This is a genomic window from Fischerella muscicola PCC 7414, assembly GCF_000317205.1.
Taxonomy (GTDB): Bacteria; Cyanobacteriota; Cyanobacteriia; order Cyanobacteriales; family Nostocaceae; genus Fischerella; species Fischerella muscicola.
Map to the genome: position 1 here is coordinate 1 of NZ_AJLK01000006.1, position 46,305 is coordinate 46,305.

The window sequence follows — 46,305 nt, forward strand, 5'->3', positions numbered from 1 at the left end:
GGTGGGGAGTAGTAAATAATTAACTACTAACCACTGTACAGACGTGCCATGGCACGTCTGGTACAACAACCAACAATCAACCACTAACCACTAACTACTAACTAGTAACCACTAACTACTAACAACCAACAATCAACCACTAACCACTAACTATTACTAAATGACAAAATTCTCTGTCACGCTAACATTACCAACAGCAATCTTGATGCTAAAACAATCTTGTGTTTCTCCTGTAAACTCTAGCTGAATACTCTTATTATCACTTTTAGCATGGGTGTCTATAATCACTTCACCATCTTCATCTACCAGCATCAGCTGTAGATTTGAGGGTAGATAGATTTGACCTTGTGCAGGCTGTGCCTCTACGCTAATGTCTACTTCTTGTTCCGATTGTTGGGAAATTGCAACTATCAAAACCACTGATTGAGAGCTTCCCAATTCAATCACTTTGCATCGTCTCACTACCAAAGCGCTTCTAAAGCTAAAAGCCAGTTCGGTTGCTTCTGTACCTAAAAGTGTATCTAATAGTTGCCAACCATCTGCAAAGATATTCTCAAACCATTTGCTTAAATTGACCGCAGATTTGATTGTATGCAGTTGTGCTGGTAACTCTTCTAGCGATCGCAATTTGCTCAAAGGTAATTCTTCGCAAGCTACATGATTCACAAAACCTAGTAATGTTGCTTCTCGCAATGATTCAGAAAGCTGCACTGCAACATAACCAATCCGTTCTTGCCATACTTCTGCCGGAATGGTGACATATTCTGCATTAGGTAACACTGGTCTACACTCCAACTTTCCACGATTTTTCACCACCAAATCAGCAACGTTCATGAGCATCTGCATTGCTGGATTGCAACTGTCACTTTTATCCCAGTCTGTTTCAAACTCGTGACATTGGAGATAAAAATTAACTGCATATACTGCTAAAGCATTTAAATAAACTTCTTTGGCTTTTTGAGGATTGGATTGGTAACGTCGCAACTGTTCTGCTCGTGAATGAGCGGATAAGGCAAGCGGAACAGTAAAAGTCCAGGAGTCAATTTTAGAATTCATGATTGTTTATTCTCCGTTTTCCTCTCTCATCGTCGATAAATCTTAGATATATTGCCTAAAATGATTGCGAAACTTTTCGCAAGACCGTTGAAAAAAGCTACTTAAAGTTGGTATGGAAATTCCCAATTCTCTAGAGATATCTTGCCAATTTTTTCCAGAAAGTCTTGCTAATGCTATGGTTGCAAAATTTGCATCTGGCCTATTTCTAATATGTGTATTTTTAAATATGTGTTCATAGTCTTTCTCGAGAAAATCGCGGAGATTCTCATACATTAAAGGTGTTTCTTCTGGCTGCACAAATGTTTCTAAGTCAGAGAGACAAGGTAAGCTGTATATATTATCTTTTCTAAATTCCTGAGATGATTGTATTAATACTTTATCTAATCTAAAATTTACCCAATTCATAAATTTTTTATCGCCTCTTTCGGGGTCATAAATATCAATTTTTTGGCAGACATAGGTCAAAGTAATATTAACTGCTTCGTCATAAAGTAGTTGATAAAATTGAGGAGAGGAAAAGTTTTCTTTATGTGGATGGCAAAGCCTGCCCGAAAGCCGAATTGCTTCAATTAGTTCTCCTAAAGCGTATTGCCGTAACTCAGTATGAGGTGGGTGACGTTGAGCTTCTAGTGCTAGGTTTTTTAGTTGAACATCAGTAAGGATGTTTCTAAAAGCCTGATGGCAGAGGTTACAAGTCCATGCTCTGATATTTGTCTGCTTTGGATTGTACTGATTGAGTTGATTTTGAATATCAAACAATAGCTGCTGTCGAACTAGTTGATAAATTTGTTCATAAACGCCAAATAAAGGTTGATTTCTGAACTGACGGCAAATTTTGCGCGATCGCATGATTTGATCAACAAGCTGTGTCAAGACTAACTGTCGCTCCTCTGTTTGGGGGGCGTACTGTTGCGCCTCTGCTACTAGTTGTTCAAGTTGCTGATCCATAGTATTGCAAATACTCTCGTTGCAACTGTTGAGATTTTGTCTGGCAAACCAAAGCAAGTTGTAGGCTCGGATTATAACCTGTGATTGTGACTCCACCTCTTGAGCCAGTAATTATGGATTTTTAACAAAAATTAATTTTTAGGTTTTGCTGTATGATTGCCTTGATGAAAATTTTGTGAAGAGTTTGTTTACTCGCCCTTAAGCGTATATGCCCAACTGATTTAAAAAAGCTTTTTGGTATCTGGTGTATCTATATAATCCTGTTGTATTGATTTTTCTGGTTCTACAGGTAAACCTAATTGAATACAAAAGTAGCGATCATACTTGGCTTGTGTCCAGTTATTAGCTGCTTGAATCTGCTCAACACTAAGGTCTTGAGTACCTCGCAAATCGGCATTTTTGAGGTTAGCACGGGTGAAATTGGCATCAATGAGGTATGCATTTTTTAGATCTGCTCCCTCTAAATTAGTATCACTGAGGTCTGCACCTTCTAATTGAGCGCCTTTTAATTTCGCATCTGTAAGATTAGCTAGTTCTAACTGCACACCGTTGAGATCCGCAAACTCTAGAATTGCTGCTTGTAAATCAGCGCCACCCAAATTAGCACCTCCAAAATCTGTATTAGTTAAATTGGCACGGGTTAAGTTAGCAGCTTCTAATTGGGCACTATTGAGGTTGGCAAATTTGAGATTGGCTTCTTTAAGTCTGGCACGACTGAGGTTCGCACCTTCTAATTGGGCATCAGCAAGATTTGCTTGCTTGAGGTTAGCATAGATGAGATTGGCATAATTGAGATTAGCAACACTGAGATCCGCACCAGCCAAGTCAATTTCATGTAAGTCCGCACCGGGTAAATCTAAAGCTTTTAAAGACACACCATACTGATTTAAATCTTCCAAGGCTTTGATTCTGGCGTAGCTAGTTGATACATTTGCCGCAGCTGCATTATCAATGACTTGCCATGCTTGATAAATAGTATTGCGTCTGCGCTCCCTACTTTCCAATAAATATAAGCTGGCTGCTGCTAAGATACTAAAAGCTTCAATGTTATCGAGTGCAATAACTGATAATGCTTGTTTGTAAAAACACTGCAATAATGAATCTTGAGATTTACAAACAGGCTGTTGCTTATTCCACTGTTCGATGTGGCTGAATGTCAGCATCAACAAATAAGCAATCACGATCGCCAGTAAAACACGAAACCAGACTATATCCAGCAAATCTCGAAATTTTTGCCGTAATTTTCTCATGAACCAAGTAAATCTGATCAGATAAATTCACCCCCTCATGAGCATCATCTGACTTGATAATTAATTTTTATGTTAGTGGCGTTGAGGTGAAAATACACGCATTTTCAACTCCCCGTATGCTCGTCATCCCGATACTTCAAGCAGCAACCCCTATCGGGTAGATAGCCCAAATAGTTCAGCCTATAATGAGAATTCGGCGGCAGCAAGCTTGATTTCAATATCAATTCCGCTATGATCGCGCGTGAAAGGACTGTGCAATTAGTGAAGTACGGATTGATGCCGATGGAACGATGCGGCTGCTTTCCTTCAACGATGCAGGGCATCTTTCTTATACCATGAGAACTGACAATAACCATTTGCACTATTATGATCCTACAAATTCTCATTGTTGAAGACGATCGCCTTGGATGCAAATGAAGTTAAAGCAATTTTTGCAAAGCTTGTCCCCAGTTCAAGTGGTTGAATGTGTAAAGCAGCCCTAGACCTCCAGTGCGATGCCTAAATCCTTTAGGCGATCGCACGAACACAAATTGGTGATGGGCAAACCAAAAAGCAACTTCTAGATAATGGACATAACTTTAAATTTGTCAGAAACTCCAATCCCCAATCCCCGATCCCCTAGATGTCCCAGATTTGGTAAGCTAAAAACCTAGACAAGCTATTATCAAAACCATGCCTGCGCCTACTATCACTCCTACAACTACTACCTTTCCCTTGGCCGCCGTTGTCGGTCAAGAAGCTATCAAACTAGCCTTACTCTTAGCAGCAGTCGATCCGGGATTGGGGGGAGTAGCGATCGCAGGTCGTCGCGGTACGGCAAAATCTGTAATGGCGCGTGCGATCCACGCCCTACTACCACCGATTGAAGTTGTCAAAGGTTCAATTAGCAATTGCGACCCCAATCACCCAGAAGAATGGGATGATAAATTACTGGCAGAGTACCCCTCCCTCACCCTCCCGGTTGACGGGATAGAAACCGAAGTTATTCCTGCGCCCTTCGTCCAAATTCCTCTGGGAGTCACAGAAGACAGACTCATCGGTTCTGTGGATGTGGAACAATCGGTGAAACAAGGGCAAACTGTTTTTCAACCAGGACTACTCGCCGCCGCTAACCGAGGCGTCCTCTATGTCGATGAAATCAATTTATTAGATGACCAAATTAGTAACCAACTTTTAACAGTATTATCTGAGGGACGCAACCAAATTGAGCGGGAAGGCATAAGTTTCCAGCATCCCTGCAAACCCCTATTTATTGCCACTTACAACCCAGAAGAAGGGGCTTTGCGAGAGCATTTACTTGATAGAATTGCCATTGTTCTTTCTGCTGATGGTGTCTTGGGTTTAGACCAAAGAGTGCAAGCAGTCGAAGTTGCGATCGCTTATTCCAAATCTCCCCAAGAGTTTCTCCAGCAGTACAGCGAAGATATCGACGCCCTCAAAACCCAAATTATCTTTGCACGGGAATGGTTAAAGGATGTCTGCATTACCCACGACCAAATCACCTACTTGGTAGAAGAAGCAATCCGGGGCGGAGTCCAGGGACATCGGGCAGAATTATTCGCTGTGCGTGTAGCCAAAGCCTCAGCAGCCTTAGATGGACGTACTCAAGTCAACGCTGATGATTTGCGTCGGGCGGTGGAATTAGTTATAGTCCCACGGGCAACTCAGATCCAGACACCCCCACCCGATCAACAACAACCCCCACCACCACCCCCTCCCCAAGATCAAGAACAAGAAGACGACGAAAATCAAGAACAGGAAGAAGAGGAAAATAACGAAGAACAACAGGAACCACCCAGCATTCCCGAAGAATTTATCTTTGACCCGGAAGGAGTTGTTCTTGATCAAAGTGTGCTTTATTTTGCTCAAATGGCACAGCGGCACGGGAAATCTGGTAGTCGTAGCTTAATCTTCTCCGAAGACCGGGGGCGTTACATAAAGCCAATGCTACCCAAAGGCAAAGTCCGTCGGATTGCCGTAGATGCCACAATGCGAGCCGCAGCACCGTATCAAAAAGCACGACGCGCTCGTCATCAAGGAGATGCACAAAAGCGGGTATATATCGAACAAGGTGATATTCGTTCCAAGCGCTTGGCTCGCAAAGCCGGAGCGTTGGTAATATTTATTGTCGATGCTTCTGGTTCGATGGCGTTGAACCGGATGCAATCTGCCAAAGGTGCAGTGATGCAACTGTTGACAGAAGCATACCAAAATCGTGATCAAGTAGCCTTAATTCCCTTTCGGGGGGAACAAGCAGAGGTATTATTACCACCAACACGTTCGATCGCTTTAGCGCGGAACCGCTTGGAAAGACTGCCCTGTGGTGGCGGTTCCCCACTGGCACACGGCTTGACACAAGCTGTCCGCGTCGGGTTGAATGCCCAAATGAGTGGAGATATCGGACAAGTTGTACTCGTGGCAATTACCGATGGACGAGGTAACATTCCTTTATCGCGTTCTTTGGGTGAACCACAAGAACCGGGAGAAAAGCCAGATATCAAAGCCGAGTTGTTGAATATTGCTGCTAGAATCCGGGCTTTAGGAATGCAATTGTTGGTAATTGATACCGAGAGCAAATTTGTTTCCACTGGCTTTGCCAAAGAAATAGCCAAAACAGCAGGAGGTAAATATTATCACTTGCCCAAAGCCACAGATAAAGCGATCGCTGCCATGACTAAAGGTGCGATCGCCGATATTAGAAAGTAGTCTTAAAAAGGAATAGGAGCGGGGAATGGGAAGCGAGGAGCGAGGATGATTAATAACCACTAACCATTCCATTACCAATTACCCATTACCCATTACCTTAAAAACTAAAAGTTGTCCGCACTACACCAAGATAAATATTGTCGTTATTGCTATTAGATTCTGGGTTCACTATCACTAATAGTCCTGGAGTTATGGCGATATTATCTGTAGCTTAGTAGCGATAAAAGGCTTCTAAGTGCCATGCTGTATCTTGATCTTCGTATGCCTCGCTTGCAACTTGAAAATCATTACTTATAACTTTGGGTGGTTGACCGATCGCAATTCCCGCTATGCTTTCTTGTGTGCCTAAATCGGTGAATGCCAAAGTTATAGCCCAATTTAAAATTTCAGCACTAGGATGATCTGGTAAATCTCTGGCTGTGGCGTGTGTAAAACCAATCCAACCAGCAACTGTCATTCTGGGATTTAATGTAATTGCTGATTGTAATCCCAAGGAATGGGCGGTAATTGCTTCGCTTTGGTCATTAAATGGATCGTTAGCAATGCGGCTTCCAGTACTTGTGTCAAGATTGTTGTAAGAATAGACGTAGGTTAACCCAATTCCAGTAGTTTCACTTGGTTGCCAGGTAAGTTGTGCGATCGCCCCATAACTCGACTGTCCAAACCCAATTTCTGGATCATTGACATCGTCAGCTACGTACCCACCACTTAAACTTACACTATCACTAAAGTTGTAAACTATACCGATACCTGTGCCTTCTCCTTGGCGATAAATAGGGTTACGCTGGGCAAATCGGGAGATAGAACCGTCACCACTCCCACTTAAATAAGGATTGAGTGTATCTATAATTAGATCATCTAAATCGCCCCCTATTGCTTCTAAATAAACCATCATCTGTTCGCCAATTGGGAAACTGTATTCTAATAAGCTAAGCTCAACATCGTTGGAACTATCACCTTGGAAGGCTAAATGTGCCATATCAGTGCCTGTTGCATCATCAATTTCTGGGATATTCCTAGTTTGTAGACGAGTTCTCAAGCGGTCTTTACCACTAAAGCTAGTATCGAAGTTGAGCCGTACCCGTTCGCTGAAGGTAAAATTGTTATCGATGCGATCGCTTGAATTATCGGCTTTGTCTCCATCGGAAATCGCGATCGCAGTAAATAGAACTTCTCCTTTCAGTTGGGTTGTTGTGGAAAACGGTTCTACTTCTAATGATGCTGAGTGAGTTTCGAGGTTATCTGTTCGTCTCCGTAAAATCCCTAGTTCTGTGGCAAATTCAGCTTGCAACTTTTTTAGTGTATCCAAATCTTCTGGTATGATGCGTTGGGAATTGCCTGCAAGTATTAATGAGTTAATATGGTTGAGCGTTGTTGAGAGACTAGCAGCAAATTCGTAACGTGTGATCGTTTGATTACCACGAAAAGTATTGTCAGAATAACCTTTCACCACACCATAGCGCTGTATCAATGACTGAAGGTGAGCAACTCTCCAATCACTTGCTTGTATATCAGCTAAATCAGATACAGCATTAATTTTGGTAAATGAATCTGAATATTCCAGCTGAATATTTTCGCTACCATAAGCAACTTTTATGAGTAAGAGAGTATTTGTAAATATTACTAAACTTAATTGGCAAATAATATTCCTGATCGCTTTTACTCTTAGCATTAAATCAATTCATCTTGTCAGCATGGAATGTAAGATATCTAGTTTTTCAACGTTACAGTTAAGTAATTTTAACAATTTAGCATTTTTTGTTCAATTACGCTGACATGTAGCAATTTACAGCCTTATTTGGCCTAGATCACTCATTCTTTAGATAGAGAAATTTAATCTTGATCCCCAACTAATGGGAGAATGCATTACCGAGAAAACAATCATAAATTAGCTAAATAATCAAAAAAATTTGGTGTAACCAACTATAAAAAATTTAAAAACAGTCAGAGATGACAAAAGCTTCTGCTTCACAATCTGCATACAATCAAAGCAAGTCAGATAAAGAAAGTATCTGGAGCCGATTTGATCGAATCACTATCTCAACAGATTGGTTCCACTACTACTAAAACTGGTGGCAAGTCATCCAGAAAGCAGCGCAAATTTCGCTGGGTTGTCGATGCAGTCTTACCCTTGGCATTGACGACTATTGCAGCTATTGTTGTGCTATTGCCTTCTTCGCTGTCCAGCCCTGCACGTCTAGCGTTATTTGCTTTTTTACTAGCGGCGATTTTGTGGTCAACTACCTCAATTAATGCTGACTACATCGCCCTATTCTGCATGATGCTGCTGGTTTTAACGGGTGGAACTTCTCAACAACAGCTATTTGAAGCTTTAGCTTCTGATGTGGTTTGGTTGATGATTGGGGCTTTTGTTTTAGGTGGGGCGGTGCAAAAGACAGGCTTGGCAGGACGATTAACTCAGTTGGTAGTGTCAAGGGCAAAGACTGTCAAAAGTTTATTCTGGTTACTAACAACGGTACTGATTCCCTTGTCATTTCTTATCCCTTCTACCTCTGGAAGGGCGGCTGTAGCGATTCCTGTCTTTCGTAGTATTACCAGTGCTACAAGCGATCGCCGCATCATCCGTGCTTTGGCATTACTCATGCCAACCATCATCCTAGTGTCAACGATAGTGGCATTAGTCGGGGCAGGTTCGCACCTCATTGCCAACGACTTGCTGCAACAAATTACCAAACAAAGCCTTTCGTTCACCCAGTGGGCAATTTACGGTTTACCTTTTGGTATTGTTGCTAGTTTTGTTTCCTGCTGGGTAATCATGCGTTTGTTTTTGGATGAAAGTCGGCTGCAAACAGCTTTGCAAATTCCCCAGACAAAGCATAAACCCCTTTCCCATGCAGAATGGATGACGTTAATTGTGGTGATGGTGATGATTGTGCTGTGGCTGACGGAAAGTTGGCACAAATTTGAAATTGCGACAGTCACAATGATTGGGGCATTAGTTCTCACACTACCAGGAGTTGGAGTTCTGAAGTGGAAAGAAGGACTGAAATCAGTTTCGTGGAACTTAGTAATTTTTGTCGGTGCGGCATTAGTGCTAGGACGAGCATTAATTGACACAGGTGCAGCCCAATGGATTATTGATCAGCTATTTGCCATCAGCAGTATTGCCAGTACAAATTCACAACTATTAATTCTCGTATCACTGGCATTCATCTCGCTCACCTCCCATATTTACATGACTTCCCATACCGCCCGCGCCGCCGCCTTAGTGCCAGCATTACTCTACCTTGGCAATAGTCTGCAACTTAATCCCATCGCAGTATTATTTCTCAGTACTGTGGGCATGGACTATTGTCTAACATTCCCAGTTAGTTCCAAAGCCTTATTGATGTTTCAAGAACTAGAAGGTTCTACTTATAAACCATCTGATTTATTACGTCTTAGTTCAGTGTTACTTCCCGTCCACTTGGGATTGATGCTGGTATTCTACTACGGCTATTGGCAATGGGTGGGGTTGAGGTTGTAATTCAGTTATCAGTTATCAGTTATCAAATTCTAGTATTCACTGCGGCTAGTACTGTTCACTGATTCCTAACCACTAACCACCAACCAATGTACAGACGTGCCATGGCACGTCTGGTACAACAACCAACCACCAACCACCAACCACCAACCAACAACTAACTACTAACCACTAACAATTAACTAAATAATGAACCTACGCAAAAAGCTATTGACAATATTTAGTGGGTTGGCGCTGTTGGCGTTAGCAAGTGGCGGTGTGACTGTATGGGCGATCGCTGCTTGGCACGCCAGTGAAGACAACCTCCAGGATCACTATCAGCGCAGTTTGTTGTTACAGCAGGTGCGGGCTGCTACCTTTCGGGCTTTGAAGGAAGTGCCGGATCGAGTCATCACCGATGATGATGATGCAGAAGAAGAGTTTGAAGAATCTCTTGAACCGGTAGAAGAAGATTTCCAACGCTGGGCAAAGTTGGCTGATAATGAGGCAGAACGTCAGCAATTACAAGAAGTTCGTGATACCTACAACCAGTTAATCCAAAATGCTCGTGTTGTCTTCAATTTGATGGAAGCTGGTCGTCAAGATGAGGCTTTTAGGTTCATGGAGGAGCAATTAGAGGAGGAAGATTTCGAGGAATTTCAGGAAGTCACTGAGGAAGCAGTGGCTTCTGATCAAAAAATTCGTCAAAGAATTCGTCAGCAAACACGTAACACCCGTCAAACAGCACAATTAGTATTGATGATTTCTGCCTTTGGGATTGTCTCACTGATTTTACTGCTTTTTGCTTACCTGAATTCCGATTTATTTGCTCCCTTACGCGAGGCGGAACAAGCCCTTGACGATGTGGCACGAGGTAATTTTAAACGTCGTTTGGATGAAGAACGCAAGGATGAGTTGGGGATGTTGAATCGTGCTTTTAATCGTATGACTAGCGCGATCGCTCAACGGGAACAAGTCATGGGACTCATGGCTACCACCTCACAAGGTACAGATAATTCAACGGACACCGACTGGCGCAATCTTCCATCTCGCCTGACATTGCATACGCTAGTATCACAATTGCGATCGCGAGTTTCCCAATTGTACAGTTCAGCAACAGATAACAACGTCAATGTTGCGGTTGAACAAAAACAGGAGTTAATTCCTCAGCTTGATCAACTACTACAAGCCATAAGCCGCGTCACTGAATTTGGATTTCCCCTAGACCTGAATTTAGCCCGTACAGATATCCGGGCGTTACTTTACGAAGTCCTGCTTAGGTTTCATGACGAGTTTGTCCGCCGGAGTGTCAGCTTTGAATTACAAGTCGCACCAGAAGTTACCCACGCAGTTGTAGATCGGCTCAAGCTACGGGAAGCCTTGGGTGAGTTAATCCGCAATTCTCTTTCAGCCTTACCGGAGGTAGGGGGAAGCTTGGGTGTGCGGTCCTCTCTAACCACAGGTGCAAATGATGCTACAGAACTACTCATCGAGGTTGCCGACGACGGTGCAGGTAGTGAACAACCGTTAATCAACCAAGCTTTTCTCACCTTTGACGACTCCAGTAAACAACGCCCTAGTGTAGGACTCAAACTTACTAAGGCGATCGTAGAGGAACACGGAGGAAGTCTCACCATTAATAGCAAACCTGGTTTGGGTACTCATATACAAATCCGGCTACCTTGGAAGTGGCACAACGTGCTAAGCGCTATGACTTACCAGTAATTGCTATTGCTGGAACGATTGGTAAAGATGCCCGGGTAAATTTTGACTATGGTATTGATTCGTTTTCGACGATTCTTAAGGAACCTTGTACGCTTGGTGAAGCTATAGCTAATAGTTCTGACTTGCTTACCTATGCTGCGGAAAGGGTAATGCGTTTGATTCAAGTCGGTCAAAAGTTAGTAGTCCGTCAATCAAATTTGGCAAGCTAATAGTTCACCACATTAATTTTGATAGGTTGGCCAGATCCCCGACTTTTTAAAAAAGTCGGGGATCTGACCCCTCGCAAAGAGTCAGAACTAATGATCGAACAAGTATTTCTTAGCAGAATTCTGTGGAAATATTGAGCCTATTCCACAGTTTTACCGCCAGGGAGAAAAACGGTTAAACCGTCTCAATCGCAAAAAGTCTAAAAAGTACCGTAAAGGTAAACCACAGTCTCGAAATTATCACAAAGCAAGAGTTAGATATGCCCGTAAACATTTAAAAGTAATACCAATTTGAAAAAAGAATGCGACAGATGAATTTTGTAGAGACGCGATTTATCGCGTCTCATATTCTGAATGTGTCGCAAATATTATTTTGAATCGGTATAAGTAGGCAGCGAGAAGAGTTTGTCAAGAGAGTGGCACTCCGTTTAATCAAGTCTAACGATGTCGTGGGGAGTGTCAAAAATAGCTACCTTGGTCTTCCTAAAGTAGTCACATACAAAACTGCTTCTTCCGCAGGAATACCTAAAACATCATTCACTAAGTCATCAAAGAAACCACCAATACCGCTAACGCCTAAGCCGAGACGAATAGCTGCTAAATTCAGCCTTTGTCCTAAATGACCAGCATCTATATGTAAGTAACGATAAACGCGATCGCCATACTGGGCAATGGCTGCTTTGAGATCGGCTGTATGGAATAATACTACTGCTGCATCTCGCCCTAAATCTTGTCCTAAACAGAGGAAATGTAACTCACGTCGGAAATTTTTAAAGCGAATTTGGCGTAATTCTTGTGCTTTGGGTGCGTAATAATAACAACCAGACTCTAATCCATTAACCCCAGAAACAGCAATAAATGTTTCAATTAAATTGAGGTCAAAGTAGTCTGGAGAAATATCAAAGCCTTGGTCGATATAATTTTGAGGTTGGTAAGTAAAATCAAGTAAAGCTTTTAATTCATCAAATGTTAAATCTTCACCCGTATAAGCACGAGTAGAACGACGCTTGAGAATTGTACTTTCTAAATCTATTAGCTTTTCACCCCAGTTGATTGGTGCTGTGACAGTAGAAATTTTTTGACAAAAAGGAAAATTGTATTTATCCTCTAAAGATTTTTCTTGTTTAACTTCAGGTAAATTGAGCTTACCAGTAGTTCCTGGTTGAATCTGGGTTGCTTGATGGAAGTATTTCAGTAACTCGCCATCGGGAATTTTAGGATAATTAGTTTCTGTAGCAGAAGGTAAAGCAGTTCGCCACGTTGGTAAGTTCTGTTGAATATCTAGCATATCTGCTAAAGGAAGAACTGCGATCGCTCCTTCTTGTAGAGAATCAATATAAAGCAACTCGTTTACCGCCTCATCCACAAAGCCACCAATTAAGTGCGGGCGATAGTCAGTAATACTACCAGCTAACTCGATATTACCTAATAGATGTCCCGAATCTAAAAAAATACGACGGTATGCCCTATCCTCATAGCGCCATGCAGAACGATAAAAAACCGCAGTAATAATAATTGCCAGTTGGGTACTCTCTAAAGCAGGATGCCACAAACAAGCTTCTTGTAAAGCTTGCCAAACGTCACTTTCCCAAAAATGCATCAAAGAATGACTCCGACACTGGTAATTATACAGTCCCGGAGGTAACAACGATGTACCACGGGAAACTACATACACTTCCGCCGGATATAACCCACCAGCACTAGGCGCAGCACGGAGATATACTGCGCTTCCCATCGAAGGCATTCTCGCAGTTAGTCCATAGCTGCAAAACAAAAGCCGTGATAATCTTTGCCACGATTGCGCTTGTGGATTATTAGTAAAAGCTTCTGGCTGATTTTGAATATAGGGCTTAAGGTCAAAAGTAGAACCTATTTTATACTCTTTAAACGGCACTGGCTGCTTTGCCCAGTCTAACCCCCTACTTCTAAAAGCAATAGTCTGAGGGTCATACTTAGTGCGTTCGTGGTAGTGCTGAGCAATAGAAGATTGGCGTAGTTCTGGCATAAGAATTTAAATATGCTTCTGCTACAATCTTGGCATTTCTGGGTACTAACATTTCGTTATAATTTGTACAAACCTATTACTAGTCTTTGAAGTTTTTGTAAGATTGGTATGAATAATACATGCTCTTTACAAACATAAAAAATTTATTGTTACAATTAAAACAAACTTCTCTTCCAAGAATTTAACATGATATATGTATTATTTAAATTAAGTATCAAGCTAATCGATTGTGTAGAATAGGAAATGCCTACCCTAATTTTATCAATATAGATAACTAAGTAAGTCGTCAGGAATAAACAATACTATGATACGTAACTTAAACACTATTGAAATCCTTTCCAACACGAATGACGACCCTCGACAGTTAGCTTGATTTATAACAACCTGACTTGAAAGTAACCTCATCCCATCAAGAGAGGACACCCCTCTCCTTACTAAACAGAGGGGAAGGAGTGAGGTTTTTCATTATTTTTGGTGTACGCAGTTCATGATCGCTACTTATTTCTTGATGAGTTTATGAATTTGATTTTGCATTTTTTCTCGTAATGCTTGTGCTTGTTGATAACTTACTGCACGTTTATTAACTGAACTATTTTTATCATTTTGTTGTAGATGAGTTGTTTCTAAAGGTTGAATAAAGTAACGTAGATGACTTTTAGCTGCCCAAACACCCATAGATGGAAACAGAATAAACACCAACATCAAAGGCGATAAAGGTAAAAACGGTAATTTGAATAATCTCTGTAATTTTTGCAGGTTAGTAGACCAAGGATGTAGATTTTCATTATCAATACAAATTACAGGTAAAATCGGAATTTGAAAACGTTGGCTCAACTGCATAAAACTCACATCAAACTTTTCTAATTGATAACGTTTTTGCCAACCTTTTCTGGGCCCGCGTAATCCTTCTGGTGCGTATAAAAGAATTGTATTATCTTGCAAAGCTGTGGTAAATTCATTTAGCTCCGCTCTCACACCACCTAAAACTGTTGACCATCCAGGCGGCAACCACCAAATCATCCAAGCATGATCAAATAGAGATACTCCAGCTAAAGTTTTTAAGATCCATCCTCGCTCTTTACTTAATAAATAACATAAGGATAAAAAATCCCAGGGAAAACACATTCCTGCATGGTTAATGGCTACCAGCATTGGTTTTGTATTTGGTAAGTTTTCTAATTGATGCAATTCACCATGAAAATAATGTTCAACGATGGGAGCCAGGATTTCCTGACTAAAAAGTTGTTGATAACTAGGATCAAATTCACTAGTTTCTTGTCGTGGTGTTCGACATCCAAGACGCAACCAACGAATAAATATTGCTAGATAGAAGCCACCAGGAATTAAAAATAAGATGTATTCTAGCCAATTCCAACCATCAGGATCACAATGGTAGTGCTGCCAGTGGCGGTTAAATAAAATTAGCCAACCAGGAGGATACCATAAGCAAAACCAGTCAAACCAACTAAATTTATATCCATTACTAGAAGGAGATTCAATTGATGGGTTAATTATATTTTCTTGATTTTGATTAATCACAGTTAACAAGAAAGTAAAAATTATACCAAATTATTATATTAATTTTTAAATTTCGTTAATTACATCTTTCTTAAGACATAAAACAAAAAGTTCGTAGTGAGCATTTAAGCTTTGACTACAAACTTTAAAATAATTATTATTTTTTGTTTTTAGCTGAGTTCTGCAAGCAATTTTACAACTCGTTCTTTAACTTGATCGCGGACACGGCGGAAGGTGTCAATTGAACCTCCTTCTGGATCTTCTAGTTGCCAATCTTCAAATATTTCTCTTGTCACCCAATCCTCTGGCAAATTCACTCCACAACCACACAAAGAAATCACAGCATCGTAGTCTTCTGGATTAAAATCACTTAGAGGTTTGGATGTTTGATTACTAATGTCAATGCCAATTTCTGACATGATTTGGACTGTAATTGGATCTACATGAGAAGCTTCTAAACCTGAGCTTGTGACGGCAACTTTTCCTTGCCCTAATGTACGAGTAAATCCTTCTGCCATTTGGGAACGACGAGAATTTTTTTTGCAAACAAACATTATTTTTTTCATGATTTTATTGATTGTTAGTTGTTGATTGTTGGTTGTTGGTATATTTGAAACCCTTAACAATAACAAATGACAAATGACGACCCCTACTTATTGGCTTTTTCCTTGCGTTCGCTGTAGCGGTCTGTGAGGTAATCTACTTTGTCACGTAATAGCAGGGTGAACTTATAGAGTTCTTCCATCACATCTACTACGCGATCGCGATAAGCTGAATCTTTCATCGTGCCATCTTCGTTAAACTCTTGGTAAGCTTTAGCAACAGAAGACTGATTCGGAATTGTAAACATCCGCATCCAACGTCCGAGAATTCGCAGAGTATTGACTGCATTAAAAGATTGAGAACCACCACTGACTTGCATCACAGCCAAAGTTTTGCCTTGAGTGGGTCTGAGCGCTCCTATACTCAAAGGAATCCAGTCAATTTGGTTTTTCATAATGCCACTAATATTGCCATGCAATTCTGGTGATGACCATACTTGACCTTCAGACCATTGGCTCAATTCTCGTAATTCTTGAACTTTTGGATGGTTATCAGGCACGCTATTGTGAATTGGTAAATCACGAGGATCAAAAAACTTAATCTCAGCACCAAAACCTTCAATAATGCGTGCAGCTTCTTCTGCTAATAAACGACTATAGGAATGCTCTCGCAAAGAGCCATACAAAAACAATATTCTTGGTGGATGGTCGAAAGTCTTGTGCATAGTTTCTAATAATTTAGTTTCCTTATTCTCTTAAGTCTCGAAATCCACTGGAAAGTTGGCTATATATCAACACCGCTAATTGCGCTCCCAAAATTGGTGCTACCCAATAAACCCAGTGATGTTGCCAAATCCCTCCTATCAACGCTGGGCCTAATGAACGCGCCGGATTCATACTTGCACCAGTAATTGGCCCCATAAACATAGCTTCTAATCCTACAGTTAGACCAATTGCTAACCCAGCAAAGCCAATCGGCGCGCGGCGGTCTAATCCGGAGCCGAAAATTACAAACATCAAAATGAAAGTGAGAATTGTTTCTAGAACAAAAGATTGCAACCAATTGTTATCTAAAGGTAAAGTTGCCCCTAAATTTCCAACTTTTCCTAAGCTAATTAGTAATGTAGCTGAGGCTGCGATCGCTCCAATTGATTGTGCCAAAATATACGGTAGAACTCGCCGTCTAGGGAAAAAACCACTAGTCCAAAATGCCAGTGTCACCGCCGGGTTAAAGTGTGCGCCACTCAGATGACCAATAGAGTAGATTAAAGCAGCTACTACTGCACCAAATACAAAACTAATTCCTACATGGGTAACAGCACCTTGACTGAGTTCATTCACCATCACTGCACCAGTACCCGCAAACACTAAAGTAAAAGTGCCAATCGCTTCTGCTAATACCTCTTGTCTAAATAGAAAAAATTCTTTTACGAATGACTTCATTACTTACTGTCATAGCTTGTAAACTGTGGTGTTAAAAGGAAGTAAAAGCTAATGCCTAAAACTTGGCTTGTTTTCTTAACAACTCCCCAATAGTGAGATTTACCTCTGCTTCTCCTTCAAAAACTGTTCCTACCTTGCCTCTGGTAAAGTGAACTTTATCGAGGTGATAACCTTCTTCTGGTAAAGGCACATACCCCACAGAAGCTACTGTTGTTGGTGCTTTCTGAATATAGAAATCAACAAAATCTTTAATTGCTCGTTTCTTTTGAGCAGACTGAGCATTAACATAAATAAACAGTGGTCGAGACAGAGGTTGATATTGAATTTTTTCTACTGTTTCTCGAGAAGGCACTACTGCGCCTTTGCCACTATCAACAGGTAATGCTTTTAACTTGTTTTGATTTTCTTCTAGATAGGCAAAGCCAAAGTATCCTAAAGCATTAGGATCTTTACTTATGCCATCTACTAAGACTTGATCATCTTCACTGGCTGTATAATCCATGCGACTGGCTCCGACTTTACCAACTATTGCCTCTGTGAAGTAATCAAATGTACCGGATTTGTTGCCAGCACCATACAAATTTAGTGGACGATCCGGCCAAGATGCACGTACTTGATTCCATTTGGTAATTTTCTTTTGGGCGTCTGGTTCCCACATCTTTTTAAGTTCTGTGGTGGTAATATCTTTTGCCCAAGTATTTTGAGGGTTGACAGCAATAGTCAAAGCATCAAAAGCCACAGGAAGTTCTATAAACCTCACGCCATTTTTGTTACATACTTCCATCTCTGCACTGAGAATAGGTCGTGAGGCATTATTAATATCTGTTTTTCCGGCACAAAATTTTTCAAACCCACCGCTTGTACCGGAAATATCCACTTTTACTTGGGTTTGATCTTGGGATTCTGCTTGAAACTGTTTTGCTATTGCTTGGGTAATTGGATAAACGGTACTGGAACCATCTATTGTTACTGCTGCAACTGTTTGTGAATTAGTAACTTCAGTTACATTTGCCGATGGGGAAGTTTGCGTAGATGTATGGAATTTTGTTGTGCAACTAGTAGCCAACACCAACATCCCAAGCGCGATCGCTAACTTCTCTCCTGCCGCGCTCATGTTTCACCTCGTAGCTTATATGATAGTTATACTTCCTATCATTTCAAAAAAAGTTGATTTATTAATGATAACTAGACTACATTTTACAAAATATATCAATTTTTATTGATATGTTTTGCTGATTAATTACCAAGGAAAGGCAAATGAGAATTACCCGCGCTAGTTTTGGTGAGAGAGCCGAAAAGCTACCCGTCAGGAAAAGAGGTTTTATGAATAAGGAAGTTGAGAACGAAATGGAAGACGAGTTACGTTCTGACTGCCTTCATGAATTACAAGCAAACGTTGGTGAATCTTACAAAACAGTATAAACTTCCCACTCATCACCATCTGGATCTGTAACCCAAATTTTATCTTGCAAGGCATAGCAGCAAGTTGTGTGGTTTTCAGACCTTACTGTCAGATTGGCTTGCTGGAAGCGATCGCTTGCTTGTGCAACCTGTGCTGATGACTCCACCTCAATTCCCAGGTGATTCAATTTGCCAGTAGCTGAAGGATTTTCAAACAACACCAATTTTAAAGGTGGCTCAGCAATTGCAAAGTTAGCGTACCCTGGACGACGCTTTGCTGGCTCAGTTCCAAATAGTTTGCTGTAGAAATCGACAGCAGCATCAATGTTACTCACATTTAGCGCTAGTTGAAGACGAGGCATAATTGAGTGACTCCTTATATTTATTTACGTCAATATTCATCTATATCAATATACTATTCATGTATATTGATATATGTCAATATAGAAAGTATGAAGTTATCTAAACCTGTCCTATCTTGTTGTTCTCCCTTGCTTACTGGTCGTCTCACTCCTGATGAGGCGATGCATCTAGCCTCAATTTTCCGTATTTTAGGTGAACCTATCCGGTTACAAATGCTGAGTTTGATAGCAGCACAGCCAAGTAAAGAGGTTTGTGCTTGTGAGTTAGCTTCTCCATTAGGAATTTCGCAACCGACAGTGAGTCATCATCTCAAAGTCATGTACGAGGCGGGTTTACTGGAAAAAGAGCGACGCGGGAATTTGATTTACTACCGGATTTTGCCAGAGAAGCTAACAGTGTTGCGGGAGGCACTATCCTAACAGGAACTTCACGAATTAAAAACAATTTTCCTTGAATTTCTTTCACTGCGCTGTGACATACTCCCGTCGCTGACTCTTCGAGTACAGCGCGGGCTTCTCAGACAATCCGGCTATTGCGCGCGGAGGCTCTGAGCTTTAAGAACGGAACGCCCTACCGCTCTATTTTTTATATTTATCGCTGCATTGTGGTCACGATCTAGTGAACAACCACACTGGCAAGAATGCCATCTTTCATGCAAATTTTTAGGAACTTTCACCCCACAACTAGAACAATCTTGAGAAGTGCCGGAAGCATTCACAGCAATTACCAATAACCCAGCATTTTCGGCTTTGGTGGTTAGAATTGACAGGAAACTTGACCATCCAGCATCATGCACAGATTTAGCTAGCCTAGATATGACAAGTCCTTTAACGTTGAGGTCTTCATGAACTACAACGTCATATTTTGACAGCAATTGTCTTGCTGTTTTAAAGTGAAAATCTTTGCGTTTGTCTGCAACTTTCTTGTGTTGCTTGCCTAGTTGTTTAACAGCTTTTTGTCTACGCTTACTGCCTTTCTTCCTGCGTGAAACACGCTTTTGGATTACTCGTAAACGTTTTTGAGACTTGCGGTAGTGTTGAGGAATGGCAACAGCTTCACCCTCAGAAGTAATCAAAAATTCCTTCAACCCCATATCAATGCCTGTTATTGAATCAGGATTGATATCTGGTTTGATTTCTGGAACTGTCGAATCTTCCAAACTTAGGGTTACATAATAGCCATCAGATTTCTTGGTGACAGAAACGGTTTTTATCTTGAATCCAGCAGGTATGGGACGATGCAATATGACCTTGATTTGACCTAGTTTTGGTAGGTTAATCAAACTATCTTTTAAACAATCATCTTTCATTTGTGGGTAGGTAAAAGTTCGATACCTATCACGAGGCTTAAACCGAGGTCTACCACTTCGCTTACCATTACTATCGCCACTTAAAAAACGGTCAAATGTTACCTTAACTCGCTTAACCACATCCTGCAAGACTTGTGAGTAAATTTCACCGTAATGAGGATGAGTCTTCTTGAGCAATGGTAATGTTTTCTTTTGGCTGTAATAGTCGGGATTATCTTTCAACTCAGGAATGTGACAAACAAGGGGGCAAGCATTAATCGGGCAACGATTTTGTTCGTACCAATTAAATCTGTCCGCCAGTAAATAATTATATTGAGCGCAAAGCATGGACAGCCATTGGTCTATTTCTTGCACTTGTTGCTTGGTTGGACGTAGTTTGTATTGGTACGCTGTTCTCACTTGTTTATCACCTCCTTAGTGTATCCATGTTCGCATACTGAGGAGACATTGAGGATATTTCATGAAAGACGATTATTTAAGAATACGGATGAGTAAACGCAGGATGGATAAACTACGTTTGTATGCTCAAATGAAAGATACGACCATGACTCATGTCATAGAAGATTTGATTGATTCGTTAAACATTCCAGATATTGACAAAAACTCAACTACTCCTCAACCTGTTAAACCTGCGGTTTAATTCAGTCAAGGGGTGTTTCGTTTTTGTCCGGGCATTCATCCCGTCACTGAATCAAAGATTACAGTGCGGGGCTTCTGCCCGAACTAGCTAAATCTTCTGCTAAATAAGTTTCGCCAAATCCACCCTTTCCCAAGAGTGTGATGATTTTGTAGCGACTACGGAGGATTGTGTCAGTCGGAAGCATAAATTATGACTTGACAGCAGAGGATTTGGCTTGATTGGCTTTATTTTGACAGATTTTTTTGTATCTCAGCAAGCAAGCTCCCGGACTTTTTTGAAAAGTCCGGGATCTATAGTTCGCGATCGCATTATTTTAGGACTTACACAAGAACTCTCCCAAACTCTTATTCCTTCGTGTCCTACCCTTACCTTAAGCCTATGAGCGCGTCTACGTTTTTTCATGATTTTGTGAAGTCCTGTATTTCCAAGTGTTGGCTAAATAACCTGAGTCTCCAACGGAGGCGTGCGTTAATCTGGATTCTCTGCGCGAATGTGGTGGACTACTAGTAGTATTTCACCACATTGATTTTGATAGGTTGGCCAGATCCCCGACTTCTTCAAGAAGTCGGGGATCTAACCCCTCGCAACTCCTCAAAACTTATGTGGTCGAGTAGTAGATTATATTGAGTATTTTAATGTGGCAATGTATAAATTTAATTTGCTAGTCAAGAGTAAATTTAGTTGCGATCGCTACTGCCCTACTACCCATTCCCAAAGATGCAAATTTCCCTGTTAGATTCTCTAAGTAGAAAAATTAGTATTATTGCAATTACCGGATATCAAAAATATATTTCTCCTCACAAAGGCTTTGCTTGCGCTCATCGAGTACTGTATGGTGGTGAGTCTTGCTCTGGGTACATCAAGCGGGTGATTGCCACTGAAGGGTTACAAGCAGGGCTTTTGATGTCTCGCGATCGCTTTGCTGCTTGTAAACAGGCTAGCCAAATTTTGTTCTCTTGTCAAAGAGTGAAGACCGCAAGGGCAAAAATGCAATTTGCTAACTCTGAGTCTGAGGAAGAAGACGAAGAAGACGAAGAAGTATTAGAAAATACAAGTAAATCAAAGCGTCAATCCTCATCTATAGGAAAACACAGACCTAACAGTAGTTACAATAGACACAACAATTGTGATAATATAAACTGTGATAGCAGTTTACAAGACTGTAGTTCATGTCCTGAGATTAGTTGTGACTTTGCCAATGCTATTGGTGATTTAGGGAATTGCGATTGTAATTTGCCTGAGTGCGGTTCTTTTGATTGTAGCGGGGCTGATTGTGGTTCTCTCGATTGCGGTAGTTGTGGTAATTAGTACAAGCAGGCAGGAATTTTTAAAGTTATTAATTCCATGCTGGTCTAGATGCTCAAAATTTTTGCATTCATAAAAGTGTTTCACTTTTATGATATATATGAAATACACAAACCCCATCAAACAACCGTAGATTAGTTGTAGAGGTTCCTAGCAGTGGGCATAGTAGTTGAAAACGTATCTAAGCAGTTTGGCAGTTTCCAAGCGGTTGATCGGGTGAGTCTCGAAATTAAAAGTGGCTCTCTGGTCGCTTTATTGGGGCCATCAGGTTCTGGTAAGTCAACATTGCTACGACTCATTGCTGGTTTGGAAATGCCAGATAGTGGCAAAATAATTTTGACTGGCAAAGATGCCACCAATCAAAGTGTGCAGGAACGCAATATTGGGTTTGTGTTTCAGCACTATGCATTATTTAAGCACATGACAGTGCGGCAAAATGTTGCTTTTGGTATGGAGATTCGCAAGTTGCCAAAAGCAAAGGTGAAAGCGCGGGTAGAACAATTATTAGAATTGGTACAGCTGAGTGGACTAGGCGATCGCTATCCATCGCAACTATCAGGTGGACAACGCCAAAGGGTAGCCTTAGCCAGGGCGCTAGCAGCAGAACCGAATGTATTATTATTAGATGAACCTTTTGGAGCGCTAGATGCTAAAGTCCGTAAAGACCTACGCGCTTGGTTGCGGCGCTTGCATGATGAGGTGCATGTCACAACTGTTTTCGTTACCCACGATCAAGAAGAAGCGATGGAAGTTTCTGACGAAATCGTGGTGATGAATAAAGGACGTGTAGAACAAGTTGGAACACCTGCGGAGATTTACGATCATCCCGCGACAGCATTTGTGATGAGTTTTATCGGGCCTGTAAACGTATTACCGAGTACTTCAAATATTTTCCAAAATAATGGATTTGATTCGGCACATCCAGAAATGTTCCTGCGTCCCCAAGACGTGATTATCGAAACCTCCCCCAACGGCACTACCGTAGCTGCAAGGGTGAGTCGGTTGATACATCTAGGTTGGGAAATTCAAGCAGAATTGACTTTAGAAGATGGACAGGTGGTAACAGCACATTTGACACGCGATCGCTTTGATGAATTGAATTTAGAACCACAGCAAAAAGTGTATGTCAAGCCGAAGGATGCTAAGTCTTTTCCGCTTTATTATTCGATTTGAGAAACTAGTACTCGACCACATAAATCCCCGGCGTTTGAAAAAGTCGGGGATCTGGCAAACCTTAAATCTTCTGCCCTCAGCATAGCTTGCTTTCTTCGGTCAACTTGACTTTACTTGCGGCTGTTGTGGCTTTTTCCCGTGCTTGTTGAATGTTGCTGCCTTTTGCTAAAGCAACTCCCATGCGACGATAAGGATGAGCAGTTGGTTTACCAAATAATCTAATGTCTACATCTTTTTCTGATAAAGCCTCAGCTACACCTATATAAGCGATCGCATCTAATTTTTCTGAAGCTAAGATAACCGCACTTGCTGAAGGCCCTAACTGTTCTATATGAGGAATTGGTAAGCCTAAAATTGCTCGCAGATGTAGTTCAAACTCATTCAAATTTTGCGAAATTAATGTTACCATTCCCGTATCATGGGGTCTAGGTGAGAGTTCAGAAAAGATTACCTCGTCTTTGGTAATAAAAAATTCCACACCAAAAATTCCTGCACCCCCCAAAGCATCAGTAACTTTTTTGGCTATCTCCTGTGCTTGTGCTGTCATTTGTTCGGAAATTCCCGCTGGTTGCCAAGATTCTTGATAATCTCCTCTTTCTTGCCGATGACCGATAGGAGAACAGAAAATTGTGGGCGCATTCCATTGTTTAATGGTTAGTAAAGTAATCTCAATTTCAAAATTAATAAATTCTTCTACAATTACCTTGTGAGTGTCACCTCTAGAACCTGCTATAGCATAATTCCACGCTTTTTCTACTTCCGCTTTTTCTTTGACAACTGACTGACCTTTACCAGAAGAAGACATTACAGGTTTGATCACATTGGGAAAACCAATTTCATCAGAAATAGCAATTAATTCTTCTAGGGTAGAGGCATAACCATATTTTGCAGTTCTGATGCCTAATTCTTGGTGTGCTAGTTCCCGGATGCGATCGCGATTCATCGTATAGTTAGTCGCTGCTGCCGTGGGGATCACTGTAATTCCCCTTGCTTCAAATTCCAGTAACTTTTCTGTTCTAATTGCTTCAATTTCCGGTATTATGAAATCTGGTTGATATTTATCAACAATTCTTTCCAAGTCATCAGCACTCAACATCGAAATTACTTCTGCACAGTCTGCAACTTGCATTGCTGGAGCATTGTCGTAACGGTCAACAGCAATGACATAATTACCAAGGCGCCCAGCAGCAATTACAAATTCTTTTCCTAGTTCCCCTGAACCTAGCAACATTAATTTTTGTGGCAGTTTCATATCACTATTCATTACACTGTTCATTTTATATCTCTGCGTATTCTCAGCCTCTGTGCTTTATTAGTGTAATTATAATCTTTAAGAATAATCAAAAATTTACTGTCAATTTATAAATACTGATAAATAATCAGCTTACTGATAAATAGGAATTTGAATGATGAATTTAGTTCATTAATCTGGAATAGAATTACAAATTAACTGACCCTTATGCTGATTCACAATAATATGATAACTAACTGATAATCCTAATCGTAAAATGATGGGCATCGAACCCATCATTTTCCTAATCTCCCACCTGATAAGTTTTGTATGCATTATTTCACTGTTTGCGGGGGTACGGTGTGCCACCGCCTGAATCACTTTAGCAATTTCCTAGTGATTCACCATTAAAAATAGCTCCATTCATTAGTAAATCCCAGCGTTGCTGATTACTTAAACCAATTCCTTCACCGAACTTACATTTATCAACTAAAGCTTTTAACCATATAGTCTCATTAAGTGTAGCTCCTCGCAAATCTGCATCTGTGACATCTGCACCTGTAAAATTGGCAAAAATGAGGTCTGCATCAACTAAACTACTTCCTTTTAAGTTTGCACCTGATAAATTTCCCCGGATGAAGTTTACCCCTTTTAAATCTAAGCCAGATAAATCTGCTCCCACCAAATTAGGAAATTTTAGTTGATTAGGATACTCGAAAAATCGGCTGACACAAATGATATTTGCTTCATTGAAGTGCATTTTAGTTAAAAAATCATAACGTGCTATTCCCAGTTGTTTAAGGATTTGCCAACGTTGTTGAGAATTTTGTTCCAAGAAATAAATGGTTAGCTCACGGGATTTTAGATTAGTAATATTTAGCATTTTTATTTTAAATTGAAAAAAGTTTTGATTTTCAAATAACTCAAAATATATCACGAAAATTACTCAATAAACCTGGTATTTACAACTATCATTTAGGCTGAAGTACATCAAAACTTGGTAGTTTTATTATCTATTAACCATTACCGACCGAGAATGAATTCACAATAAATGTCATTTGTAACTTAAATTAGTTGTTGTATTCATAAAATAATTAGTATGAAAATCAAAAAAATACATATTGACTTTCGAGGTCGTTTACTGCTACTAACTACATTCTTCTTGATCGGTTTGTTCAGTGGGGTAACTTTCTTTGCAGTTGATATTTTTAGAGCAAGAGTCATATATATTGATAAAGCAAATCAACTTTTAGAAGCAAAAAAACAAAAAGAAAATAATTCTTTTGGAGTTACTAAAGTAAGTTTTTCCCAAGGATTTAGTGACAAAGGAATAGATTTTAGATGTTTATCTTGGTCTTCAAAATTTTTGTATAGTGGTTGGAGCGATGATCCGAAAGACCATGATTTTTTTATCGATCATTACGTACCTGCTGGGAAACAAGCCATTATCTGTACGACACCTGCGTTATCAGCTGCATTAGCCATACATCCTCGTAAGAAATTTCTATATGAAGTGTCAAAAATTGATTTAGATGATGGGTTATATGTTCGGGTTGTAGTTGGGTTATCGGAGGCAAGGGAGCCTTGTAAATTACTTACAGGCAGCGTAGATTGCGTGAACTCTATTTTGGCACGGCAAGCTGTAGTTAAATATGAACAGTAATTTTAGGGATAGGGGCAATGGGGTGATGGGGTGATGGGGGGCTAGGGGTCCCCACTTTGTGGGGTTGGGGGGTGATGGGGAACTCACCGGCCTCCACTCCCCCAAGGGAGTGGGGATTAGGGGCAGTGGGGAGGTGGGGAGTAGTAAATCATTAACAACTACTAACCACTAATAACCAACAACCAACAATCAACAACCAACAATCAACAATCAACAACCAACAATCAACAACTAACAATCAACTACCAACTACCAACTACCAACTACCAACAACCAACAATCAACAATCAACAATCAACAATCAACAATCAACAATCAACTACTTTCTTGTATATGTTGCTTTGGTAGACAAATTGTAACTTTAGTGCCTTGATCGGGTTGGCTTTCCAAGGTAATACTACCACCGTGTAATTCTACGCAAGCTTTTGTAATTGCCAATCCTAAACCTGTTCCAGGAATTGTGTCTACGTTACTTCCACGACAGAAGGGTTGAAATAGGTTGGTTTGATCTTCTATTGGTATACCTATACCTTGGTCTTGAATACTAAATATAACTTCAGATTCTTGTCCAGTTAAGTGCAATTCGATTTTACCTCCTTGTGGAGAATATTTAATTGCATTAGTCATTAAATTACTAAAAATTAGCCTTAACAGTCCTTGATCGCCCCAGAAGCCTTTATGATTTCCACTACTATTAAAAATAAATTCGTGGCGATCGCTAAAGAATTGTTGCTGTTCGCTGATCAGAACAGAGAAAAATTGCTCTAAGTCGAGGGGAATAGTTTTAAATTTAGTCTTATTAAGTTCAAATTGATTCATGACAAGCATGTCATCTATCAGTTTGGACATGTGTCGTGATTTTTGCTCAATGATGTGTAGAAACTTTTGTTTTTTAAATTCATCTAGATGATCGCCATGTTGCTTGAGTGTAGATGCAGCCGCTAAAATTGAAGCTAATGGTGTGCGGTACTCATGGGAAATAGTGGCGACGATTTGAGATTTAAATGCGTTGAGCTGTTTTTCTTTTTCTAGAGCAGCTTTTGTCTGTGCGAGTAATTCTGCTTGTTGAATTGCGATCGCTAGTTGCACAGATACTTCATACAGTATCTCTAGTTCGTCAGATTGCCACTCGCGTTTTCCTGTACACTGGTGAGCAATCAAAAAGCCCCAAGGTTGTGATACTACTTCTTTATGACTCAAAGTGATGGGAACCACTAGATTTGCTTTACTATCTAATGGCTCTAACAGGTTAAAATTGCAATCATCTGAGCCAGCCCAATAACATAATAAAGAATTATTAGAATTATTTTGGTCTGTAGTGTGATTTTGCCAAGTTTGTTGATCATCAATTTTTGGATGTGACTGGCATACCATGACGCGATCGCACTTGAGCAGTTGTTGCACTTCTCTAACAGCTGTGTATAAAATTTCCTCCAAATCAAGAGACTGACGAATTCGTAGCAACATAGTGGCAATCAAGCGCTGTCGTTCCTGAGTCTTTTGTAACTGAGTTTGCAGACATAATTGCTTGATTACATTACGAACTGCTAGTTGCAATACATCCGCTTTTAGGTGTTGCTTAACTAGATAATCTTGAACACCCCTTTTCATCGCTTGCACGGCAATCTCTTCATCGCCACGCCCAGTAAGCATGATCACCGGTACGGAAGAACCAAAGGTTTTCTGCCTAAGTTCATCTAAAAATTCGATTCCGCTCATATCTGGTAAGCAAAAATCTAGCAAAATCAGATCACAGGGCGTGTGTTGACACAAGCCAAGCCCAACTTCTGCTGAGTCTGCCTCCAGAATTTGGTAATAGTGGTGAGGGTCTTTCAAAAGAAAGCGACGATAGATTTTCCGATCTGTTGCACAATCATCAATGATGAGTAGCTTCCAGGCATTCGGCATAAGAAAATGGGGCAGAGGTCTAATACTCTTCCTCAACATTGTCATAAATTACGAAAACATTAAGAAAAACTAAAAAAATTGTAAAAAAATACAAATGTTGATTGTTGGTTGTTGATTGTTGGTTGTTGATTGTTGATTGTTGATTGTTGTAGAGACGTGCCATGGCACGTCTCTACATTGGTTAGTGGTTATACTACTCCACCCTACGGCAAGCCCTCCGGGTACCCTACGGGAAGCCTATGAGCGCGTCTACACACTCCTCACACTCCCCACACTCCTCACACCCCTCACACTCCCCATCACCCAGAAGCTGGCGGAACGTTAACTTGCAACCAATAATCTACAAACGCTTGAATGGTCTTTTGCAATTCTTGGACATCCATTGGCTTGACAAGATAGCCATTTGCACCCTTTTGATAACAAAATTCAATATCTTTGGGGTTAGATGAAGTGGTGAAGATTACTATGGGAATTTCTTTAAAACTTTGGTCTTGCTTAAGTTGCTCTAAGATGTCACGACCATCAATACCTGGTAGATTCAGGTCTAGTAAAATCACAGAAGGTCGGGATGAGCCATCGGGGTTTTTTGCTTCTTGATATAGGTAGTCTAAAACTTCATCCCCACTAGTACAGCGATGTATGGGGTTTTGGACAGCCATACGCCGCATCAAGCGCTGAAGCATCCGAAAATCCTCGTTGCTGTCCTCAACAACCAATAGTGGTTCGTTAAGTTTTGTTGCCATTAGTGAAGTTATGTTAAAAATCTATGTTTATTAAAAATGAAAGTTTTTTTAATATATCTTAACTTATTCTAGTGTCAAGTAAAACGTTGATCCTTCGCCTGGGGTAGACTCTACCCAAATTTGACCACCGTGGCGTTCAATTATTTTTTTGGCAATAGCAAGTCCTGCACCTGTACCACCGCCGTATTTTTCTTGAGTATGCAGCCGTTTGAAAAGTTTGAAGATGGTTTGGCGGTGGTGGGGTGGAATGCCAATACCGTTATCTCGTACGTAGAAAGTGATTGGGGAGTGGGAACCGGGAGAAGATAAAGTAGAAAAATTGCTTCCTTGTCCCCCTTGTTGATCCAAATACCCAATCTCCACCCATCGTTCTGCTTTATCGTTGTATTTAAAAGCATTGGTGATGAGGTTACTAAAGACCTCGTTCATCAGAACTGGGTCACACCGAATTGTTGGTAGAGGTCTGGGAATGCGAAGTTCGAGATTATGTTGCTGACGGCTAGCATGAAAGACATTTATAACTTGATCAAGCAATTCATTTAAATTAACCGCTTGTAATTGCAGTGCTGCTTGTCCTAATTGCGACAGTCGCAGTAGACCATTAATCAAGGCTTCCATACGTACTGACAAGGAAATCACAGTCTGTAAGAACTCTGTAGCATCTTCATCTAGCACCGATGCATAATCTTCTAAGAGAATTACCGAGTAATTATATATACCGCGCAATGGTTCTTTGAGGTCGTGGGAAGCTGCATAGGCAAAGGAAGCTAATTCGCGGTTACTGCGTTCTAACTCTTGGTTAATTTTGGCTAATTCTTCTGCTTTTTTGAGGACAATGCCCACGATCGCATTTCGCAGACTCAAGGCACTATCAATTTCGCATTCTTGCCAAGGTGCAGATGTCAATCTGACAATTTCCTGCCATTGTTCAAAAGATGTTCTTGGACAAAGGGTGAAACTACCATCTGGGTTAACTTGAATTGATTCGTTAGGATTACCAGCCCACCTTACAGTGCGGATAACTTCGGGGCGAAACCAAAGAATGTAATAATGCCGTAATTTAGAAATCCGCAACAGCAACAAACCACTAGCGGCATCTTTAAATGTTTCAGCCTCTGGATAAAGCTTTGGCAGAGAATCTGTATAAAATATATTATCGTTCACCTGAGTATCTGCCCAGGTAATTAGCGATCGCACATCCTCTAAATCTGGTGTTGCTCCCACCAGGGAAATTTCACCATCCAGACAAACCGCTGCCCCTGTCGCACCTACAAGACCTAGTAACCGGGGTTCAGGCTGGATTAATGCATCTCTAAAGTTATCTACCTGGGAAATAGATTCTACAACACCAGAACGCAGAGACTCTAATCTGGCTTTATAGTCCACTTCTTCCTGAATAACTTTATTGGCTAACTCCGATGAGACAATTTGTCCCAAAAATTCACAGCCACTGCGGATTTCGTAAGGCACATATTTGGGAGTTTGATGATGACAGGAAATTAATCCCCACAGGTTGCCATTTTTAATCAGGGGAATCACCATTAAAGCTGCCACACCCATATTTTGATGAAATTCCACACAACAAGGATGAACACTCCGCAGTACAGATAGACTTAAATCCAGGGGAGTATCATCTATGCTAGAAAGCAATTCCACAGGCTGGGCATTAATTCTGGGTATAAGTCGCAACGAATTGCGTCTGTATAAATCTCTAGCTGGTTCTGGAATATCTGTGGCTGGATAATGAAGTCCCAAATAAGGCGACAACTCTTGTGTTTTTACTTCAGCAATTACTTCCCCCGCCCCTTGGTGGTCAAATTGGTAGACCATGACTCGATCAAACCCTGTAATTTCACGGGTTTGTTGGGCTGCAAGTTGTAAGAAATCTATTAGGTTATTTGTGCGTTTAAGTTTGGCGATCGCTCTTTTAATTAAAGCGTAGATATTGATGAAATTTACTTCGTCTGGTGATTGTGTTGATTCTAACTCCAGAATGATTTTGTCACCTAAGTGATGCACAAAAGCATGGAAGTCTCGCTTACCTTCTTTTGTAGGGACTGATAGCTTCAGGTAATTGAGAGTATCAATTTCTTCTGTTGGAAGTTGAGCGATCGCTTCTAAACCCGGAGCATCAAGCAAAGAACTGAGGGGTTGACCTAGCAACTCCTCTGGCTGTTTGTCCAAATAGACTTGGGTATTACTGCTAACCTGTAGTATCTCCAACTGGGTACTTAGCGCTAGTAGTACACCATGAGGCTGGATTGAGCCAGGGTTAAGAGTGAGTTCGTTGTGACTGTTTGATAGCAACTCCAAATAATGAGATTTTAAATACAGTGTTAGTTAAACTACATTTTTGGGGTTGGTATTTTTAATACCCCAATATAAACAATTTTTTATATTTTAATATTTTTTAAAGATTTTGGATAGATAGAAATCTAAATAGAAGAGATAAGGAATAGTTTAGGTTTTCTGTAACCACACAGTTGACAAAAATTATAGATTATTGTTCCTCTGGGTAGGCTATGGCAAAATCGCTAGTAGTTCACCAAATTGATTTTGATAGGTCGGCCACATCCCCGACTTTTTTAAAAAAGTCGGGGTTCTGACGCCTCGGAAGCTGTCAAAACTTGTGTGGTTGATTACTAGTAATACTTGGGTGATTTTCAGCATATTTCCTGATCGGCAAAATACTCAACCCAATATGCCATTCTGAAGCATTAGAACCCAAAGGTGTGATCGCGTCAAACGCTAAAGCACTAGTGAGGAGCAAGTTTAATAGCGTGTTAGACAGATGCGATCGCTAATTCAATAACCTACGACAATCAAAATTAATCATCAAACTTCACTCCCAAATCTATATTTAATGCCTGTTCAATCTTGCGAATAATTTCTTCTGTGGCAGGCGCACGTAAGTCTTCAGCTTCCAATTGATACCAATAAGCACGGCTAATTCCACTGTCGCGACAAATTTGAGTTAGGGAACGCCCATCTTTCTCCCTAGCCTCTTTAATTCGTTGTCCTAGCCCTGGAAAGTCGAGAGTAATTTCTATTGTTCGTTTAACTTGCATTTTAATTACAGGTAAATTTTCAGACTTCATTTTATTGTAAATTTTCTGAAAAATATTGACAAGTTTAGGCAGAAAATAGACAATGAAAGTATAGAGAAAGCGGTTCCACCGACCAAAGTACAAACCGCCTCTCTATGCCTCAAAACTTAAGTTAAGGACATTAACCAAAACAAAGTTAAGGATATTAAAATTATGCCACAACCTATTCTTTGCAAAACACCTACAAAAGGCTGGTTAAATTTAGCTTACGCTCGTCAAGTTCAGTTTTGCAAAATTTATGTTAATCCCTCCAAAGAGCAAAGAGTTTGCGTTATTACTTGGAGTAATGGTCAGAAGGAAGGATTTTTTGACCTAGATGCCCAAGCGATCGCTCAAACTTGGAAAATTTACACAAAAATTTAAATTGTAGGGGTGTACAGATGTACGCCCCTACTAATCCCCACTTCCTAGTCTATTTTCTTCCTCTTGTTCCACCAGTTCAGCATTTGCTTGTAAAGGCCTGACAACTCGTGCGATCGCTTCTTGGATAAATGCCTTCATAAATTCATCGCGGCGATTAAGTTGAAACTGACGCTGCACTACCTCTGTCATTCCGCCATCGCCCCAATCTTGATCATTGCGAAAGTACTCAATAAAGCTTTTACCAGCAATACGTGTCAGATACGCAGCTGTCACACCTTGAATTGCTCTACCAATAATAAACGTACCGACATTGAGTTGCAAAGCCGTAGAAAGTAACTCCAATGCACCTTTAACAATCCCTAAACCAGCAATTGTTTTCGCCAGAGACAGCGCCAATTCCCGTCCCCGTTCCATGTTTAATTCACAACCGTAAACTCTCCCAATTTCTACGACCATTTGGGCATTGACAGCAGCCGTTGCCAGTAAATCTACCATTGGCAATGGTGTAACCGACACCACCCCAGCACCAATCCACTGAAACCGTTCTACGATTTTGTCAGCTTGGCGGCGACGTTGACTATCAATGAGTTTGCGCGCTTCTTCTCCCAGTCGCAGCGATTGCAGCAGAATATTATCTGCAACTAAATCTTCACCTTCTGCCCGTAAAATTGCCGCCATTCGCCGCAGCAAGGGGATAATTTCTGGTTCTGGTTGGAACATTTCGCCAGTTTCTAGCTGGGCAGGTTGGGGATTGGCAGAAATTGCTACCACATCACCAGCCGCAATAAATCCCCGTACTCTTTGCCGCAATCTAGCGAGGATAGCTTCTTTATCTTCTTCTGTGTACAGGTCTGTTTTATTCAACACTAACAAAGAGCGCTTTCCAATTTCAGCCAATGCTCGTAAAGGCTCGTATTCTGAGCGTCTGAGGTCATTATCAACTACAAATAACAGTAAATCTGCTGACGTTGCTAGTTCTCTGGCTAGCTGTTCTCTCTCAGTACCCGCTATGCCTGCTTCTAAAATTCCTGGTGTATCGGTAATTAAAATCTTGCGCTCTAAACCCCGTAAGCGCATACAATAGGTTTCTCCTACTGTGGTAGTTCCCATAGGTGCATCTACCCTGCCTACCATGCGTCCCAGAATCGCATTTACCAAAGATGTTTTGCCAGCACTACCAGTGCCAAACACCACGACTTGAATTTCACCTCGTTTGAGGTTGGCTTCAATTTCTCGTGATTTACTGAGTAAGGCTTGCCGGGCGACTTCATCTTGAATTTGGGCTACTTGTTGCTTCACAGCTTGCAGGGTGGAAGAAGCTGCTTCCGACTTGGCGGCGGGGATTTGCACTTGTTGACGTTGTCTTTTGGCACGGCGCGATCGCGACTCGCCAGCCTGGAGTACCAGCACGTAATAGACAAAGGTAGCAATTAAAGCACCAATCAAGAAAATGATCAAAAACAGCAGTAAATTCCCCAAAAAGGGAGAGTAGGACAACTGCCAATAAAGCCGTGACAGAGAGTCAATCAGCCACAGGCAAAGTCCCAAAATGACGATGAGACCGACAATAAGCGTAACGATACGCGACAGAGGCATGGATGGCACAGGCTAAAAAAGGCAGAAGGCAGGAGGCAGAGGGCAGAAGGCAGGAGGCAGAGGGCAGAAGGGGTTCCCCACAAATTCGCTCTCCGAATCGCGAATTTGTGGGGGCCCCGCAGAAGGCAGAGGGATAAATACTAATTATTTACCCTTCATACTTCATACTTCATCCTGCTTTTAATATTAATAGTTTCAGTATTTTTCACCAGGGTCGAGAGAAGTATGTTTTGATAAACTGAGAAAAATTTACATATTAAATTTATACTTAGCTGCTAATAACAGGATTTTTTATGCTAGAAATCCGCCAGATGGAAAACTGCAACATCTAACTAGATCATGATCCCATTATCTGAATTAAAACATTTGCCAGAGCATTACTACAACCTGGTTAAACGAGTGTTCCATCAGCTCAGTATTCGACAAAAAATTATTCTTGGATATGGTCTTTCCCTGGGAGTTGCAGTTTTAGGAACAACGGCGGGGCTGTTAATTGGTAAAATTCACTTCCAACAAGCCAGATATCAAATGATCATGGCGGATGAAGAAAGTCATTTATTTAGTACCCTTCAAGGAGAACTGCTAGAAATCCAGTCTTACCAACAAGGAATTGTACCTTTTTTGAATGAAAAGGCAAGGCTGCTACAGGAAACTTCTGAGTTAAAAACTAATCTAGCAGAAGCTGAAAAGTTATTTTCTCAGTTGGAAGAATTTAGTCAAAGCACATCACAAGCAGATTTACAGGCGTTACTCAAACAATATGATGGTACTGTCAGTCTTTATTTCCAGCAACAGAGGACGCTTCTAGATCAGATTTCGTCACTCGCTTCCGGACCACAGGAAGTGCCAAAAGCACAAAAATTAATTCAGCAATTTAGTCAAAGTACAACTGCACTTGATTTTTATGAATTTAGCCAGGAGTTAAACAAAATTGCCAAAACGGTTCGCCATCGCCAAGAAGATGCTGATCAAGCCCAAAATCAAGCATCAGTACTGCAAGCTCTAATTATTCTTGGTAGCATTCTACTGTCAACTGCGATCGCTGCCATTTTGGCTATCTACACAAGCACTATCATTGTACGTCCCTTGCAAACCCTCACTTATGTTGCCCAAAAAGTCACCCAAGAAAGTAATTTTGACTTGCAAGTATCCGTGACAACAAAAGATGAAGTCGGTACTCTCGCTGATTCTCTTAACCAGTTAATCCAACAAGTAAAATATCTTTTAAAAGAACAAAAATCTGAGGCTGAAGCACGACTAATTCAAAGCGAAAAGCTATCTAGCTTAGGCAGAATGATTGCTGGTATCGCCCACGAAATCAATAATCCCATAAATTTTATCTATGGGAATTTAGGCAGCGCCAAAACTTATATCAACGACTTATTTGACTTATTGCAAACATATAAAGCTGAATTTCCCGATCCTAACCAAGTCATAGAAGCTAAAAAACAAGAGATTGACTTTGAATTTATCGAAGAGGATTTACCAAAACTCATCAAGTCAATCGAATTTGGCGCAGAAAGGACACGAGAAATCATCAGGAGTTTAAAAGATTTTTCTCGTTTGGATAACTGTGAAGCTCAGTCGGTTAATTTACATACTTGTATAGACAGTACACTATTAATTTTGCAAAATCGTCTGAAAAAAGGTATTAGAGTTGATTGCAATTATGGCGAGATTCAACCTGTTACAGGTTACACAGGTTTACTCTATCAAGTATTTATGAACTTGTTAATCAATGCCATTGATGCTTTAGAAGAAAAAGCTGCTCAAGATAAACAATTTGTACCTGTGATTACTATTACCACAGAAGCCATGAATAGTGATTGGGTAGTAGTGCGAATAGCGGATAATGGCCCTGGCATTCCTACAGAAAATCAAGATAAAATATTTGATACTTTCTTTACAACAAAACCACGAGGTATTGGTACTGGTTTAGGTTTGGCGATTACTCATCAAATAATTGTTGAAAAACACGGCGGTAAGCTGAATTTTAATTCTGAACTAAATGCAGGTACAGAATTTGCGGTTATTTTACCAGTTGCAAGGGGGTAAAAAGAGCGGGTAAGGTTTGAGGGTCGCCCCTCGCCCGATAGTCTTTGTGCTAGATGTATTGCCTTTCCAGAGCGCATGTATTTAGTACAGTGGCTATTAATTACGCTTCTGGGAATCCTTAACCCTACACTGCCATTGATACATCTTTGACCACGTTGGTCGTGTTTATCATTGGCGTGCAATATGTGGATTTCATAACCCAGGAATTTAGCGGCTTCGTCCCTTGCATGGGTAACGAGTGTTTTTTCTTCACTGAGTTCCAGTTTTAACTCGTCACGTAAAAAAGTGGCTATTTTCTGTTTGATTTCCACGGCTTCGGATTTTGAACCTACAACTCCTAACAGAAAATCGTCGGCGTACCTTGTGTACCAAAGGCGACGAAAATTTGGGTCATTGGGGTCACGCGACGGAATTGACTGCGCCTGTTGGCTTAGTTTGCGTGCTTCTTCCAAATTTCCAGCTTTTCGTGCTTTTGATGCAGCTAATGTCAAAGTTCTGTAGGGAGGGTAAACACTCCTTCTAAGACCTCGTGTGTAGGCAGGTATCAACTTGTGTTCGACGTATTTATCCAGTTTATCTAGCACCAAATTGGAAAGTATTGGGCTTACTACTGCGCCCTGCGGGACTCCGCTGTAGGTGGAGTTGTATTTCCAGTTTTCCAAATAGCATCAGCAACTGGTGCATTATAAATACCAAACTCCTCGATACCGCGATTTCTGAGAATACTTTCAGCGCGACGGATTTCTTCTTCTGTGCCTTCTACAATGACTAGATAATCACCACGGGAAACGCGATCGTTGTAAACTCTAGCTCGTTCTTCAGGGATTCCCAAACCAACTAATGCACCTAATAACCCACCAGCTGCTGCACCAATACCAGCACCCGCAGCAGTTGTGGCTAAGGTTGTGGCTACTTCGCCTGCAAGTAAGATGGGACCAACACCAGGAATTGCCAAAGTACCCAAACCTACGAGTAATCCAGTTAAACCTCCTAGAATACCACCTGTAACTGCTCCAGCAGTAGCTCCTTCATCAGCTTTATTACCAACACGTTCTTGGGTGTCAACACCAGCAATATCACCAGTGCGATCGCTGTCTTTAACGATGACAGAAACTTTGTTCATGCTAAAGCCAGCATCTCTAAGTTCTGTGAGTGCATGTTCAGCGGCGCTACGGTTAGAAAATACCCCAATTGCACGTTGATGTTTCCCCACAACCATTTTGTAATCCTCCATTTAATTAAGCTTGTTTGTGCTTACATACTGTTTTGCCTTGTTTTGAAATTATTTCCATCGTTCTCAGGTGTAAGCAGTTTATCTATCAACAGAGAGGTTATTTGGAGGTGGGGAGTGGGGGGAGGTCGGCCCCCTCTGGGGATTAGGGGAGGTGGGGAGGTGGGGGGTAAACAACCAACAATCAACAATCAACCACCAACCACCAACAATCAACAATCAACCACCAACCACCAACAACCAACAATCAACCACCAACCACCAACAACCAACCACTGTACAGACGTGCCATGGCACGTCTGGTACAACCAACAACCAACAACCAACCACTAACTACTAACATCAACGGAAATTGCGCCTCTATTGTTCGGTTATACGACTTTCACCATTGCACAAAGATCGATAACCTCGTAAGTAACAGTGAAAAAGTAGTGAAAACTCTGCCTTAAACGCTGGATGTCGCTGTTGAACTAAGGGGTGAATACCTGTGTACAAATGGATCTTGCCTAGTCTGAGCGAAGTATTAGCCGATAGTCAATCAACTATGGGTTTTTGTTCATCTACAAAGGCTCAGCAACAGTGGCGCTTATGCGTGGCGGCTACACAACAATTGCTGTTAGATGCCTTGAGAACCCTTGATGGGGATGTAGCGCAAGGATTGGTTTTAGCTGCGCCAGCACCTGTGTTTGATGATCCTAAGTTGACTCAAAAGTTGCAGTCAATAACTTTTACAGCAGAACCGTTTAATCATTTGGCACTAATGCCATTTCAGATGTCTGATCAGGAAGTTGCGATCGCAGCAGAGGCAACTGTCTGTAATAAGTCAATTTTACCTTTGCTAAAAACAGACCCGTTAGCAAAAGAGCAGTTTTGTCTGATTTTTACGAAAAAATTTAGATTAGTTCTAGTTTTAGCAGAAGAAAACGATCAAAAAGCCTTTTTATTTTCCTTTGATTCAGAGGTGGTGCAACAGGCGTGGCGCGCGCTGAGCGCACGCGTAATGTTGAGTAATCCTGATTTGTTTGCTGAACTCGAAGAGACGGTACAGAACTATTACCCTACTGCACCGGATTATCGCACGGTCATGCAGTTTAGTCAATTGTTGCTAGCAGAATTACCGGAGCAAGAAGGGGTAAGGGACTGCGGACTAGGAGCAAGGGAAGCAATAGAAGGATCACTTGAGCAGGACCAAAAAGCCGAGACTAATTCTTCTTACTCTGCATCACCAAAACATGATGTGGAAATGCTGCAAGCTTTTGCTCATGAAGTCCGTACTCCTTTGACAACTATTCGCACTATCACTAGACTATTGCTGAAACAGCGCGATTTACCTGCCAATGTCATTAAGCGATTGAAAGTTATTGATCGTGAGTGTACCGAGCAGATTGACAGGATGGAATTGCTGTTTAGAGCAGCAGAACTAGAAACATCTGCTACAGATAAAGCTACAAGCCATCAATTGACAGCAATGAGTCTAGAGCAGGTGTTGCAAGCGAGTATTCCCCGTTGGCAAGAAGCAGCTAGTCGGCGTAACTTGAAGCTGGATGTAGTTTTACCCCAGGATTTGCCGACTGTAGTAAGCAATCCTACCATGCTCGACCGGGTTCTCACAGGTTTAATAGAGAATTTCACCCGCAACTTACCAGCAGGTAGCCATATTCAAGTACAGGTAATTCCCGCTGGCGATCAACTAAAGTTGCAATTACTGCCTTTGCCTCTTGCGGCAGACAATGACGCAGCAGTTGTATCAAACTGTACGCCACCAATTCGCAAAGCTCTTGGTCAATTACTGATGTTCCAACCAGAAACAGGTACAATCAGTTTGAATCTCAATGCAACCAAGCATTTATTTCAAGCTATTGGTGGCAAATTGATTGTGCGTGAGCGTCCTCGCTATGGAGAGGTTTTAACAGTCTTCTTACCTTTAGAAGGATCGGAAAAGCAAGGGAATTCAAAGTTCAAAATTCAACATTCAAAAGTGTAAGAATGTTGCTATTTGTAAATATCTGCGATCGCACATTGGCATGATGTAGCAGTTCCATGTGCTGCCTTCACAGGGGATAATTGTACCTATAGAATTAGGCAGAATATGTAACAGTAAGCGATCGCTAGGTAAGTATGTAATTTAGATTAAAACGAGAAATAAAACTTTATATTTTTTATACAATGGCTTGAAGCTGAGGATTCTCTGAGATTTTTGAGGAAAAGCCTTATATATAAATACTATTTATGAAAATAGTATTAAAAATTACAGTGATTTTACGGTTATTACGCATCTGATTATTGAATAATATAATAAGTCATACTAAACTGTAGTTCATCTTCAAGTAACGGCTGACAAAATAAATTTAGTCAAAAGATAAGACAAAATATCCATTATAAAATCAAACAAAATAAACTTGTTGGTTGACTCATATTGATTAGTGGGTCAAAGATATTTTTGCGTTTACTCATTTTCTAAAAAATTCTATATTCAAACAATGGATAATAAAATGATGAGTTTTACAGAAAAAAGTAATTTCTCACAATTGGTCTATGAATTTAACAACTGCATAAAATTACAATATAACGGTGAATTAAAAATCAAAATAGTTAAGGGACAAGTCTATACTTTTTACTATCGTTTAGGTAGGATTGTATGGGCAACTGGGGGTTCTCATCCTTTCCGGCGTTGGCGTAGGCTAATGGCACAATATTGTCCACAAATTGACATTGCACAAGTGCGATCGCAATTCATTGATTTATCAAGAGATTATTGGGATTATCGTGTCTTAGAAACTTTATATTCTCAACATAAAATTAACAGAGAACAGGTTAACACTATTACTGAAACCACTATTAATGAATTACTATTTGATCTAATTCAACAAGCAAAATATAGTGAAATTCACTATGAACGCCAACAGCAAATTATTTTGAATTCACCAATGAATTTTACAAATGTACAAATGGCTTTGCAGGAAGTACAACAATTATGGCAAGCTTGGTCAGCAGCAGGTTTAGCAAAATTTTCTCCTAATTTAGCACCAATAGTATGTCAGCCAGAGGAACTACAGCAACAAGTTAATCCCCAAATATATCAGAAGTTTACCTCTCTATTGAGTGGTAAGCATACCTTACGTGATTTAGCGATCAAACTTAAACAAAATGTTTTACCAGTTACACGTTCTCTACTACCCTTTATCCTTAAAGGTGTGATAGAACTTGTAGAAGTTCCCGATCTACCGATGTTGCAACTAGTTCATGGCAAAAATTATTCATCATCTCCACCACACGCACCTAAACCCCCACTTGTAGCCTGCATAGATGATAGTCCACAAGTTTGTCAAATGCTAGAGCAAATGTTGGTAACAAATGGATTTAGATGTCTTAAGATTCAAGACCCTATTCAAGCATTACCTAACTTAATTCAAAATAAACCAGATTTAATATTTTTAGATCTGATCATGCCAGTAATTAATGGTTATGAAATGTGTACACAAATACGGCGGATTTCTGCCTTTACAAACACACCAATTATTATTCTCACCAGCCAAGATGGTCTTTTAGACAGAATTCGTACTAGGGTAACAGGTGCAACAGAATTTATGTCTAAACCTATTACCGTTGATAAAATTATGGCTTTAATACGCAAATATCTACATCCTGCAATCAACTAATTCTTCTGGCGAGGGAAGTAATTTTCTACAGAAAAAAAGCATAAAAGCTAGAAAAAAGCTTTTGATTTTTGGGAATATAATTTTTATTTGTCTGCAATTATTCTATACGCAAGATATTAAAATTTTTGCTATTAGAGCAAATTAATCTTTACATAGTAGATCAGTATTAAATAAAATTACCTAGATAACTAATAGTATATCATAGCTATAACAATGGAGTTAGATTGAAAAAATCAGAAGTTTTACGGATATATATTTTTTAACATAATTGCAATAATCAAATTATAAATAAATATAAATTTTATTATGTGTACACCATAATAATCTAGAGCTACTAGATTAGACCACAAGGTTAATCAGGCTTAGGTTGATGTAGTTCAGGTAGAGTATGACGGAGTTATGGGTGTGAATAAATATCCCAAAATTTTATATTTTTGAAAAAATCTATATATCAATAATCTACATCAAAAAATTTGTATAAGCTAGAGAAAGTAACTATAAATTACCTTATTTTTGTTATCAATAATTTTGATGTATTACACAATATATATACTTAGGAGAAAGTAAAAATGGATTGCCCTCAACAGATGAATGTGAAGAATTTACTATTGGAATTCTTACACTTTCATCAAACGCTCTATAGTGGCGCATTAGATATTACAACTAGTTATCGTCATAAATTTCGTATTTACTATCATCAAGGAAGTATTATTTGGGCAACAGGCGGTATTCACCCCCATCGACGCTTACGCAGACATATGGCTCAAAATTTCCCACAAGTCGATTTGCAGAGTCTGCAATGGCGTTGGCAAAATCTATCTATCAATAACTGGGATTACCAGTTATTGAGAACCTTACATCAAATGCAAAAAATAGAATGGTCACAAGTAAATACAATTGTAGAGAATACCGTTACAGAAATATTATTTGATATAATCCAAGAGGTACATTGTACTCACGTATTTTGCGATCGCCGTTCAGAAATCGTTTTAGATGCACCTATTATTCTTACAAGCACAGAAATTATTTTGCGTCGCACATATCAATTATGGCAGAATTGGGCAAAAGCGGATTTAGCAACAATTTCTCCTAATTTAGCACCTTCCCTAAATCAACCAGAACAACTGCAATACCAAGTTAGTCAAAGTGTATACAAAAGTTTTATAAATTTGCTTAATGGTAACTATACTTTGCGTGATATTGCAATAAAAATAAAACAAGATATTTTGCCTATTACTCGTTATTTATTACCACATATCAACCAAGGGAAAATTCAACTAAAAGAAGTTAAAGACTGGTATTTAAATTTATCTAATAACGCTACAACATCTGTAGATAAATCTCTAATACAAAACAGAAATCGACTAGTTGCTTATGTAGATGATAGTCCACAATTAGGTCATATCTTGGGAAAAATTATTATTGATAATGGCTTGAGATTTCTTCATATTCAAGACTCTACACAAGCTTTAGTAAATTTAATTGAGCAAAAGCCAGATTTAATTTTTTTAGATTTAATGATGCCATGCACGAGTGGTTATGAAATTTGTGCTCAATTAAGAAAAATTTCTTTTTTTGCTAATACGCCAATAATTATTTTAACTGGTAGTAATGGAATTTTTGACAGAACTCGCGCCAAAGTCGTAGGCTCTACAGATTTTCTCAATAAGCCAATTGTAGTTGATCAAGTTATGGCTATGCTAAACAAATATTTGCCAGTGCAGTCTTTCGCTAATCTTAGTAAGTGATAAATTCAAGAATTTATCTATATTAAAAAATGTAAAATTTATAAATTATACGTATTGATACTGAACCTATTTAATAACAAATACCTCAGAATAAAAAAATCAGTGGAGATATGATAAATATTTTTTCCTATCACCCTACTATAATATCTCCAAACTGTTGCTAATATATGTAATTGATCTTTTTGCAAAACAAGATTTGATTTTGCTATGAATACTGTTTTAGTTGTAGAAGATGGATTAACTGATTTAGAACTAATTTGTAATTGCTTACAACAAGCTGGATATTCCGTTATTAAAGCAAAAAGTAGTGAAGAAGCAGAAGAAAAGCTGTTACAAAGTCAGCCAGATTTAATTTTTCTCGATGTAATTTTACCAGGTAAAAGTGGTTTTGAGATATGTCGAGAAATTAAAAGTAATCCTGCCACAAATAAAATTCCTGTAATTTTTTGTTCTACGAAAAATAGCGAAGTTGATAAGTTATGGGGCAATATGTTGGGCGGTGATGCTTATCTCAGTAAACCAATCAATCAAGATGAGCTTGTGGTTACGGTGAAGCAATTAATTAAGTAATCGGCAAGAAATGAAAACAGAAAACAAGCAAAGATATTTAAGCTTGACTTTAAAGGATCAATACATAGCGCTTATCACTTTAGAACATGTCCAGGAAATATTCACCATTGACTTGACAAATATTTGTCGAGTACCACAGATGCCTAGTTGTGTTGTCGGTGTATACAATTGGCGTGGCGAGATGCTATGGCTAGTTGATTTGGAAAGGATGTTTGGCTATCCTCCTTTAGGATCACAAACAGATTTATTTTCTAAATTGATGGTGATAAAACTCCAGTATCAAGGCAAGTCTTTGGGAATTTTGGTACGTGAAATTCGAGATATTGAAAATCTGGATATACAGTTTAGAAAATCGCCGGATGAACATTTGTTTTCTTTGGAAATATCTCCTTTTGTACAAGGTTACTTTATCAGTTCTAGTGAAGAAATATTAATTAGTTTGAATACAAAAGCAATATTTCAAGCACAAATTGGGGTAGAAAACTAGAAGGGTGACAAGGAAAGGTATTTCATGCATGGACTGCTTATAGATGCTGAAGGTTAATAAACATATTCATATAAATAGAGGTTCTATTCATGACAATTACCTATGACAATTATCAAGAAAATAGTTTTGTTGTTAATCAAGAAGAAATTTTAGAAACAACAGATATCTCTCAAGCATTTAAAAATTGGCGAAAACAATGGCAAGCGATCGCAAAGCAGATGCGACAAGCCACAGATGCAGATACACTGTTTCAAGTCACAACCAAAGCAGTACGGGAAATCATCGCAGGCGATCGCGCCTTAATTTATCGTTGGCACAATCTGGATACAGGTGTGGTGTTGGCTGAGTCCAAAACTATTGGTTGGACACCTGCATTTGGTGAAAACTTGTCTACTATTGTATTTGGTGTTGACACAACTCCAGATTATTCAGAACCGATCACAATTACAGATATCAACCAGGTAGAACCTACTCCTTATCAACGTCAGTTGTGGGAAAAATTTCAAGTCAAGGCTAGTGTAGCAGTACCGATTCTTGTAGAAGGTGAATTGTGGGGGTTGTTAGCAGTTCATCAATGTGGGATGTCGCGCCAATGGCAAGAAGCAGAAATTAATTTACTGACACAAGTGGCGACAGAATTGACTTATGCCTTGCAGAGGTTTCAATTTCAAAAGGAACAGCAACAGCAAGCCCAGGCAAAAAAAGCTGTTGGTAAGGTAATTGATAAAATTGTCCGCGTTGCCAACGTTGATCAGTTTTTCCAAACTTCCACTCAAGAAGTGCGTAACTTACTGCGTTGCGATCGCGTTGCCCTTTATCAATTTAACTCTGACTGGAGTGGTGAATTTATTGCTGAATCGGTTGGTAATGGCTGGGTGCGTCTGGTAGGGCCTGATATTAGAACAGTCTGGGCAGATACCCATCTCCAAGACACCAAAGGCGGACGTTATGCTCGTAGTGAAAGCTTTACGGTTGAGGACATTTACAAGGCAGGATTATCCCAGTGTCATATAGACATTTTAGAACAATTTGAAGCTAAAGCTTACATGATCGCGCCCGTATTTTCTGGAGAAAAATTATGGGGACTGCTAGCAGCTTATCAAAACTCTGGTGCGAGAAAATGGCAAGAATGGGAAATTAGTTTTTTAGCTCAGATCGGTATGGGGTTTGGTGTCGCTATCATTCAGACTGAGTACTTGGAAAAGTTGCAAGAAAAATCAGACCAGTTAACCCAAATTGCCGAACAAGAAAAAGCTTACAGTAAGATTACCAATCGCCTGCGGCAATCACCAGACGTAGACACGATTTTCAAAACCACAACTCAAGAACTTCGCCAACAATTACGTTGCGATCGCGTGGCTGTGTACCGTTTCCGTGATGATTGGAGTGGCGAATTTATTGCCGAATCTGTTGCTAGTGCTTGGGGGCGCTTGGTAGGTACAGAAGTTAACAAGTTCTGGGAAGATACCTATTTGCAGGAAACCAAAGGGGGACGACTGGCAAAGGGTGAAAGCCTTGCCATTGATGATATCCATCAACAAGGATTGTCAGCTTGTTACATCGAACTATTGGAAGAATTTGAAGCCAAAGCCTATGTAGTTTCACCGATCTTCTTTGGAGACAAATTGTGGGGTATTCTCGCCGCCTATCAAAATTCCCAACCCCGCCATTGGCAAGAGTGGGAAATCAACTTACTTGCCAGAGTCGGCGATCAGTTAGGGCTGGCATTACAACAAGTTGAATATCTGCAACAACTCCAAACCCAGTCAACCCAACTAGCAGCAGTAGCTGCCAAAGAAAAAGCAGCAAAAGAGTTATTCCAACAACGTTGCATTCAAACCCTCACAGCCCTTCGTCCAGCCTTGGGAGGAGATTTGACTGTCCGCGCCCCAATCACAGATGATGAGTTGGGGACAATTGCCGATGCTTATAACAACACCTTGCAAGCACTGCGGCAGATAGTCATGCAAGTACAAAAAGCTGCCCAGCAAGTCGCCCAAACTTCCCAAGATAGCGACGTATCCCTCATAGACGTGATCAATTTGGCACAGCAGCAGTCACAGGAAATCTCTGTAGCCTTAGCTGAAATTAAACTGATGGGAGACTCCACCCAAGCAGTCGCTAACAGTGCTGATTTAGTGCAAGTCGCTGTAGACAAGGCAAACCAAACTTTGACATCTGGCGATCGCGCCATGAACCAGACAGTTGAAGCTATTCAAGCTATTCGCGAAACCGTCGCCCAAACCAGCAGAAAAATTCAGCGTTTAAGCGAATCTTCTCAGAATATCTCCAAAGTAGTCAACTTAATTAGTAACTTTGCCACCCAAACAAATGTCTTAGCCTTGAACGCAGCCATAGAAGCCACTCGCGCTGGCGAATACGGCAAAGGTTTCGCAGTCGTTGCCGATGAAGTTCGTTCTCTGTCTCGCCAGTCGGCTGCGGCTACAACCGAAATTGAAAAACTGGTGCAAGAGATTCAAGCAGAAACCACAGACGTAGCAATGGCAATGCAAACAGGTATTCAACAAGTACTAGAAGGAACCAACCTAGTTAACAATACCCGCCATAACCTCAACGAGATAGTAGCAGCCACAACAAATATCAGTCAATTAATTGCACAGATTACCGCAGCTACCCAAACTCAAACCACACGATCTGTTTCTGTTACCACCTCCATGCAACAAGTCACTGAAATTTCCCATAATACCGTCGCCCAAGCCCAAGCTTTAGCCGCCGTATTTCAACAACTTCTCGCAACAGCCAAAGAATTACTCACAACAGCCAGTCAATTTAAAGTTGGTTAGTTGTTCGTGGTTAGTTGTTGATTGTTGGTTGTTGGTTTGGTTGTACCAGACGTGCCATGGCACGTCTGTACATTGGTTAGTGGTTAG

General features: G+C 40.3%; 43 protein-coding genes and 2 pseudogenes. 21 read left to right on the plus strand and 24 right to left on the minus strand.

Annotated elements, in window-relative coordinates:
• Positions 1-156: 156 nt before the first annotated feature.
• The 3 genes from UYI_RS0100705 to UYI_RS0100715 all read right to left on the minus strand — a co-directional run bounded on the left by UYI_RS0100705 (position 157) and on the right by UYI_RS0100715 (position 3,254).
• On the minus strand, positions 157-1,056 hold the full coding sequence (locus tag UYI_RS0100705; protein WP_016864773.1) for a DUF1822 family protein: 900 nt from the start codon (positions 1,054-1,056) through the stop codon (positions 157-159).
• Positions 1,057-1,098: 42 nt separating this feature from the next.
• Positions 1,099-2,004: a hypothetical protein gene (locus tag UYI_RS0100710; protein ID WP_016864774.1), complete on the minus strand. Its 906-nt coding sequence runs from the start codon at positions 2,002-2,004 to the stop codon at positions 1,099-1,101.
• A gap of 221 nt (positions 2,005-2,225) precedes the next feature.
• Positions 2,226-3,254, minus strand: coding sequence for a pentapeptide repeat-containing protein (locus UYI_RS0100715; protein ID WP_016864775.1), 1,029 nt, complete (start codon positions 3,252-3,254; stop codon positions 2,226-2,228).
• A 672-nt stretch (positions 3,255-3,926) separates the two neighbouring features.
• Between UYI_RS0100715 and bchD the strand changes: the two genes are divergently transcribed.
• Positions 3,927-5,960, plus strand: a complete 2,034-nt coding sequence (gene bchD, locus UYI_RS0100720) for a magnesium chelatase ATPase subunit D (protein ID WP_016864776.1) — start codon at positions 3,927-3,929, stop codon at positions 5,958-5,960.
• A gap of 97 nt (positions 5,961-6,057) precedes the next feature.
• Here the strand turns inward: bchD and UYI_RS31675 are convergent.
• Positions 6,058-7,632: pseudogene (locus UYI_RS31675) on the minus strand (iron uptake porin).
• Positions 7,633-7,983: 351 nt separating this feature from the next.
• On the opposite strand from UYI_RS31675, the gene UYI_RS31680 reads away from it, so the two are divergent.
• From UYI_RS31680 to UYI_RS40080, 4 genes and pseudogenes are all read left to right on the plus strand, one after another.
• The gene (locus UYI_RS31680; protein WP_016864778.1) at positions 7,984-9,447 is read left to right on the plus strand and encodes an SLC13 family permease; all 1,464 of its coding nucleotides are present in this window, start codon (positions 7,984-7,986) and stop codon (positions 9,445-9,447) included.
• Positions 9,448-9,633: 186 nt separating this feature from the next.
• A complete protein-coding gene (locus tag UYI_RS36335; RefSeq protein WP_016864779.1) occupies positions 9,634-11,148 on the plus strand; it encodes a sensor histidine kinase in 1,515 nt (504 codons plus the stop codon).
• Entirely contained in the window at positions 11,112-11,357 is a 246-nt protein-coding gene (locus UYI_RS36340) for a glycerate kinase (RefSeq protein WP_016864780.1), read from the plus strand. Before UYI_RS36335 ends, UYI_RS36340 begins: the two co-directional genes overlap by 37 nt.
• A 100-nt stretch (positions 11,358-11,457) precedes the next feature.
• Positions 11,458-11,637, plus strand: a pseudogene (locus UYI_RS40080) (RNA-guided endonuclease TnpB family protein); the annotation flags it as partial.
• Between the two features lie 186 nt (positions 11,638-11,823).
• On the opposite strand, the gene UYI_RS0100745 reads toward UYI_RS40080, so the two are convergent.
• From UYI_RS0100745 to UYI_RS0100770, 6 genes are all read right to left on the minus strand, one after another.
• A complete protein-coding gene (locus UYI_RS0100745) occupies positions 11,824-13,359 on the minus strand; it encodes a SagB/ThcOx family dehydrogenase (protein WP_016864781.1) in 1,536 nt (511 codons plus the stop codon).
• A gap of 498 nt (positions 13,360-13,857) precedes the next feature.
• A complete protein-coding gene (locus tag UYI_RS0100750; protein WP_016864782.1) occupies positions 13,858-14,898 on the minus strand; it encodes a 1-acyl-sn-glycerol-3-phosphate acyltransferase in 1,041 nt (346 codons plus the stop codon).
• A 149-nt stretch (positions 14,899-15,047) separates the two neighbouring features.
• Positions 15,048-15,443, minus strand: a complete 396-nt coding sequence (gene arsC / locus UYI_RS0100755) for an arsenate reductase, glutathione/glutaredoxin type (RefSeq protein WP_026085666.1) — start codon at positions 15,441-15,443, stop codon at positions 15,048-15,050.
• A gap of 83 nt (positions 15,444-15,526) precedes the next feature.
• Positions 15,527-16,144 (minus strand): arsenical resistance protein ArsH, encoded by a 618-nt coding sequence (arsH, locus tag UYI_RS0100760; protein WP_016864784.1) that lies wholly within the window; start codon positions 16,142-16,144, stop codon positions 15,527-15,529.
• Between the two features lie 22 nt (positions 16,145-16,166).
• On the minus strand, positions 16,167-16,862 hold the full coding sequence (locus UYI_RS0100765) for an MIP/aquaporin family protein (protein WP_016864785.1): 696 nt from the start codon (positions 16,860-16,862) through the stop codon (positions 16,167-16,169).
• 55 nt (positions 16,863-16,917) lie between these two features.
• Positions 16,918-17,976 (minus strand): PstS family phosphate ABC transporter substrate-binding protein, encoded by a 1,059-nt coding sequence (locus UYI_RS0100770; protein ID WP_016864786.1) that lies wholly within the window; start codon positions 17,974-17,976, stop codon positions 16,918-16,920.
• 143 nt (positions 17,977-18,119) lie between these two features.
• Between UYI_RS0100770 and UYI_RS36350 the strand changes: the two genes are divergently transcribed.
• Entirely contained in the window at positions 18,120-18,284 is a 165-nt protein-coding gene (locus UYI_RS36350; RefSeq protein ID WP_016864787.1) for a hypothetical protein, read from the plus strand.
• Here the strand turns inward: UYI_RS36350 and UYI_RS0100780 are convergent.
• Positions 18,269-18,625, minus strand: a complete 357-nt coding sequence (locus UYI_RS0100780) for an ArsI/CadI family heavy metal resistance metalloenzyme (RefSeq protein WP_016864788.1) — start codon at positions 18,623-18,625, stop codon at positions 18,269-18,271. The genes UYI_RS36350 and UYI_RS0100780 overlap by 16 nt on opposite strands.
• 90 nt (positions 18,626-18,715) lie before the next feature.
• Here UYI_RS0100780 and UYI_RS0100785 point away from each other — a divergent pair, with 90 nt between their 5' ends.
• Positions 18,716-19,045: an ArsR/SmtB family transcription factor gene (locus tag UYI_RS0100785; RefSeq protein WP_016864789.1), complete on the plus strand. Its 330-nt coding sequence runs from the start codon at positions 18,716-18,718 to the stop codon at positions 19,043-19,045.
• Between the two features lie 110 nt (positions 19,046-19,155).
• Here UYI_RS0100785 and UYI_RS31685 read toward each other — a convergent pair whose 3' ends face one another.
• On the minus strand, positions 19,156-20,334 hold the full coding sequence (locus UYI_RS31685; protein WP_016864790.1) for an RNA-guided endonuclease InsQ/TnpB family protein: 1,179 nt from the start codon (positions 20,332-20,334) through the stop codon (positions 19,156-19,158).
• 88 nt (positions 20,335-20,422) lie between these two features.
• Between UYI_RS31685 and UYI_RS0100795 the strand changes: the two genes are divergently transcribed.
• Positions 20,423-20,575, plus strand: coding sequence for a hypothetical protein (locus tag UYI_RS0100795; protein WP_235147885.1), 153 nt, complete (start codon positions 20,423-20,425; stop codon positions 20,573-20,575).
• A 58-nt stretch (positions 20,576-20,633) separates the two neighbouring features.
• Here the strand turns inward: UYI_RS0100795 and UYI_RS39490 are convergent, their stop codons facing one another.
• Positions 20,634-20,759 (minus strand): hypothetical protein, encoded by a 126-nt coding sequence (locus tag UYI_RS39490; RefSeq protein ID WP_016864792.1) that lies wholly within the window; start codon positions 20,757-20,759, stop codon positions 20,634-20,636.
• Positions 20,760-21,292: 533 nt separating this feature from the next.
• On the opposite strand from UYI_RS39490, the gene yidD reads away from it, so the two are divergent.
• A complete protein-coding gene (gene yidD / locus UYI_RS0100805) occupies positions 21,293-21,883 on the plus strand; it encodes a membrane protein insertion efficiency factor YidD (protein WP_016864793.1) in 591 nt (196 codons plus the stop codon).
• A gap of 153 nt (positions 21,884-22,036) precedes the next feature.
• On the plus strand, positions 22,037-23,053 hold the full coding sequence (locus UYI_RS0100810; RefSeq protein ID WP_016864794.1) for a sulfate/molybdate ABC transporter ATP-binding protein: 1,017 nt from the start codon (positions 22,037-22,039) through the stop codon (positions 23,051-23,053).
• Between the two features lie 76 nt (positions 23,054-23,129).
• Here UYI_RS0100810 and purT read toward each other — a convergent pair whose 3' ends face one another.
• Both purT and UYI_RS0100820 read right to left on the minus strand, forming a co-directional pair.
• Positions 23,130-24,317 carry a formate-dependent phosphoribosylglycinamide formyltransferase gene (gene purT / locus UYI_RS0100815; protein WP_026085667.1) on the minus strand — a complete coding sequence of 396 codons (1,188 nt, stop codon included), beginning with the start codon at positions 24,315-24,317 and terminating at the stop codon, positions 23,130-23,132.
• 349 nt (positions 24,318-24,666) lie between these two features.
• Complete coding sequence (locus tag UYI_RS0100820) at positions 24,667-25,167, minus strand: pentapeptide repeat-containing protein (protein ID WP_035137894.1); 501 nt, start codon at positions 25,165-25,167, stop codon at positions 24,667-24,669.
• A 216-nt stretch (positions 25,168-25,383) separates the two neighbouring features.
• Here UYI_RS0100820 and UYI_RS0100825 point away from each other — a divergent pair, with 216 nt between their 5' ends.
• Positions 25,384-25,947, plus strand: a complete 564-nt coding sequence (locus UYI_RS0100825) for a hypothetical protein (protein ID WP_016864797.1) — start codon at positions 25,384-25,386, stop codon at positions 25,945-25,947.
• Positions 25,948-26,262: 315 nt separating this feature from the next.
• On the opposite strand, the gene UYI_RS0100830 is transcribed toward UYI_RS0100825, so the two are convergent.
• From UYI_RS0100830 to UYI_RS0100855, 6 genes are all read right to left on the minus strand, one after another.
• Positions 26,263-27,855, minus strand: coding sequence for a hybrid sensor histidine kinase/response regulator (locus UYI_RS0100830; protein ID WP_016864798.1), 1,593 nt, complete (start codon positions 27,853-27,855; stop codon positions 26,263-26,265).
• Between the two features lie 19 nt (positions 27,856-27,874).
• Positions 27,875-28,018, minus strand: a complete 144-nt coding sequence (locus UYI_RS37480) for a hypothetical protein (protein WP_016864799.1) — start codon at positions 28,016-28,018, stop codon at positions 27,875-27,877.
• Between the two features lie 136 nt (positions 28,019-28,154).
• Positions 28,155-28,598, minus strand: coding sequence for a response regulator (locus UYI_RS0100840; protein ID WP_016864800.1), 444 nt, complete (start codon positions 28,596-28,598; stop codon positions 28,155-28,157).
• Positions 28,599-28,661: 63 nt separating this feature from the next.
• Positions 28,662-30,911 (minus strand): ATP-binding protein, encoded by a 2,250-nt coding sequence (locus UYI_RS0100845; RefSeq protein ID WP_016864801.1) that lies wholly within the window; start codon positions 30,909-30,911, stop codon positions 28,662-28,664.
• Between the two features lie 207 nt (positions 30,912-31,118).
• Positions 31,119-31,268 carry a hypothetical protein gene (locus UYI_RS38545; RefSeq protein ID WP_016864802.1) on the minus strand — a complete coding sequence of 50 codons (150 nt, stop codon included), beginning with the start codon at positions 31,266-31,268 and terminating at the stop codon, positions 31,119-31,121.
• A gap of 158 nt (positions 31,269-31,426) precedes the next feature.
• Entirely contained in the window at positions 31,427-31,696 is a 270-nt protein-coding gene (locus UYI_RS0100855) for a helix-turn-helix domain-containing protein (protein ID WP_235147886.1), read from the minus strand.
• A 162-nt stretch (positions 31,697-31,858) separates the two neighbouring features.
• Between UYI_RS0100855 and UYI_RS0100860 the strand changes: the two genes are divergently transcribed.
• Complete coding sequence (locus tag UYI_RS0100860) at positions 31,859-32,068, plus strand: hypothetical protein (RefSeq protein WP_016864804.1); 210 nt, start codon at positions 31,859-31,861, stop codon at positions 32,066-32,068.
• Between the two features lie 30 nt (positions 32,069-32,098).
• On the opposite strand, the gene UYI_RS0100865 is transcribed toward UYI_RS0100860, so the two are convergent.
• A complete protein-coding gene (locus UYI_RS0100865; RefSeq protein ID WP_026085669.1) occupies positions 32,099-33,664 on the minus strand; it encodes a YcjF family protein in 1,566 nt (521 codons plus the stop codon).
• A gap of 2 nt (positions 33,665-33,666) precedes the next feature.
• Here UYI_RS0100865 and UYI_RS39495 point away from each other — a divergent pair, with 2 nt between their 5' ends.
• Both UYI_RS39495 and UYI_RS0100875 read left to right on the plus strand, forming a co-directional pair.
• On the plus strand, positions 33,667-33,801 hold the full coding sequence (locus UYI_RS39495; RefSeq protein WP_016864806.1) for a hypothetical protein: 135 nt from the start codon (positions 33,667-33,669) through the stop codon (positions 33,799-33,801).
• Positions 33,802-34,003: 202 nt separating this feature from the next.
• Positions 34,004-35,719 (plus strand): sensor histidine kinase, encoded by a 1,716-nt coding sequence (locus tag UYI_RS0100875; RefSeq protein WP_016864807.1) that lies wholly within the window; start codon positions 34,004-34,006, stop codon positions 35,717-35,719.
• On the opposite strand, the gene UYI_RS34395 is transcribed toward UYI_RS0100875, so the two are convergent.
• Positions 35,620-36,303, minus strand: coding sequence for a reverse transcriptase domain-containing protein (locus UYI_RS34395; protein WP_235147887.1), 684 nt, complete (start codon positions 36,301-36,303; stop codon positions 35,620-35,622). The genes UYI_RS0100875 and UYI_RS34395 overlap by 100 nt on opposite strands.
• Positions 36,304-36,326: 23 nt before the next feature.
• Complete coding sequence (locus UYI_RS31690; RefSeq protein WP_235147888.1) at positions 36,327-36,938, minus strand: general stress protein; 612 nt, start codon at positions 36,936-36,938, stop codon at positions 36,327-36,329.
• 174 nt (positions 36,939-37,112) lie between these two features.
• On the opposite strand from UYI_RS31690, the gene UYI_RS36360 reads away from it, so the two are divergent.
• The 7 genes from UYI_RS36360 to UYI_RS0100915 all read left to right on the plus strand — a co-directional run bounded on the left by UYI_RS36360 (position 37,113) and on the right by UYI_RS0100915 (position 46,218).
• A complete protein-coding gene (locus UYI_RS36360) occupies positions 37,113-37,283 on the plus strand; it encodes a hypothetical protein (protein WP_157226275.1) in 171 nt (56 codons plus the stop codon).
• 154 nt (positions 37,284-37,437) lie between these two features.
• Entirely contained in the window at positions 37,438-38,934 is a 1,497-nt protein-coding gene (locus tag UYI_RS0100890; protein WP_016864810.1) for a sensor histidine kinase, read from the plus strand.
• 508 nt (positions 38,935-39,442) lie between these two features.
• On the plus strand, positions 39,443-40,609 hold the full coding sequence (locus tag UYI_RS0100895; protein ID WP_157226276.1) for a response regulator: 1,167 nt from the start codon (positions 39,443-39,445) through the stop codon (positions 40,607-40,609).
• Positions 40,610-41,178: 569 nt separating this feature from the next.
• Positions 41,179-42,357 carry a response regulator gene (locus UYI_RS0100900; protein WP_016864812.1) on the plus strand — a complete coding sequence of 393 codons (1,179 nt, stop codon included), beginning with the start codon at positions 41,179-41,181 and terminating at the stop codon, positions 42,355-42,357.
• A 207-nt stretch (positions 42,358-42,564) separates the two neighbouring features.
• Entirely contained in the window at positions 42,565-42,927 is a 363-nt protein-coding gene (locus UYI_RS0100905) for a response regulator transcription factor (RefSeq protein WP_016864813.1), read from the plus strand.
• 10 nt (positions 42,928-42,937) lie between these two features.
• Positions 42,938-43,414, plus strand: a complete 477-nt coding sequence (locus UYI_RS0100910) for a chemotaxis protein CheW (RefSeq protein ID WP_016864814.1) — start codon at positions 42,938-42,940, stop codon at positions 43,412-43,414.
• Between the two features lie 89 nt (positions 43,415-43,503).
• Positions 43,504-46,218 carry a GAF domain-containing protein gene (locus tag UYI_RS0100915; RefSeq protein WP_016864815.1) on the plus strand — a complete coding sequence of 905 codons (2,715 nt, stop codon included), beginning with the start codon at positions 43,504-43,506 and terminating at the stop codon, positions 46,216-46,218.
• The last annotated feature ends 87 nt before the right edge of the window (positions 46,219-46,305 follow it).

What these genes read in the sequence shown, in the direction of transcription:
- UYI_RS0100705 (WP_016864773.1), bottom strand. Translation starts at nt 1,056, where the DNA reads ATGAATTCTAAAATTGACTCCTGGACTTTTACTGTTCCGCTTGCCTTA.
- UYI_RS0100710 (WP_016864774.1), bottom strand. Translation starts at nt 2,004, where the DNA reads ATGGATCAGCAACTTGAACAACTAGTAGCAGAGGCGCAACAGTACGCC.
- UYI_RS0100715 (WP_016864775.1), bottom strand. Translation starts at nt 3,254, where the DNA reads ATGAGAAAATTACGGCAAAAATTTCGAGATTTGCTGGATATAGTCTGG.
- bchD (WP_016864776.1), top strand. Translation starts at nt 3,927, where the DNA reads ATGCCTGCGCCTACTATCACTCCTACAACTACTACCTTTCCCTTGGCC.
- UYI_RS36335 (WP_016864779.1), top strand. Translation starts at nt 9,634, where the DNA reads ATGAACCTACGCAAAAAGCTATTGACAATATTTAGTGGGTTGGCGCTG.
- UYI_RS0100745 (WP_016864781.1), bottom strand. Translation starts at nt 13,359, where the DNA reads ATGCCAGAACTACGCCAATCTTCTATTGCTCAGCACTACCACGAACGC.
- arsC (WP_026085666.1), bottom strand. Translation starts at nt 15,443, where the DNA reads ATGAAAAAAATAATGTTTGTTTGCAAAAAAAATTCTCGTCGTTCCCAA.
- arsH (WP_016864784.1), bottom strand. Translation starts at nt 16,144, where the DNA reads ATGCACAAGACTTTCGACCATCCACCAAGAATATTGTTTTTGTATGGC.
- UYI_RS0100765 (WP_016864785.1), bottom strand. Translation starts at nt 16,862, where the DNA reads ATGAAGTCATTCGTAAAAGAATTTTTTCTATTTAGACAAGAGGTATTA.
- UYI_RS0100770 (WP_016864786.1), bottom strand. Translation starts at nt 17,976, where the DNA reads ATGAGCGCGGCAGGAGAGAAGTTAGCGATCGCGCTTGGGATGTTGGTG.
- UYI_RS36350 (WP_016864787.1), top strand. Translation starts at nt 18,120, where the DNA reads ATGAGAATTACCCGCGCTAGTTTTGGTGAGAGAGCCGAAAAGCTACCC.
- UYI_RS0100780 (WP_016864788.1), bottom strand. Translation starts at nt 18,625, where the DNA reads ATGCCTCGTCTTCAACTAGCGCTAAATGTGAGTAACATTGATGCTGCT.
- UYI_RS0100785 (WP_016864789.1), top strand. Translation starts at nt 18,716, where the DNA reads ATGAAGTTATCTAAACCTGTCCTATCTTGTTGTTCTCCCTTGCTTACT.
- UYI_RS0100795 (WP_235147885.1), top strand. Translation starts at nt 20,423, where the DNA reads ATGAGTAAACGCAGGATGGATAAACTACGTTTGTATGCTCAAATGAAA.
- UYI_RS39490 (WP_016864792.1), bottom strand. Translation starts at nt 20,759, where the DNA reads ATGCTTCCGACTGACACAATCCTCCGTAGTCGCTACAAAATCATCACA.
- yidD (WP_016864793.1), top strand. Translation starts at nt 21,293, where the DNA reads ATGCAAATTTCCCTGTTAGATTCTCTAAGTAGAAAAATTAGTATTATT.
- purT (WP_026085667.1), bottom strand. Translation starts at nt 24,317, where the DNA reads ATGAATAGTGATATGAAACTGCCACAAAAATTAATGTTGCTAGGTTCA.
- UYI_RS0100820 (WP_035137894.1), bottom strand. Translation starts at nt 25,167, where the DNA reads ATGCTAAATATTACTAATCTAAAATCCCGTGAGCTAACCATTTATTTC.
- UYI_RS0100825 (WP_016864797.1), top strand. Translation starts at nt 25,384, where the DNA reads ATGAAAATCAAAAAAATACATATTGACTTTCGAGGTCGTTTACTGCTA.
- UYI_RS0100830 (WP_016864798.1), bottom strand. Translation starts at nt 27,855, where the DNA reads ATGCCGAATGCCTGGAAGCTACTCATCATTGATGATTGTGCAACAGAT.
- UYI_RS37480 (WP_016864799.1), bottom strand. Translation starts at nt 28,018, where the DNA reads ATGGCACGTCTCTACAACAATCAACAATCAACAATCAACAACCAACAA.
- UYI_RS0100840 (WP_016864800.1), bottom strand. Translation starts at nt 28,598, where the DNA reads ATGGCAACAAAACTTAACGAACCACTATTGGTTGTTGAGGACAGCAAC.
- UYI_RS38545 (WP_016864802.1), bottom strand. Translation starts at nt 31,268, where the DNA reads ATGCTGAAAATCACCCAAGTATTACTAGTAATCAACCACACAAGTTTT.
- UYI_RS0100855 (WP_235147886.1), bottom strand. Translation starts at nt 31,696, where the DNA reads ATGAAGTCTGAAAATTTACCTGTAATTAAAATGCAAGTTAAACGAACA.
- UYI_RS0100860 (WP_016864804.1), top strand. Translation starts at nt 31,859, where the DNA reads ATGCCACAACCTATTCTTTGCAAAACACCTACAAAAGGCTGGTTAAAT.
- UYI_RS0100865 (WP_026085669.1), bottom strand. Translation starts at nt 33,664, where the DNA reads ATGCCTCTGTCGCGTATCGTTACGCTTATTGTCGGTCTCATCGTCATT.
- UYI_RS39495 (WP_016864806.1), top strand. Translation starts at nt 33,667, where the DNA reads ATGGCACAGGCTAAAAAAGGCAGAAGGCAGGAGGCAGAGGGCAGAAGG.
- UYI_RS0100875 (WP_016864807.1), top strand. Translation starts at nt 34,004, where the DNA reads ATGATCCCATTATCTGAATTAAAACATTTGCCAGAGCATTACTACAAC.
- UYI_RS31690 (WP_235147888.1), bottom strand. Translation starts at nt 36,938, where the DNA reads ATGGTTGTGGGGAAACATCAACGTGCAATTGGGGTATTTTCTAACCGT.
- UYI_RS0100895 (WP_157226276.1), top strand. Translation starts at nt 39,443, where the DNA reads ATGATGAGTTTTACAGAAAAAAGTAATTTCTCACAATTGGTCTATGAA.
- UYI_RS0100900 (WP_016864812.1), top strand. Translation starts at nt 41,179, where the DNA reads ATGGATTGCCCTCAACAGATGAATGTGAAGAATTTACTATTGGAATTC.
- UYI_RS0100905 (WP_016864813.1), top strand. Translation starts at nt 42,565, where the DNA reads ATGAATACTGTTTTAGTTGTAGAAGATGGATTAACTGATTTAGAACTA.
- UYI_RS0100910 (WP_016864814.1), top strand. Translation starts at nt 42,938, where the DNA reads ATGAAAACAGAAAACAAGCAAAGATATTTAAGCTTGACTTTAAAGGAT.
- UYI_RS0100915 (WP_016864815.1), top strand. Translation starts at nt 43,504, where the DNA reads ATGACAATTACCTATGACAATTATCAAGAAAATAGTTTTGTTGTTAAT.